This is a genomic window from Nonomuraea maritima, from assembly GCF_900100395.1.
GTDB classification, from domain to species: Bacteria; Actinomycetota; Actinomycetes; order Streptosporangiales; family Streptosporangiaceae; genus Nonomuraea; species Nonomuraea maritima.
On the sequence record NZ_FNFB01000011.1, the window covers coordinates 110,257 to 164,127 of the forward strand.

Genomic DNA, 53,871 nt, shown 5'->3' on the forward strand with positions numbered 1-53,871 from the left:
TGGACAGCAGGACCGTCCGGCCGCGGGTGCGCTCCTCGGCGATGACCTCGCGGAAGGTCGCCTCCATCAGCGGGTCGAGGCCGGAGGTCGGCTCGTCGAGCAGCAACAGGTCGACCTCGGAGGCCAGGGCGGCGATCAGGGCGACCTTCTGGCGGTTGCCCTTGGAGTAGGCGCGGCCCTTCTTGGCGGGGTCGAGGCCGAAGCGGTCGAGCAGCGCCGCCTTGCGCTGCCGGTCGAGGCCGCCGCGCAGCCGGCCGAGCAGGTCGATGGCCTCCCCACCGGACAGGGTGGGCCACAGCACGACGTCGCCTGGCACGTACGCCAGGCGGCGGTGCAGTTCGACGGCGTCACGCCACGGGTGGCCGCCGAGCAGTTCGGTGTGGCCTGCGTCGGCGCGCAGCAGGCCGAGCAGGATGCGCAAGGTGGTGGTCTTGCCGGCGCCGTTCGGGCCGAGGAAACCGTGAACCTCGCCGGTCCGTACGGTGAGGTCGAGCCCGTCCAGGGCGTGGACCTTGCCGAAGTGTTTGGTCAGGCCGGTGATGAGAACGGCAGGGCTGTTCGCCATGGGGCGCCTCCGGCGGTAGGTCCGCTATGACATTGCCGACCAGACTTCCCGGCGCTCCGGTGACGACAGTAACAGCGACGCGGGTTGTTCACCAGATGGTGATGGCTGCGCTCTCGGCGCTCCGGGTTCTGACGCTCGCGTCAGCCAAGGATCACTTTCTCTTCCGGCAGTTCGTAGCGGCGGGTGCGCTGCTTCAGGGCCAGGGCTGTGCCCAGCGTGAGCGGGCCGATGCGGCCGATGAACATCAGCACGCTCAGCAGCACGTGCCCGGCCAGGGGGATGTCGGCGGTGATGCCTGTGGACAGGCCGTTGGTGGCGAAGGCCGAGACCACCTCGAAGAGCACCTGGTCGAGATCGTGTGGGGTGATGACGAGCAGGATCCAGGTTGAGAGCGTGACCAGGATGACACCGAGCAGGCTGATGGACAGCGCCTGACGCTGGGTGGCCGACGGCAGCCGGCGGTGGCCGATGTTCACCCGGTGCTCGCCGCGCAGTTCCGACCAGATGATGAACAGCAGGAAGCCGAACGTGGTGACCTTGATGCCGCCCGCGGTCCCGGCGCTGCCGCCGCCGATGAACATCAGCGCGTCGGTGACCAGCCATGAGGAGGAATGCATCTGGCCGATGTCGAGGGTGTTGAAGCCACCCGATCGTGGCATGACGGCGGCGAAGAAGGCGGCCAGCATCCTGCCGGAGTCGTCCAGCGGCCCCATCGTGGCCGGGTTGCGCCACTCGGTCGCCAGGAACGCGAGTGTGCCACCGGCCAGGAGTAACCCGTTCATGCCGACCGTGACGCGGGTCAGCACGGACCAACGGCCCGGTCTCCACCAGGTACGCACCAGTTCGAACACGACGGGGTAGCCGAGAGCGCCGACGATGACGGCCAGCGCGATGGTCAGGCAGATCCACGGGTCGGTGACGAAGCGCATCAGACTGTCCGGCCACAGCGCGAAGCCGGCGTTGTTGAACGCCGATACCGCGTGGAAGAGACCGAGGTAGACGGCCCTGCCCACCGGCTCGCCGTAGCCGGTGACGAACCGTACGGTGAGCACCGCGGCGACGGTCGCCTCGCAGATCAGGCTGAAGACCACCACTCTGCGCAGTACGTGGCGCAGGTCGGTGGCGGCCACCGACTTGGTCTCCCATTGGGCTGACAGTCGGGTTCGCAGGCCGATCCGGCCCGAGACGATCACCATGATCAGCGTGGCCAGCGTCATGATGCCCAGCCCGCCCACCTTGATGAGTGCGACGATCACCATCTCGCCGAAGGTTGACCAGTGCGTCGCGGTGTCCACCACGACCAGGCCCGTCACGCAGACGGCGGAGGTGGCGGTGAACAGTGCGGTGAGCCAGTGGGAGCTGTCGCCTTCGGTAGTGGCCAGTGGGGTGCCGAGCAGCAGCGTCCCGACCACCACCGTCGCGCCGAACCCGACGACGATGACCACGGCCGGATGACGGCCACGGCCCTGCACGGCCGGAGAGCGCCGCCTCATGAAGCCGACCCAGAGGTAGGACCGCTCCCGGGCACGCCGCACCTGCTATCCATCGCGAAGCCTCCGTCACGTCGCACGGCTGAAGACGTCGCCGACCAGGCTTCCCGGCACTCCGCGCCACACCGTAGCGCAGCCGGGCACACCACCCACAACAACGGGACAACAGCCGGATCCGTAACGCCGCGCTGGAGTTGTTCGGCGCCGAAGGGGTGAGCCGGCGCGCGGTGGCCGAGCAGACCGGCCTCTCGCCGCCGGCCGGCGGCTGGAGAAGGGGGGTGCGCGAGGGCTGAGCCGCATGATGTGGTCCGGCCTCGACTCCCCCGCATCGCCACGAAGTTCGGTGTGAAATCCTCGCCGTGGGCCGAGCACGACTGCCGCTTGCCGGGCCTCGAGGCCGGGGTCAGCCGTTCTGCTGATGCCAGCGGTGCAGCAGAACGGGCAGCTCGCCGAGCAGGAAGTCGTAGAAGGTGTGCATCTGGACCAGTCTCCGACGGGCGGGATCGCCCTCATCGGTGGCGGCGATTCCGGCGGCCGCGGCCTGAAGCATGGCCTGGATGACGGTGTTCTGGCTGGTGAACAGGGTGGCCCAGGCATCCTCGCGGAGCTGGTAGTGCTCGCGGCGGCTGCCGGGGGCGGGCAGGCGTTCGATCAGGCCGACCGTCATCAGGGATTTGATCGCGCCGGAGACCGAGCCTGCACTGGCCTCCAACCGATCGGCGATCTCACCGGCGGTGACACTGTCCTGGTCGGTGAACAGGAAAACCGCCAGCGTGCGCGCGGCCATGCGCTGCAGCCCGACCTCGATCAGCGTCAGGGCCAGCCGTTCGGCCGCGCGCCACTGTTCAGGCCTGTCGTTCACGTGCGCCTCCTTCTCGGGAGACAGAATATCGAAGATACTGACATTTCAGTAATGTTTGAAGATTGGGTATAGTCCTCGCATCGACCTCTCCACGGGGGAGGACACGATGGTGTGCCGGGAAGCCTGGTCGGCGAGCAACATGTGCCGACCAGGAGACGACCCGATGACCTTCCTCAGCCCTTTGTTCGGCGGACGCCCTGCCCTGCGTCACCACGTACGCGTGCGGACGCGCTCGCGCTGCTGGACGCCGCACCGCTCGGACGGCAGCCGCGCACGGGTGTGCGGCCGTACCCCCTCCGGTGATCAGAGCTCTCCCAGCCGATACCGCTACGACCCCGCCGACCCCACCCCCACGGTCGATGGCACGCAGGTGGGCCCGTCGGCGGGGCGGAGGACAACCGCGTGAAACTTCTCGTTCTCGGCGGCACTCACCATGTGGGCCGCGCGATCGTCGAGGCCGCGCTGGAGCGCGGCGATGAGGTGAGCACGCTCAACCGCGGCATCAGCCGCCAGCCCGCGCCCGGGGTGCGGGCGCTCATCGCCGACCGCACCAACCCCGAGTGCGTACGGCGGGCGCTGCGTGATGAGGAGTGGGACGCGGTCATCGACACCGGGGCCTGGGCGCCGCGAGTGGTGCGCGAGTCCGCCCGCCTGCTGGCCGACCGGACCGGGCACTACGGGTACGTTTCCAGCCGCGGCGTACACCGCTGGCCCTGGCCCGCGGGCGCCGACGAGCACGCGCCCCTTGCCCACGGCGACCCCGGCAGCACCGACGACGCCGATTACGCCGTCGCCAAGCGCGGCGGCGAGCTCGCCGTCCTGGAATGCTTCGGCGCGCGGGCGCTGCTGGCCAGGGCCGGGATGATCCTCGGCCCGTATGAGGACGTCGGCCGCATCCCGTGGTGGCTGCGCCGCCTGGAGAAGGGCGGTCGGATCTTGGCCCCCGCCCCGGCCGAGACGCCCCTTCAGTACCTCGACGTCCGGGACCTGGCGGCCTGGATGCTCCAGTGCGCCGAACGCAGTCTCGGTGGCGCCTTCACCGTGACCGGCCCACCTGGCGCGATCACCCTAGGCGAGTTGCTCACCACGGCGCTGGAGGTCACCGGCATCGACGCCGAGCTGGTGTGGGCCGACCCGAACCTGCTCGTGCGGCACGGCCTGCCGCTCGGCGTGGAGCTCGGTCTGCGGCTGCCCGACGGCAGCGTCCCGAGCGGCATGCACGACGCCGACGTCAGCGCCGCTCTGGCCGAAGGCCTCACCACGCGCCCGCTGCGCGCGACCCTCGCCGACACCTGGACCTGGCTGCAGACAGAAGGCGACCCGGTGCCGCGCGCGGACACACCTTCACCCGACACCTGGCTGGATGCCGCCGCCGAACAGCGGCTGCTCGACCAGCTCCCCTACTGAGAGGAACTCGAAGACTTCATGCGCGCCATCATCATCGGAGCCGGGATCGCCGGCCTGGCCACAGCCCTGCGCCTGCACCAGATCGGCTGGGACACCCTCATCGTCGAACGCGCCCCGCAGCGGCGCGGCGGCGGCTACGCCGTCACCTTCGGCGGCATCGGCTACGACGCCGCCGAACGCCTCGGAATTCTGGCCGACCTGCGCGCCAAGGCATTCGACACCACCGAGCTCGTCTACCACAAACCGAACGGCGAACGCCGCTTCGCCCTCGACCGCGCCACCATCGCCGCCACCACCGGACCCCGCTCGATCACCATCCTGCGCGGCGACCTCGAGGCCGTCCTGTACGACAAGGTCCACGACCACACCGAGATCCGCTTCGGCGCCACTCTCACCGCCATCGACCAGGACAGCCGCGCCGTCCGCGTCACCCTGGACGACGGCAGTATCGAGGAGGCCGACCTGCTCATCGGCGCAGACGGCCTGCACTCGGCCACCCGCGCTCTGTTGCTCGGCCCGGAAGAGGACTTCCTGCTCGACCTGGAGCACAAGGTCGCCGTCTTCATGCTGGAGCGGCGGCCCGCCGCCATCGCACCCGGGGCGACCGGCACTCTGTCGTCCAACGGCCGCACCGCGGCGGTCATCGGCGTCGGCGACGGCCGCAACGTCGCCTTCTTCGGCTACCGCACCAGCCACGCCCGCCCCGGCGAGGACGTCGCCACCCAGTTGGAACGCGTCTACGGCGACCTCGGCTGGGTCATCCCCGAAGCCCTCGCCGGGCTCCAGCAGGCCGATTCCGTCTACTTCGACACCGTCAGCCAGGTCGTGGCACCGCAATGGAGCAAGGGCCGGGTAGTGCTGCTGGGAGACGCGGCCTGGTGCGTCACCCTGTTCGCCGGGTATGGCTCAGCGCTCGCCGTCGGCGGCGCCGACCGGCTCGGCACCGAACTGGCCGCCCACCCAGGCGACATCCCCACCGCGCTGGACGCTTGGGAGGCCGCCATCCGGCCCGAAGCCGAACGCAAACAGAAGCTCGGCCGCCGTGTCAAAGGCGTCTACGCCCCGGCGAACCCGCTCGTGTTGTGGCTGAGCCTGCTGCCGCTGCGGCTGGCCTCCCTTTCGCCGGTCCGCCGATATATGATCCGCCGCTTCATCGAGGGCTGACCCCGTAGGACACCTGGCCGGGCGAACGGCCAAGTGTCACATTCCACGTGTCTCTACCAACGCGCCCTCGGATGGGCGCGAACGTCGGCGAGCCGGGAAGCCTGGTCGGCCCGCGATGCGGGCATCGCGGAGCGAGGAGCAACTGTCCGATGCGCCCCGACCACGACCCTGCTCGCCTGCGGCATCGCCGCTGGCGTACTCGTCCCGGCACTGATCCTGATCGACGGTGCCACCCGGCCCGGGTACAGCGTCTGGCACCACGGCGCCAGCCAGGTCGGCACCGGCGAGCGCGGCTGGCTGCAGACAGTCAACTTCGTGATCGGCGGGCTCCTGCTGCTCGCCTTCGCCGCCGGGCTACGCCGTGCGCTTCGTACCGGACGCGGAGCCATCCGGGGCCCGTCCTCATCGCGGCCTGCGGCCTGGCGCTGGCCGTGGCCGGGATCGTGCCCACTGATCCCGCCCTCGGCTACCCGCCTGGCCGGCCCGAAGTGGTCACCACCGCGGGCCGTGTTCATGGGCTGGCCGGTTTGATGCTGTTCGCCGGACTGGCGGCCGCGCCTTTCGTGCTGGCGCGGAGCCTTCGTGACGGCAGCCGAGGGTGGGCGGCCTACTCACGCTGGTCGGGTGTGCTGGTCATCGCCTTCGGCGCCCGCTTGCGCCACGCGAACACCGCTACGGAGGCATGAGGATGCAGATCCTGCTCGGCCTGGGCCGGCCCTCCTTCGGCTGGTAAGGGACCGCGGTGGCCGGATACTCCGTCGTCATGTACACGGTCGACATGTACACGGCATCTAGCTGCGCCACCTGACTCAGGAACATCCGCCACCGGTCAGCCTTGGCCGGAAGCCGTACCTGATCGAAGTCGCCCGCCTGCCGGGTGGGCGAGCGGCCTGCACGGCAAGGGCGAGCCCGTGACATACAAGCGGGTCCAACCGGAGCTGGTCGTCGAGGTCCTGGTGTTCCGATGCTCGTCAGCCCCCGTCCCGGCGGAGCGCTGGAGGCCCGAACGCCTCGGCCGGGCCGAGCGCGTGGCGACCGGTCCTGGTGGGCCGACCGAGGCGGACGCCCGCCTGCCGGTTGGGACGGGGCCGGGTGTCACAGGTGGAACCAGTGGATGCGGCGGCACGCCGTGCAGACGTAGCAGGTCGCGTCGCGGTTGGCCCAGTCGAGGCCGAGAAAGGTCATCCCTGTGGTCTGGAGTTTCCAGGTGTGCACCTCGAAGACGTCGTTGTCGCAGGTGTCGCAGAGCAACATGACGCCGTGGGGAAGCCAGATCTGCCGGGGGTCGCTCATACCCGGCACGCTAGCCGGTTCCCTCTCCCGCCGGGCGCGGACGCCGTCTCACGGAGGGGGCCGCCCGGGGCTACCCTTTGTCCCCATGAGTCAGGTGCACCATGCGACGGCCCGCGCCCTGCTGCGCAGGCTGGCCGTCGAACAGGCCGAATGCAGGATCCCGTCGCTGACGGCAGCGATCGTCCGTGACGGGTCGCTCGCGTGGTTCGGCGGCCGCGGCCGCGTCGACGGCGCGGCCCCTACCGCCGCCACCCAGTACCGCATCGGGTCGATCACCAAGAGCATGGTCGCCGTCATGGTCATGCGGCTGCGCGAGGAGGGCCTGCTCGACCTGAACGACCCGCTGGAGCGGCACGTGCCGGGCACGCGGCTGGGCCACCTGACGGTCGCCCAGCTGCTCTCCCACACCGCCGGCCTGACCGCCGAGCCGCCCACCGCCTGGTGGGAGCGCACCCCGGGCATCCCGGCTGCCGAGCTGCTCGACCGAGTCGGCGCCGAGGAACTGAAGCACCGGCCCGGACGGCGTTTCCACTACTCCAACCTGGGTTTCGGCGTGCTCGGCGAGCTCGTCGCGCGGCTGCGCGGCACCAGCTGGCTCAAGGCACTGCAGGAGGAGGTGCTCGACCCGCTCGGCATGCGTGACACCACCCCGCGGCCGCGCGCCCCGCACGCCACCGGGTACGCCGTCCACCCGTGGGCCGACGTGCTGCTGACCGAGCCGGAGCACGACGCCGACGCGATGGCCCCGGCCGGGCAGATGTGGTCCACCCCGCACGACCTCGCCCGGTGGGCGGCGTTCCTCGGCGGGGAGGCCGGCGGGGTGCTGCCGGCGGCCGTCCTGGCCGAGATGCGCGAGCCGGCCATCGTCGACGACGGCGACACCTGGACCTCCGGCTACGGGCTGGGCCTGCAGCTGTCCCGCGCCCGCGGGCGCCGCCTGGCCGGGCACACCGGATCCATGCCGGGGTTCCTGGCCACGGTGTGGTGCGATCCCGGCGAGCGTGTCGGCGTGCTGTTCATGGCCAACACCACCTCCGGCATGAGCGGCGCCCTGCTCAACGACCTGCTGGACATCCTCGACGAGCACGAGCCTCGCCTGCCCGAGGAGTGGCAGCCGGTCGCCGCCGACCCCGCGCTGCTGGCTTTGACGGGGCTGTGGCACTGGGGGCCCAAGCCGTACACGCTGCGGCTTTTGCCCGAGCGGGGGCTGTCGCTGGAGCCCGTCGGCGGCGCCGGGCGGGCCTCGCGGTTCGTGCCGCAGGACGACGGGACGTGGCTGGGGCTCGACGGCTACTACGCCGGGGAGACGCTGCGGGTCGCGGCCGACCACCTCGACCTCAACACGTTCGTCTTCACCCGCGAGCCCTACGACCCGGCCGCGCCGGTGCCGGGCGGCGTCAGCGAGTGGCATGCCTGAGCCGCAGGCGGGGGGCCGCGCGCGGACGGGCGAGCGGTGGAACCACAACATCCACTACCACTCCCGCGTGCTGCGCGCGGTGCCCCGCGGCGCCGAGCGGGGCTCGACGTCGGCTGCGGCGAGGGCATGCTGGCCCGCGAGTTACGGCGGCTGGTGCCGCACGTCACCGGCCTCGACCCGCACGAGCCCAGCATCGAGCAGGCCCGGCGGCAGCCCGGCGACGTCGAGTACGTCGTCGGTGACGTGCTGAGGCATCCGTTCGAGCCGGGCTCGTTCGACGTCGTCGCGTGCGTGGCCACGTTGCACCACATGGACGCCGCCGCCGGGCTGGCCCGCATGCGCGAGCTGGTGCGGCCCGGCGGCGTGCTGGTCGTCATCGGCTGCGCCCGCTCCAGCATGCCGCGCGACCTGCCGCGTGAGCTGGCGGCGGTCGCGGGCAACGCCGTGCTCCGCGCCGGGAGGACCTACTGGGAGCATCCGTCGCCGGTGCTGTGGCCGCCGCCGGTGACGTACGGGCAGATGCGGGAGCTGGCCGCCGAGCTGCTGCCCGGCTCGGTGTACCGCCGGCACCTGTTGTGGCGTTACAGCATCACCTGGCGCGCCCCCTCCTGATCAGGCGCCGACGTAGTCGGCCAGGTGCCGGCCGGTGAGGGTGGAGCGGGCGGCGACGAGGTCGGCCGGGGTGCCCTCGAAGACGATCCGGCCGCCGTCGTGGCCGGCGCCGGGGCCGAGGTCGACGATCCAGTCGGCGTGCGCCATGACCGCCTGGTGGTGCTCGACGACGATGACCGACTTGCCGGCGTCGACCAGCCGGTCGAGCAGGGCGAGCAGCTGCTCGACGTCGGCCAGGTGCAGGCCGGTGGTCGGCTCGTCGAGGACGTACACGCCGCCCTGGTCGGCCATGCGGGTGGCGAGCTTGAGCCGCTGGCGTTCGCCGCCGGACAGCGTGGTGAGCGGCTGGCCGAGGCTGAGGTAGCCGAGCCCGACGTCGGCCAGGCGCCGCAGGACGGCGTGCGCGGCCGGGGTGCGCGCGGGGCCGGAGCCGAAGAACTCCTCGGCCTGGCTGACCGGCATCGCGAGGACCTCGCTGATGTCGCGGCCGCCCAGGCGGTGTTCCAGGACGTGGGCCTGGAAGCGTTTGCCGTCGCACTCCTCGCACGTGGTGGCGACGCCGGCCATCATCGCCAGGTCGCTGAACAGGACGCCGGCGCCGTTGCAGGCGGGGCAGGCGCCTTCCGAGTTGGCGCTGAACAGAGCGGGTTTGACGCCGTTGGCCTTGGCGAACGCCTTGCGGATCGAGTCGAGCAGCCCGGTGTAGGTGGCGGGGTTGCTGCGCCGGGAGCCGCGGATGGGGCTCTGGTCGATCGACACCACGCCCGCCTCGGCCGGGATCGAGCCGTGCACGAGGGAGCTCTTTCCTGAGCCTGCGACGCCGGTGACGACGACGAGCACGCCGAGCGGGATGTCGACGTCGACGTCGCGCAGGTTGTGGGTGGTGGCGCCGCGGATCTGCAGCGCGCCGGTGGGTTTGCGGACGGTGTCCTTCAGCCGGGCGCGGTCGTCGAGGTGACGGCCGGTGACGGTGCCGCCGGCGCGCAGCCCTTCGACGGTGCCCTCGAAGCAGACGGCGCCGCCCGCGGTGCCGGCGCCGGGGCCGAGGTCGACGACGTGGTCGGCGATCGCGATGGTCTCCGGCTTGTGCTCGACGACCAGGACCGTGTTGCCCTTGTCGCGCAGCCGCTGCAGCAGCCGGTTCATCCGCTGGATGTCGTGGGGGTGCAGGCCGGCGGTGGGCTCGTCGAAGACGTAGGTGGTGTCGGTGAGGGAGGAGCCGAGGTGGCGGATCATCTTGACGCGCTGCGCCTCGCCGCCCGACAGTGAGCCCGCGGGACGTTCGAGCGCCAGGTAGCCGAGGCCGATCTCCACGAACGACTCCAGCGTGCGCAGCAGCGAGCCGAGCAGCGGCGCCATCGACGGCTCGTCGAGGTCACGCACCCATGCGGCCAGGTCGCTGATCTGCATCGCGCAGGCGTCGGCGATGCTGATGCCGTTGATCTTGGAGGAGCGGGCGGCGGCGCTCAGGCGGGTGCCGTCGCACTCGGGGCAGGAGGTGAACGTCACCGCCCGGTCGACGAACGCGCGGATGTGCGGCTGCATCGCCTCGCGGTCCTTCGACAGGAACGATTTGTGGATCTTCGGGATGAGTCCTTCGTAGGTGAGGTTGACGCCCTCGACCTTGATCTTGGTGGGTTCGCGGTACAGGAAGTCGCGCATCTCCTGTTCGGTGAACTCGCGGATGGGCTTGTCGGGGTCGAGGAAGCCTGATTCTGCGTAGGTGCGGACCGTCCAGAAGCTGTCGGACTTCCAGCCGGGGATGGTGAAGGCGCCCTCGGCGATCGATTTGGAGTCGTCGTACAGCTGGGACAGGTCGATGTCGGAGACGGTGCCGCGGCCTTCGCAGCGGGTGCACATGCCGCCGAGCTGGGTGAAGGTCTGCTTGACGGTCTTGGCGGTGCCGCGTTCGACGGTGACGGCGCCGCTGGCGCGGACGGTGGGGATGTTGAAGGAGAACGCCTGGGGTGAGCCGATGTGCGGCTCGCCGAGCCGGCTGAACAGGATGCGCAGCATGGCGTTGACGTCGGTGGCGGTGCCGACCGTGGAGCGGGGGTCGGCGCCCATGCGCTGCTGGTCGACGATGATCGCGGTGGTGAGTCCTTCGAGGACGTCGACGTCGGGCCGCGGCATCGCCGGCATGAAGCCCTGCACGAACGCGCTGTACGTCTCGTTGATCATGCGCTGGGACTCGGCGGCGATCGTGTTGAACACCAGGGAGCTCTTGCCGGAGCCGGACACGCCGGTGAACACCGTCAGGCGGCGTTTGGGGATCTCGATGCTGACGTCCTTGAGGTTGTTCTCCCTGGCTCCGTGGACGCGGATCAGATCGTGGGTGTCGGCGACGTGCGGCTCGGGGGACGTGACCATGCTCGGGGTGTCTCCATCTCGTCGGCGGGCTCGTCAGGGGTTGGGCGCGAGTGCCTCCCGGCGGCCACGCTAGCCGGGAAGCAGGGGTGGTCGCTTCTCCGTTTCTGCTCAGCCCGCCAGGGCGGAGGCGAGGTCGGCGGCCGCTCCGGCGGGCAGGGTGCCGTGGATGAGCTCCACCCGGTGCGCGAGCCGGGGCTCGGCGAGCGCGACGCCGTGCACGCCGCGGGGGGTCGCGGAGGCGGGCAGCAGGGTCAGGCCGTGGCCGGCGGCGACGAGGGTGCCGAGCGTGTGGACGTCGTCGCCCTGGTAGCGCAGCCCGGCAGGGAACCCGTCCCCCACCAGGTCGCGCAGCCGCGACGGCGGGCACAGCGGCGTGTCCAGCCAGCGGGCGTCGGCGAGGTCGCCCAGCCGCAGCGCCGTCCGCGCGGCCAGCGGGTGGTCGGGCGGCAGCACCACGACGAGGTCCTCCTGACTCACCCCGGTGGTGGTCATGAGGCCGGCCTCGGGCAGGCGCAGCGGGTCGCTGGGCGCGGTGATGCCGTCGGCCAGGCCGAGCTCGGCCCGTCCGGCGGCGACCTCGGCGAGCACCTGTTCGGCCGGACAGGTGCTCAGCGTCAGCTCCAGGCGGGGTTCGCGGGCGCGGGCGCGGGCGAGCCGCGCGGCCAGGACGGGGTTGACGGCGAGCGGTGTGGCGGCCAGCCGCAACCGGTTGCGCGGTGGGGCGGCCGCGCGCAGCACGTCGGCGCGGGCCGCGCGCAGCCGCAGCAGCAGCGCCTCGGCGTGCTCCAGCAGCCGGACGCCGGCCGGGGTGGGTGCGACGGGGCGGCGGCTGAGCAGCGCCAGCCCGAGGTCGGCCTCCAGCGCGGCGATCTGCTGCGAGATGGCCGACTGGGTGTAGCCGAGCTCGGTGGCGGCGGCGGAGAACGAGCCGTGCCGGGCGACGGTCACGAACGTGGTGAGCAACTGAGGGTCCATCAGGAATGCTTATACCAGGTGCACGAATCATCGTTGGCGCTTATCGAGGGTGGTCGGCCACGATGGTGCCCATGAGAATCGCCCTCGTGGGGGACCGCTCCCCCGCCGTCCGTTCCCACGCCAGAATCCCGCTGATCATGGAGGCGTTGCGCGAGCGGGACGGCGTCGCGCTCGACCCGTACTGGATCCCCACCACCGACGTGACCGGCCTGGAGGGCTTCGACGGGATCTGGATCGTGCCGGGCAGCCCCTACCGCGACGAGGCGGGCGCGGTGCGGGCGGCTCAGGTGGCGCGCGAGCGCGGCATCCCGTTCCTCGGCACCTGCGGGGGCTTCCAGCACATGCTGCTGGAGTACGCCAGGAACGTGTGCGGGCTGGAGGTGGCGCACGCCGAGAACACCCCGCACGCCCGCGACGTCCTGCTCGAGCCGCTGGCCTGCTCGCTGGCCGGGCACGAGGGACGGGTCGTGCTGGCGCCCGGCTCACGGATCGCGCAGATCATGGGCGCCGCCACCACGGTCGAGTCGTACTTCTGCTCCTACGGGCTCAACGAGCGCTACACGGCGACGCTGGCCGCGCATGGGCTGGTCTTCAGCGGCCACGCCGCCGACGACGGTGCGGTGCGGGCCGCCGAACTGCCGGGCCATCCGTTCTTCCTGGCCACGCTGTTCCAGCCGGAGCTGGCCGGCCGCCCGCACCCGGTGATCTCGGCGTTCGCCGCGGCCGTGGCCGAGCGCGCGCTTCAGCGGCCCGGCGTGGCCTCCTGAGCCGCCAGGGCGGCCAGCCTGCGCAGCGACAGTCGCAGCAGGGCCGGCACGAACGGGCGCGCCGCCGCCCACCCCACCCGCCCGAGCACGCCGAAAGGCAGCAGCAGCTCCTCGGCCCACACGATCCGGCTGCCGCCCTCGTGCGGGCGTACCCGGATGACGCCGCGGCCGCGTACGAGGCGGCCGGTGTGCTCGACGTGCACCAGGGACGGCGGCTCCCAGCGGGTGATCGTCATCGTGTCGAGGAACCCGAACGGCCCCACCCCCGTGAACGCCTCCAGGGTGCGTTCGCCGGTGCGCCGGGCGGTGGTCAACACCATCCACTCGCGGTGCCGGGGCCAGTCGGTGACCAGCGCGAACACCTGCTCAGGCGGCGCGTCGACCTGCGCGGCGGCGGCCGCGTACACGGGTTTGCCCATGATTCCATCCTTGCCGATGCCCGGCCGGGCGGGTCGGGTGGCATCCCGGGCACGTCGGGCTCGGCGACCGGCAGCCTCGGCACCGGGTCGACGTACTTGGCCGGCGGCGGCGCCGGCGAGGGAGCCGGATGGTGAGCGGCGTCGTTCGGGAAGTTCTGGGAGGTACGGGAGGTCCGGTCCCGCGGGCGGCGTAGCGCACAGGTCAGGGCAATGTCGTGCGCTCCCTACCCACACGCGCCATCGCTTCGCCTGTTCGACAGCGAAAGATATGCAGGTTTCGTCTTGGCGCAGGGTCAGGTGACACGGATTGCGCGAGGCCGACGACGATGAACCACGCGTTTATTGAGATTCCGGTAGCGGCGGAGCAGAATCTCTCGATTGAGGCAGCGGCCGGCGAATCTTTGCCGCTACCGTTCGTACTGGTTTCGGTGCTGCCCTGGAATGCACATTACGGCGGTGAACGGCCGGGACCTCCGGCGGCAAATGGCCAGACGTGATCTCTTGGCGGCGATTCCAGTACGCGTTCGATCTGATCGACGAGGCGGAGCGAGGGTCTCGAATTCTAGCGCTGGGCCGCGAGAGTGATACCCAGGCCGATGAAAACGGTCCCGGTCGCGGCGTCGAGCCGGCGGCGCACCGCCTGGCGATTGCGCAGCCAGCCACCGATTCGCCCCGCAAGCATGCCGACCGTCGCGTCGGCCAGGAACTCCAAAGCGATCAACACCGCGCCCAGAATGGCGAACTGCAGCCAGACGGGCCCCGCAGGCGGGGTGACGTGATCCTGCCGCCCGGCTTGTTCCCCTCAAGCGGAGATCGGATTCGACGAACCCCTGGAGTCGAGCACCGATATCGGGGTACGAGCGTTCCGAGGTGGAGTGCGGGTGCGGTTCGACGGATTGTGGTCACGCCTGATGAGCACGCGTGCTCCTGGTGCGACGGCCTGGATACGGTTCTATGTGGGCACGATCTTCCTCTCGGAGGGCGTGCAGAAGTTCCTGTTCCCTGAAGATCTGGGTGAGGGCCGCTTCGCCAGGGCCGGAATCCCGTTTCCCGGCGTGCTGGCGCCACTGGACGGCGTGTTCGAGATCGGCTGCGGCCTGCTGCTCCTGGCCGGCCTGCTCACCCGCCCGGCCGCCATCCCGATGATCATCAACATGATCGGCGCGCTGTCCATCACCAAGCTGCCGATCCTGTGGGGGAACGCCGCACTGTACGCAGATGCGAGAGGATGGTGGGACTTCGCCCACGAGTCCCGGACCGATCTGGCGATGTTGTGTGGCAGCGTCTTCTTGCTCATCGTGGGTGCCGGACGCTACTCATTGGATGCCGTCGTGCGGCGCCGCCTGGGGATGCGCCCGGCGCAGACGGGCGGCCGGAGGTGATCGGCCAGGTCATGGATCAGAGCAGCCTGAACCGGGAGGGGCCAACTGTGCGATCAGTGCGCCGCTCGGTCACGGCGGCGTCGGGCGGCGCGTGAATCTGGGTGGTCTCGGCGGCGGCGGGCGGCCTCGATGGACACCCCGGCGTTGAGCGGGGTCGGCGGCCTTACCTGCAGCTCCTCCGGTAGGGTGCCCCATCCCGCAGCCGACGAAGATCTGCCGAGCTGGACGTCGCGGCCGGAGTGCCGGCCCGGGCCGCGGGTCAGGACTCCAGGAAACGCAGGACGGCCAGGACGCGCCGGCTGTAGCCGCCGGCGTGCGCCAGGCCGAGCTTGTCGAACAGGGAGTTGACGTGCTTTTCCACCGCGCTCTGCGACACGTGCAGCTGCTGGGCGATCGAGGCGTTGGTCAGGCCCTGCGCCATCCGCTCCAGCACCTCGCGCTCGCGCGGCGTCAGCCGCGACAGCGGGTCGACCTGCGTGGTGCGCGCCAGCAGCTGCCGCACCACCTCCGGGTCGAAGGCCGTGCCGCCGGCGCCGACCCGCTCCAGCGCGTCGAGGAAGTCGCCCACCTGCGCCACGCGGTCCTTCAGCAGGTAGCCGACGCCCGCGACGTCGGAGCTCATCAGCTCGGCGGCGTACTTCTTCTCGACGTACTGCGACAGCACCAGCACGTTGACGTGCGGCCGGCGGCGGCGGATGTCCAGCGCCGCGCGCAGGCCCTCGTCGGTGTGGGTGGGCGGCATGCGGACGTCGACCACGACGGTGTCCGGGTCGTGCGCGTCGACCGCCGCCACCAGCGCCTGGCCGTCGCCGACGGCCGCGGCCACCTCGTGGCCCTCCTCCGCCAGCAGCCGCACCAGGCCCTCGCGCAGCAGCGTGGAGTCCTCGGCCAGGATCACCCGCACGGCAGCACCGCCGTGACCTGGGTCGGGCCGCCCGCCGGGCTGCTCACCGCGAAGTCGCCGTCCAGCGCGGCCACCCGCCGCGCCAGGCCGGACAGGCCGCCGCCCGCGGGGTCGGCACCGCCGTGCCCGTCGTCGCGGACGCCGACGAGCAGCGCGCCGTCCTGTTCGCGGACCTGCACGGCGATGTGGGTGGCGGCGGCGTGTTTGGCGGCGTTCGTCACCGCCTCGCACACCACGAAGTACGCCGCCGTCTCCACCGACGTCGGCGGCCGCCGCTGCAGGCGGCAGTCGAGCGTGACCGGCACGCCCGACCGCTCGGCCACGCCCGCCAGCGCCTCACCCAGGCCCAGGGCGTCGAGGCCGCTCGGGTAGACACGCCAGGCCACCTCCCGCAGCTCGGCCAGCGCCTGCTGCGCCTCCATGTGCGCCTGCTCCAGCAGCTCGGCGCGGCCCCGGCGGGCCCGGCCGAGCAGCATCGACAGGGCGACCAGCCGCTGCTGCAGGCCGTCGTGCAGATCACGCTCGATGCGGCGGCGTTCGGAGTCGACCGCGGCGACGATGCCCGCCCTGCTCTCGGCCAGCTCGGCGATGCGCCGCTCCAGCGCCTCGGTGGGGTCGGGGGCGAGCAGCCGCCGGGCGAGGCGGCGCTCCATGGCGTGCACGCCGGCGACGCCCGACAGGACGAGGAACAGCGCCACCGTCCCGCCGACGACGAAGTAGGTGACCAGCGGCCCCGAGGGCAGCATCCCGTCGAACGGCTCGCCGCGGCTCCACGCCGCGACCAGCTCCGCCACCGTCGCGATGCCGTAGACCAGCGCCAGGACCACCAGCCCGCCGAGCACCCCGACCGGGACGCGGGCGGCCAGGTAGGCGGCGACGCGGTTCGCCCCGCCCGCCGGCGGCTCCAGCCGCAGCCGGCGGGTCTCGGCGCGGGCCAGCCGGCGGGCGGCGGCCGCGACGTTGGGGTTGCCGAGGAACGGCAGCGACAGCAGCAGGAAGGCGAGCTCGAGCACGGCGGTGAGGGCGCCGAGCGCGACCGCGCCCAGCAGGCGCAGGCCGTCAGCGGCGACCGGCATGCCGGCCCTTGCGCCGCTCGCTCAGGCGGACGACGACGAAGACCACGATCGCGACGGCGACGATGGCGATCACCACGTTGGTGCCGATGCCGACGTACTGTTCCACCAGTTCGTAGCTCTCACCGAGGTAGTAGCCGGCCAGCACGAAGATGGTGTTCCAGATGAGGCTGCCGGCTGTGGTGAGCAGGGTGAACAGCAGAATGGGCATCCGCTCGACGCCCGCCGGGACGGAGATGAGGCTGCGGAAGATCGGGATCATCCGGCCGAAGAAGACGGTCCAGTGGCCGTGGCGGCGGAACCAGACCTCGGTCTTCTCGATGTCGGCGATCTTGACCAGGGGGAGCTTGGCGGCGATGGCGAGCGTGCGCTCGCGGCCGAGCAGGGCGCCGACCCCGTACAGGGCCAGTGCCCCGATGACCGAGCCGAGGGTCGTGAACAGCAGGACGTCGAAGAGCTCCATGCGGCCCCTGCTCACGGTGAAGCCGGCCAGTGGGAGGATCACCTCGCTCGGAAGGGGCGGGAAGAGGTTCTCCAGGGCGATCGCGAGCCCGGCCCCGGGGGCGCCGAGGCTCTCCATCAGTCCAACCAGCCAGTCAGTCATGGGCTAAAGGGTAGAGAAGATCGGATGCGCCGGGAATGAAGTTTGCTTCCCTTCTCGTGCTGGGGTAAACCACAGCCCCGTCGTACCGTACACTGTACGGTCGTGACGGACCTGGTAAGGCACGCAGCCATCTTCGAGCCCGCCGACCCGCCCCGCGCCGGGCGGATCATCTTTCTGGACCCCGAAGGAGAAGCTCTTGTCACGGTCGCCGAACCCACCACCGACGGCACGGCGGCCACCAGGCAGGTGCCGGCCCGGCACCTGCCTGTCGCCGAGGCGGTCGCCGCGCTCGCCCGCGCCCGCGCCGACACCCGCGCCCACCCCGCCTCCCGCTTCTGGGGCGCGGTCGCCGTCGTGGCGCTGCAACTGCTCACCCGGGGGCGCATCCTGCCGGGCGTGTCCCCCGACGGCCACGACAGCTGGCGGGCCGGGCCGCTCGACGCCGGCGACCTGCGGCGCGTGCGCGAGCTGGCCGCCGCCATGCCCGCCGCCGCCCGCGCCGTACCCGTGAACGAGGCGGGCGAGCCGCTGCTGCCCGAGGCCGAGCCGCTCGTGCGCGCCTTCCTCGACGCCGTGGCCGACGCCATGCCGCGCTCCCCCGGCGCCGTCCGCGCCACCGGGACCCGCGCGTACGCGGCCGCCGCGCCCGTCAAGGTGCCGCACCTGCGCCGCTGGGCCGAGGAGACCTCGGCGGGGCTCGACTCCGGCGTGCGGCTGTCGCTGCGCATCGAGGCCCCGCTCCTGGACGACGACCCGGCCGCTGTGGAGTTCCGCGCCGTCGCGCAGCTGCACAGCCTCGCCGACCCCTCGCTCGTGGCCGACGCCGCCGACCTGTGGCACGAGCGCGCCACCGGCTTCTGGCCCGGCGCCCGCATCGAGGCCACCGTGGCCGTCCGCCGCGCCGCGCGCGTCTGGCCCCGGCTGGAGGCGCTGCTGGAGCGGGCCGTCCCCGACGAGCTCACGCTCTCCGACGGCGACGTCGAGGACCTGCTGTCCGGCGCCGCCGACCGGCTGGCCGCCGCCGGCGTCGAGGTGCACTGGCCCCGCTCCCTGGTACGCGGGCTCAGCGCCCGCGCCGTCGTCGGCGACCGCGACCCCGCACCGTCCGACCTGCCCTCCTTCCTCGGCGGGCAGCACCTGACCAGCTTCAACTGGCGCCTGGCCCTGGGCGGACAACCGCTGAGCGCCGCCGAGATGGACCGGCTCGCCGAGGCCCACCGCCCCGTGGTACGCCTGCGCGACCAGTGGGTGCTCATCGACCCGGCGCTGGCCCGCAAGGCCCGCCACCGCGAGCTCAAACCCCTCACCGGCATCCAGGCGCTGGCCGCCGCCCTGACCGGGACCGTCGAGGCCGACGGCGAACAGGTGCCCGTCGAGCCGGCCGCCTGGCTGGAGGAGCTGCGCCGCCGCCTGTCAGAACCGCAGGACGTCCCCGCTCCGGCCGGCCTGGCCGCCACCCTGCGCGACTACCAGCTCGCCGGGCTGCGCTGGCTGGCCCGCATGACCTCCCTCGGGCTCGGCGCCTGCCTGGCCGACGACATGGGCCTCGGCAAGACGATCACGCTCATCGCGCTGCACCTGCACCGCGGCGGCAGCGGGCCCACGCTCGTGGTGTGCCCGGCCTCGCTGCTCGGCAACTGGGAACGCGAGATCCGCCGCTTCGCGCCCGGCGTGCCCGTACGCCGCTACCACGGCGCCGGCCGCGCCCTGGCCGACGACGGGTTCGTGCTCACCACGTACGCCACGATGCGGCTGGACGCCACGCTGCTGGCCGGCCACCCCTGGGGGCTGCTCGTCGCCGACGAGGCCCAGCACGTCAAGAACCCGGCCTCCGGCACGGCCAAGGCGCTGCGCGAGATCCCCGCCGCCGCCCGCGTCGCCCTGACCGGCACCCCCGTGGAGAACAACCTGTCGGAACTGTGGGCCATCCTCGACTGGACCACGCCAGGACTGCTCGGCCCGCTGACCCGCTTCCGGTCCCGCTGGGCCAAACCCATCGAAGGCGGCGACAGCGGCACCGCCGAGCGGCTGGCCCGCCTGGTGGGGCCGTTCCTGCTGCGCCGCCGCAAGAGCGACCCCGGCATCGCGCCCGAACTGCCTGCCAAGACCGAGACCGACCGGCCCGTCGCGCTCACCACCGAGCAGGCCGGCCTGTACGAGGCCGCCGTCCGCGAGATCATGACCCAGATCGAGGGCAGCGCCGGCATGGCCAGGCGCGGCCTCGTCGTCAAGCTGCTGACCGGCCTGAAGCAGATCTGCAACCACCCCGCCCAGTACCTGCACGAGACCAGCCCCCGCCTGGCCGGCCGCTCCGGCAAGCTCGAACTGCTCGACGAGCTCGTCGACACCATCGTCGCCGAGGACGGCGCCGTCCTGGTCTTCACCCAGTACGTCGCCATGGCCCGGCTGATCGAACGCCACCTGACCGGCCGCGGTGTGAACGCCCAGCTCCTGCACGGCGGCACCCCGGTGGCCCGCCGCGAGGAGATGGTGCAGACCTTCCAGGACGGCCGCGTCCCGGTGTTCCTGCTGTCGCTCAAGGCGGCCGGCACCGGGCTCAACCTCACCCGCGCCGACCACGTCATCCACTACGACCGCTGGTGGAACCCCGCCGTCGAGGACCAGGCCACCGACCGCGCGCACCGCATCGGCCAGACGCGTCCCGTCCAGGTGCACCGCCTGATCGCCGAAGGCACGATCGAGGACCGCGTCGCCCAGATGCTCGCCGCCAAACGCTCGCTCGCCGACGCCGTCCTCGCCTCCGGCGAGGCGGCGCTCACCGAACTCACCGACGCCGAACTCGCCGCTCTCGTGGAGCTCCGATGACCCCCCGCACGAACGACGCCCGCGGCTTCGCCGCCTTCCCCCCGCAACGCGCCGGCGCCCGCTTCGCCACCACCTGGTGGGGACGCGCCTGGATCACCGCCATGGAGGACACCTCGCTCGACCAGACCCTGCTGCGCAAGGGACGCGCGTACGCCAAGACCGGCCGGCTCGGCCCGATCACCGTCAGCCCCGGCCGCATCGCCGCCGTCGCCGAGCACGAGTACGACACCGTCGTCACCGTCGAACAGCTCGGCGACGACGCCTGGCGGCGCTTCCTCGACCAGGTCGCCGCCCAGGCCGGCCACATCGCCGCGCTGCTCGACCGTGACATGCCGCACGACCTCGTCGCGGCCGCCGAGGACGCCGCCGTGCCGCTGCTGCCGGCCGTCGGCGACCTCATGCCCGAATGCTCCTGCCCCGACTGGGGGCACCCGTGCGTGCATGCCGCCGCCCTGTGCTACCAGGCGTCCTGGCTGCTGGACGCCGATCCGTTCGTGCTGCTGCTGATGCGCGGGCGCGGCGAGCGGCGGCTCGTCGAGGAGCTGCGCCGGCACGGCCCGTGGACCGGCGCGGCCCCCGCCGATGGGCCCGATGCGGCGCGTGCGGTGCCCGCCGGGCGGGCGTTCGCGGCGGAGGTGCCGCCGCTGCCGGATCCGCCCACGTTCGACGCGCCCTTCACCGCGCCGGCGCTGGAGCCGGCCGACGGCGTGGACGTGGCCGCGCTCGCCGTCCTGGCCTCCTCGGCCGCCGCCCGGGCGCGCGAGCTGGCGCTGCGCGGCCGGCTGCCGGAGCTGACCGAGCACCAGGACCACGTCCGCCTGGCCGCCGAGCACGGGGCGGGCGTCCTGCCGGAGGCGTGCGCCGTCGAGGCCTGGCGGCACGGCGGCGCCGACGGCCTCGACGCGCTCGAAACCCCCTGGAACCCGCCCGCCCGCGACCTCGCCAGGGCCCGCGCGCACCTGGAAGCGGCGTGGGAGGACGACGTCCCGCCCGCGCTCGTCGCCTGGCGCAACCGCTGGACGTTCGGCGAGAGGCAACTGCGCTACGGCCGCGACGGCCGCTGGTACCCGTTCACCAGACGCGGCCAGGAATGGTGGCCGGCAGGGCCGCCGGAACGCGACCCGGCGGCCCTGCTCACCTGACGACGGCGGCTGACGACCCGGCGGCGCCGCGCACCGCCGGGCGGCGCGTTCGCCGCCCGGCGGTGAGCGTGGCTCAGCCCGCGGGCTCGTCGGTGTGCGCGATCGTGGCCAGCACGTCGTTGAACGCCTCCGTCGAGCTCGGATGGGTGTACACCGCGTCGCGCAGCTCGGCGGCCGTGACGTGGTGCCGCATCGCCAGCGCCACCGTGTTGACGATCTCCTGGGCGTCGATGCTGAGCAGCGCGGCGCCGAGGATCTCGTCGGTGTCGGCGTCGATGACGAACTTGACCAGCCCGCGCGTCTCCTCGACCACGTGCGCGCGCGGCATCGCCACGATGTCGGCCACCGCCTGCTTGGCGACCTTGACGCGGTGCCCGGCCGCGCGGGCCTCGCGCTCGTTGAACCCGACCGTGGCCAGCGGCGGCGTGATGAACAACGTCATCGGGATCGCCATCCGGTCGGTGGTGGCGCGCCGGCCGGAGCCGTTCAGGTGGTCGAGCACGACCCGGCTGTCGTCGAGCGAGATGTAGGTGAACTGCGGGCCGCCGTTGACGTCGCCGAGCGCGAAGATGTGCGGCTGGCTCGTCCGCAGCCGCTCGTCGACCACGATCGCGCCCCGCCCGTCGGTGCGGACGCCCGCCGCCTCCAGGTTCAGGCCGCGGGTGACCGGCGCGCGGCCGGTCGCGGCCAGGACGGCGTCCGCACCGACGCTCTCGCGCCGGCCGTCGCGCTCGTAGACCACGTCGGTCTGCGAGAGGCCGTCGCGGACCTCGGTGACCTCGGCGCGGGTGACGAACTCGACGCCCTCGCCCCGCAGTACGTCGAGCGTGGCCTCGGCCACGTCCTCGTCGAGCCGTCCCAGGATGTCAGGGGCGGCCTCCAGCACGGTCACCCGGGAGCCGAACCGGCCGTAGATGGAGGCGAACTCCAGGCCGAGGTAACCGGCTCCGATGATCACCAGCCGTTCCGGCAGGTCGGGGCTGTGGATGAGATCGGTGCTGGTGACCAGGCGCTTGCTGTCGCGCAGGCCAGGGACGTCGGGCACGATCGGCTCCGAGCCGGTGTTGACGACGATGGTCTCGGCGGTGACGGTCACGTCGCCGCCGGCCTGCGCCACCTCGACGGTGTGCGGGCCGGTGAACCTGGCCCGGCCGGTCAGCAGGGTGATCGTCTCGGCGTTCTCCATGGCCTCGCGGTTGCCCGCGCGGAACTTCGACGTCAGCTCGTGAATCTCCCGTACGGACCGGGCGTACCACTCCTGCGGCGAGTCCTCCGGGCGGCGCTTGCGGGAGTGGTGGACGAGTGCCTTGGTGGGCACACAGCCGACGTTCGGGCAGGTGCCGCCGTACATCTGGTCGGACTGCTCCGCAAGGACAACCTTTTTGCCCTGTTTACCGAGTTTGGCGGCCACAGTTTTGCCGCCCTTGCCGAAGCCGACCACGAGAACGTCGGCGTGGATGGTGCTCATGGGATCTCCAGGTCTGTGCGTACAGCCGGGAATGTCGTACGGGATGTCAGCAATGTCCGGTGTCCCGTCCTTCCTCCCTACCCATCACGCCTGCTTATGGACGCCATAAGCGGGCTGCTCAGACGGCGTCCGGATCGGGGAACCCGCCGACGAACACGGCCACGTCGCGGCGGCGGGAGGCGGCCGGCCACACCGCCCACGTACGGCGCACCAGCGGATGGCCGACGAGCGGCGACCAGGAGACGTTCTCCGGCAGCGGCTGCGACCAGTTCGGCGGCGCCAGCGCGAACGACTGCCCGGCGTTGACGGCCGCCAGCTTCACCTCCGCGATCAACGCCTGCCCCTCGGGCGCGGGCGGCCCCAGGTCGAGGCCGTGGCTGCGCAGGATGGCGGTCAGCTCGTCGAACCACGCGGGGCTGCTCGGGCGCGGGAACGACACCCACGTCAGGCCGCGCAGCGCCTCCAGGCAGATGCCGTCCGGTCCGCGCAGCTCGGCCGCGTGGTCGGCGGCCAGCAGCACGCCGAGCGGCTCGCGGACGACGAGCATCGCGTCGAACTCGGGGCCAGGCGGGCGTCCGCGCAGCAGGCCGACGTCCAGCTCGCCGGCCTGCAGCGCGGCCTGCTGCGCGGCCGTCGACAGGTGCAGAGCCTGGACGCGGGTCTCAGGACAGGCCACCGCCAGGCGTTCCAGGGGCGGGCCGAGCAGGTCGGCGGGCAGCTCCAGCGGGACGCCCAGGCGCAGCACCCCGCCGGTCTCGCCGGTGTAGGCGGCCATCGTGCGCAGCAACTGGTCGTGCCGGGCCAGCATCGCGCGGGCCTCGCCGAGCAGCGCAACCCCGGCCTCGGTGGTGCTCACACCGGTGCTGCGGCGCACCAGCAGCTTGACGCCGAGGCGGCGTTCGAGGGTGTTGACCGTCTGCGACAGGGCCGGCTGGCTGATGTGCAGGCGGCGGGCCGCGGCCGACATGCCGCCCTCCTCCGCCACCGCGACGAACGCGCGCAGCTCTCGCAACTCCATGCGGCCATGTCATCACATGTCAGGATCAGACCTTGTGAGCAGGCCACCGACCGGCGTCCGCAGCCCCGGAGCCAGGACGATCGTGACCACGGCCGACGCCGCCGCCATCACCGCCATCGCCGTCGCGGGCGAGGTCTGCTGGGCGACGGTCCCCGCCACGGCCGCGCCGACGCCCTGCATCGTCATCATCCCCGACGCGTGCAGCCCGAGGGCGTGCCCGCGCAGCTCAGGCGGGGTGAGGGCGACCAGGCGGTCCTGCAGCAGCAGACTGGCCGCGAAACCGGCCGAGGCAAGCACGATCGCCGCCGCGGCCAGCGGCAGCCCCGGCTCCAGCGTGAAGACCAGGTACGGCACCGCCAGCAGCAGCCGCAGCGGGGCCGCGAGCCGTTCGCGCCACCGGTCCGGCACGAACCGGCCGACCACCAGGTCACCGACCAGCATGCCGAGCGCGGCCAGCGCGAACAGTGCGCCCGCGTGCGCCGGCGCGTACGGGACGAACAGCGCCTCACACCCGACGATCAGCCCGTTGGGCACCCACAGCGCCAGGTAGACGTAGCGGCGCGGCGCCGACGACCACAGCAGCCGGTTGCCGCGCCAGGTCGCCGCGGCCGACGGCCGGCCATCGGCCCGGGCCGGGCGGCGCGCCAGCCCGAACCGCGTGACGACCGCGCCGAGCAGGTAGAGGACGGCGGCGACCAGCAGCGTCCCGCGTGGCGACAGCACGCTCACCAGCAGCGCGCCGGTCGCGTACCCGGCGATCTGCAGGAGCCCGACCGACATGTTGAGCACCGAACGCCCGAGCAGGTACCCCTCGCGCGGCAAGATGTCGGTGAGCAGCCCGTAGCGCACGCCGCCACCCAGCGAGGACGCCAGTCCCAGGCCGAACAGCAGGGCGAGAGCCACGCCCACCGGCAGGCCGGGCACCGCCAGCACCGCCGTACCTGCCGCGAACACCGCCGCGAGGCCGCTCATGGCCGCGCGCGGCGGCAGCCGGTCGGCGGCCGACAGCAGCACCGTCGCCCCGACCACCTGCGCCAGCGAAGGACCGAACATGCTGAGCGCCGCCAGCAGCGGCGAGCCCGTCTCGGCGTAGACGAGCGTGCCGAGGGCCAGCCCGCTCACGGTGGAGGCCGCCGTCTGCGTGGCGGATGAGACGAACAGCACCGAGAACTCCGGCACCCGAAACAGATCACCATATGTACGCATACGGGGGTTCTATGGTGAACCCCGGGAACGTCACGAGAGTTTCGCGGAGAGGCGGAACATGGGCTACTGGGAGGTCAGCGCCGACACGCTGGCGCGCGGCCGGTTCACCGTCTCCGCGCTCGCCGAGACGCTCGCCGCAATGATCCTGCTGACCGACGGCCGGCCCGCCCACCCCGGCGAGCGGGCCTGGCTCGACGAGCACCGGCCCGCCTACCGGCGACGGCTGGCCGACGACCCGGTGCTCGGGCTGCTCGTGCGGGCCGCGTCGGCCACCCACTGGATCCCCGACTTCCTCACGCCCGCGCCCCCGGCCGCGGAGACGACGTTCGACGACGAGCTCGCCGTCATCCGCGACACCCCGCCCGCGGCCGCGCAGGCGGACCTGGCCGTCGCGCTGGGCGGGCCGCCACCGGCCGCGCTCGACCGCCCCGACCTGCCCGTACGCGCCGCGGAGCTCGTGGAGTGGGTGTGGCGCGAGACCGTGCAGCCGACCTGGCCGCGCCGCCGCCGGATCATCGAGGCCGACATCGTGTCCAGGACCGAGCGGCTCAGCCGGGGCGGCTGGGCCGCGGCGCTGACCGACCTACGGCCCGGGATGCACTGGCTGGGCGACGGCAGGCTGCAGATCAACGCCCACAACTATCCGCCGCGGCGGCTGGACGGAGCCGAGCTGCTGTTCGTGCCCGTCGTCCCGGACCGGGCGTGGGTGGCCTGGCGGCTGCCGGACCGGTACGCGCTCATCTACCCCTGCTCCGGGCAGCTCCTGTCCGAACGCCGGGCCCCGGCCGCGCTGGCTCGCCTGCTCGGGGCCGGCCGCGCGAACGTGCTCGTCCTGCTCGACAGCCCCAGGACCACCACCCAGCTCGTGGCCCTGACCGGGCAGGGCCTCGGCTCGGTGGGACGGCACCTGCAGGTCCTGCTGGACGCCCGCCTCGTCCGCCGGCGGCGGTCCGGCCGGTCAGTGCTGTACTGGCGTACCGCTACGGGTGACGCGCTCGTGGCCGACCAGGATTCAGGGCATTCCGGGCAGTAGACGGCTCGCCCGTGTGGGTCGCAGCGTGGCGGAATGTTAGCGCCTGTCGTCTCTCGCGCCACTGGTCGCGTCACCAGCGCCGGGGCGAGGATCCTTCCATGTCATTCGTGCTCTCCCCCTCGCCCGCGTCGGCCGAGCAGGCCGTCGCCCACTTCGCCGCCAAGCTCGCGTACGAAACCGATGTCAGCGACGTCCACAACGACCTGGAGGCCGGCGCACCGGGGCTCGCGGTGGTGGACACCCGCGGCCTCGACGCCTGGGAACAGGGGCATCTGCCCGGTGCGATCCACCTGCCCACCCGGCAGATCCCGGCAAGGGCCACGCAGGAGATCCCCGCCGGAGTCGTGGTGGTCACCTACTGCTGGGGACCAGGCTGCAACGGCTCCACCAAGGCGGCACTGGAGTTCGCCAAGCTCGGCTACCAGGTCAAGGAGATGATCGGCGGCTACGAGTACTGGGTGCGCGAGGGCTTCCCGGTCCGCACCCCGGACGGCTTGCGGCGGCGCCAGGGAGACGACCTGACGGTGGTCCCGACGGGAGCGACGTGTGACTGCTGAGCCGACGACCCGGCAGATCACACCCGCCCCCATCTCGCGGTCCGGGAGCCGGCGCGGCTTCCAGGCATGCCGCATGCTTCGGCTGCCCACTGTCCGCACCCAGTTCCCCGACCTGGCTGAGGCCGCCGCCCGCGAGCAGATGTCCTACCGTGACTTCCTCGCCGAGCTGCTCATGGCCGTGTGCGACGACCGAGCCCGCCGCCGTTCCGAACGGCGCATCAAGGCCGCTGGGTTTCCCCGTGAGAAGTCCTTGCGTGCCTTCGACTTCGACGCCAACCCGAACGTCGACCCTGCCGTCATCAACACCCTCACCACCTGCGATTGGGCGCCGATATGGCGAACACATTGGCGGCCAGGTTTCCGGCGGCCTGGCGGGTATGGGCGGTGCTGCGCCAAAGCTGTCGCTGCGAGAGGGTACGGGCTGGTAGATCACGTGTCCGCGATCGGCTCATCGCCCAGCCCTTGTGGCACGGGCAGGCGGCTCAGCGGCGGCAGCATCGCCCGCTGAGTGTCGGGTACCTCGGCGTACTGCTGGACATGGCACATCCTGGCGGATCCCGACGGCAACGAGTACTGCGTCGTGGCCGCGCCCGACGCCTACCGGACGGGGCCACGACACGGCCGGGCCATGCCGCGGCCCGCGCCACCTTGCGGTTACCGCGTTGCGGTGGCCAGTGCCGCGCGGATGGCGTCCTCGTCGACCGGCCGGCCCTTCTCGTTCGAGAACGGCCCGTACGGGGTCCCCCACACCGGCGTGCCCGTCGCCTGCCGCCAGCTGTCGGCCAGCGGTCCCGCGTCCACCACGCCGTACCCGATGGATTCGATGAATTCGGTCACCGCCGCCTTCGCCGGCGCGGAGTCCCCGGCGATCGGCAGGTACGAGCGGTCGGCCGCCCCCGCTGGGCGGGCGAGTGACAGCAGGTGCTTGAAAAAGACGTTGTTGAACGCTTTCACGACCATGGCGTCCGGAACGTACCGCAGCAGCAGCTCGCTCGAGGTGATCGACTCGCTGTCGAGCTCGGGGATGTGCCCGTCACGCTCGGGGCCGTAGTTGCACGTGTCGATGACCGTCTTCCCGGCCAGTGGCGCGGCGGGCAGGTTGGGGAACGCCATGACCGGCACCGTGACCACGACGATGTCACCGGCCGCCGCGGCCTCCCCGCTCGTCGCCGCGGACGCCCGCGGCCCCAGTTCCGCGGCCGTGTCCGCGAGCGTTTCGGGACCGCGCGAGTTGCTGAGCACGACTCGGTGCCCGGCCGCGATGGCGAGCTGCGCGATGGTACTGCCGATGAATCCGCTTCCGATGAATCCCACAGTCGTCATATTCTTAGCGTCCCTCTAGAAGAGCCGTATCCTTGTCATTTGCCGGACTCGTTGCAATTCGGATCCCTGCTGTCAGCCGGCGGAGAAGTAATGGCCGTTGTCCAGATCGGCGAGCAGGCCGGGCTGAGCGGGTTTCCAGCCGAGGGTCCGGCGGGTGATGAGGTTGGAGGCCGGGTAGCTCTGCGTGACGATGTTCGCGAGGAACCCGAAGTATCCCGGCAGCACCAGTTCGTCCACGGGAACGCTCACGGCGGGCAGGCCCAGGCGGCTGCCGATGGACTCGGCGATCTCGCGGAACGGGATGCCCCCGTCGTCTACCGCGTGCCAATATTTGCCGGCCGGACCCTTCTCCAGCGCCAAGCGGAACAAGGAGGCGACATCGCGGATGTGCACGGCGTTCCACAGGTTCGCGCCGTCTCCGGGGTAGCCGACGAAGCCCTTCTCCTTCGCGAGCGCGATCAGCTGCACGAGGAAGCCGGCACGATCGGTCGTGCTGTGCGCGATGTTGGCGATCCGTACGACCGAAGACCGCACCCCCCGCTCGGCGAGCCCGACTACGGCGGTTTCCACGACGTTACGTGCCCGCAGGGTGCCCTTGTGCTCATCGCCGGCGGGAAGGGCCGGGTCCTCCTCGGTGGCCGTCCGGCCCAGGAATCCCTGCCCGGGCGAGCCGATGCTCCCCGCCGCGACCAGCGGCTTTCCGGTTCCCGCCAGTGCCTCGCCGTAGGCGAGCATGATCGGGAGCTCGGCGGCGGCCACGGCATGGATCCCGCCGGAGAAAAGCAGGTCTTGCCGGTGCGCGACGTGGATGGCGCCGTCGGAATCCGCGGCCGCCTCCTTGAGCCCGTCGAGATCCTGAAGGTCGCCGCGGCGCACCTTCGCGCCGAGCGCGGACAGCGCCGCCGCGGCCGTGTCCGACCGGGCCAGGCCGGTGACCTCGTGCCCGGCGGCGATGAGCTCGGGGATGATGTACGAACCGGAATGGCCGGTCCCGCCAGTGACGAAAACGTGCACGCTACTGCTCCTTGTGAATGATGTGGCGCGAGAAGTGGTGGTGCGGGCGCGCTCAGGCAGAAGTGCTGACGCCGAAGGTGAAGTTGAAGCTTCCCGCGCCGTAGCGGCCCAGGCCTGTCATCACCAGGCCTGTTCCTTCCGGCCGGCGCGCCATTTCCAGGGGGCCGGTGTCCATCGGCCGCAGCCCGAGGCTTTTGATGAATGCCGACACAGTCGCCTTGGCCTCAGCGTCGTCGGCGGCGATGAGCCCGTCCAGCGAGTTGCCCTGCGCCAGCATGTGACAGAAAACGGTGGTGAACGCCTGCACGACGTGCGCGCCGGCGGGCGTTCGATCACCTGGCGAGCCTAGCGGCCACATCCGCCCGGGCCGAGCGACGGACGGGGACCACGTGACCACGCCGGTGTGCCAGCCACATGAACACGACGGTGGCCACCACGCCGAACACCACGGCGTACACACTGCCCTCCGGTCCGAAGTCGCCGCCCGTGACCAGCGCGGGACCCGACATCGTCGCGTCCAGCAGGCCCTGCGGGGTGTTGCTGCCGGACACCTTGGTGCTGAAGATGGCGCTCGCGGCAGTGTTCCAGCCGAAGTGCAGACCGATCGGCACCCACAGCTTGCGGGTGGCGATGTACGCGGCGGTCAGCATCCCGCCTGCCTCGATGGCGATAGCGATGGCGCCCCACAGGGTGGCGTTCGCGTTGAGCAGGTGGATCAGGCCGAACAGCGAGCCGGTCAGCACGAGCGCGATCCAGGTTCCGGTCCAGTGCTCGACGTTCCGGAACAGGACACCGCGGAAGACCAGCTCCTCGGTCACGGCAGCACCCGCCATGATGCCGAGCAGGCCGACGGCGCTCGCCGGCGTGCCCAGGCCGTTGATCGTGTAGTCGCCTGAGAAGGCGATGTTCGCGATGACTGCCCCGAACAGCGCGATGCCGAGCAGCGTGCCCCAGCTGATCCCCGCGCCTGCTCCCTTCAACGACACCTCGACGGGTGCCCGGTGCTCGGTGCGCCGCACCACCCAGCCGTAGACCAGGACCGCGACGACGGCCGTCAGCAGGCCGGCGACGAGCGCCAGCCAGGGGTTGCCCTTCACCGCCACCGTGCCCAGACTGCCGAGGATCCAGACCGCCACAACCGCCAAGAGCTGCCGTATCAGACGCACAATGACTCCTTCGTGAGAATCCGCGGCGGGAGCGCTGCGGGCTACTGGCAGGGCTGCGCTCAGCCGGGGAGGTCGACGCCGAGGGCGATGTCGAAGGTCGCCGCGCCGTTGCGGGCCAGGCCCATCAGCAGCGGCCCGACCCCTTCCAGCCAGCGGGCCATCTCCAGGCCGCCGACATCGAGCGGGCGCAGTCCGAGGCTCTCGATGAACGCCGACACGTCGGCCTTGGCCCGCGCGTCATCCCCGGCGAAGAACACGTCCAACGGACGCCCCTGGGCCAGCACGTGGCCGAAGACCGTGTTGAACGCCTTCACGACGTGCGCGCTCGCCGGGACTGCCTTGGCGATCTCCTGCGCACCGGACGTGCCTTCAGGGATGACGAGCCCGGTGGCGTCGGCGTTGAACGTGTTGGAGATGTCGATGATGAACTTGCCGGCCAGTGCATCCCCGTACTGGGCGACGACCGGCACGGCGCTGGCGTATGGCACGGCCAGGACGACGATGTCGCCAACCGGGACGGCGCCGAATGTCCCGACCGTAGCCCCGCCGCCGAGCGCGGCGGCCAGGTCCTTGGCCTTGGCCGCGTCGCGGCCGATGAGCTCGACGGCGTGGCCGCCCTCGACCGCGCGGGCGCCAATGGCGCGGCCCATACCCCCCAGGCCGATGATGCTGATGCTGCTCATGGTGTGCCCGCTTTCTGGTGCTGGATAGGACGCCATGCCCCACCCGTCGTTGTCGACGGCTGTGTCATCGACGCCCCATTTGGTTAATGTGTGAACCAGAAGCTACGCGGCACTTGGTTACCATGTCAACCAGACGGTAAACTGACGTGCGTGACCGAGCCGCGGTGGTTGAACGAGCGAGAACAGCAGGCCTGGCGCAGCTTGATGAAGATGCAGGACGGGCTGTCGGAGTTCATCGAGCGGCAGCTGCGCAACCGGTGCGGGATGTCCGGCGCCGACTACCAGGTCCTGGCCCACCTCTCTGAGGCGCCCGAAGGGCGGCTGAGGTCGTTCGAGCTCGGCCAGTTGTTGCGCTGGGAGAAGAGCCGCCTGTCGCAGCACCTGGGTCGGATGCAAAATCGCGGCCTGGTGTCCCGCGAGCGGTGCCTCGCCGACCAACGGGGGGCGGTAGTCGCCATCACTCCCCGGGGCAGCGACCTGATCAAGGTCGCGGCTCCTCAGCACGTGGCCGACGTCCGCGACGTGCTCATTGATCATCTCACTGCGACTGAGATGGCGATGCTCGTCACCATCGGCGACAAAGTCGCCGAACGACTGGCGACGCTGGAACACAAGCACTGATACCCGCTCACGAACTGCGTGCGTGTCAGACCGCCGCCTACAGAATCCCGCGGGCGCCGGCACAGCTGTTCGCGATGCACGACCCACAGCTACGACCCGCTCAACGCCTGACTTGATCAGCGGCATGCCCTTGGAAGGCGCGGCTCACGGGTGCGGGGCTGAGCCGGACGACGCTCACCCGCGCGGATCTCACCAACGCATCGCCGACCGGCTCGGCGAGCTGGACGCCGCGTTCACACACACCGCACGACCCGGCGACAGCCAGATCTCCCCGGGCTGCTGCTCGACCTGGCCACCGCGTGCCGGCGAGGCGAACGCACCCAGCTGACCTACCGCGACAGGGCCGGGACGACGTCCACCCGCCGGGTGGACCCCTACCGGCTCATCCACACCGGCCGCCGCTGGTATCTCCTCGCCTACGACCTGACGCGGCAGGACTGGCGCACCTTCCGTACCGATCGCATCATCGATGCCACAGCCACCGGGCAGGCCGCCGCCCTGCCCGACCCGCCGGATCCGGCACAGATGGTCGGCAGGGGCATCGCGATGAGGCCCTACCCGGTGCGGGGGACGATCCGCCTGGCCGTACCGGCCAATGGCCCGCAGGCGGGTGCCACCAACGGTCGGTGTCCACCACCCGGACGGCGATGACGCGACGATCATCGACATCGGCGGACCGGACGCCGACGGCCTGGCCCGCTACCTGCTCAGGCTCGGCCGGCCACTCCGGATACTGCACCCGGAAGAGGTCCGCCAGGCAATCCTCGCCCGCACACGACAACTCCTCGAGGACAACCAGTGACTGGTGCGGAGGCACGCCGTCCGCCGTCGTCGCGGGTCACGGGCGGGGGGCGCGGCGGTCGCGGCGGGCTTCGAGCTCCTCCTCGCTCACCGGGATGAGCATCGGCTGGCCGGCCACGCCGAACATCGTGACGACGAACTCCGTCTCGGCGTCGGGCAGGTGGTTGGCGTCCTGGTAGTGGATGACGTCGCCGCCCGGCTCCCAGAACGTCTCGCCGGCCCTGACGACGCGCTCCGGCTCGCCCTCCAGCTCGAACAGCATCTCGCCGCGGATGACGTACCCGTACGCGGGGCCGGTGTGGCGGTGCGGCGGGTTGCCCTCGCTGCCTGGCGGCAGCGTGACCAGGATCGTCATCGCCTCGGCGCCGTCGGGCAGCGGCGGCGGCGACGGCACCGAGGAGACGAGCTCGATCTTCGGCGGCGGCGTGGTCGCGTTCGGATTGTGCAGGTGGTGGGTGTGTTCAGCGGTCATGGACGATCCTCGTTTCCGGGTGTCAGCGGCGGGTGCCGGTCGCCGAGTGCCGCTTCAGCCAGTCGGCGTAGTGGGTGGGCGCGATGCGGGCGCCCTTCGGGGCGGTGAGGACGTCGCCGTGGACGGCGGCGAACATGCCGGCGCTGTCGTCGACGACCACCGTGCGGTCCTCGCCCCGGGCGGCGAGCGTGGTCCGCCCCAGTTCGTCCAGCGAGAAGACGTCCGGGCCGACCACGTTGAGTGTGCCGTTCAGCGGCGGCCCGGCCGCGACCTCGGCCACGGCGGCGGCGACGTCCGCCGCGGCGATCGGCTGGAGCCGCGTGCGCGGCAGGCGGACGGTGCCGTCGTCGGTCGTCCACGACAGGATGGCGTCGACGAACTCCATGAACTGCCCGGCGCGGACGATGGAGTACGGCACGGCGTCCGCTTTGAGCAGGTTCTCCTGGAGGGTCTTGGCGCGGTAGTAGTCGAGGTCCGGCACCTGGTCGACACCGACGATCGACAGCAGCACGACGTGCCCGACCGGCGAGCTCCGGGCGGCGGTCAGCAGGTTGTGCATCGAGGTCTGGAAGAACGCGAGCGAGTCGTGGTCGAACGTCGGCGAGTTGGTCAGGTTGACGAGCACCTCGGCGTCGGCCAGCGCCGGGCCCAGGCCCTTTCCGGTGAGCACGTCCACGCCGGTGCGCGGCGAACACGGCACCGCGTGGTGCCCTGCGGCGTTCAGGTTCTCCACCACCTGCGAACCGATCAGCCCAGTTCCCCCCATGACTGCGAATTTCATGACTTCCTCCAACGCCCTAGTCGTCGACCTTGATCTGCTCCCCGGAGTCGGAGATGAAGACGACCAGCAGCTTCGCCGGCTCGGTGCGGCTCGCGTTGTCGGCGAGCACGTGGTGCGAACCCGGCGGCTCCACCCAGTTCTCACCCTTGCGGAACGTCTTCACCGGCTCGTCGTCCAGCCGGCTGCGCACACTGCCTTCCAGCACGTACGCGTACACGAAGGCCTGGCCGTGGCGGTGCGGCGCCGCGCGGGCACCCGGCGGGAAGTCGACGATCGCCGAGGTGAACGTCTTGCCCTTGACGTTCGGCAGCGGTTGTTCCAGCAGTTTCGTCAGCTTGTCGGACGGCGGCTGCGTGGTGACGGCGGCGACCGGCCGCTCGACGGCGGCGGGAGCCCCGCTCGCGGCCCGCTCCCCCGCGCACGCGGCGACCGACACCAGCATGCCGGCGGCGAGCAAGCCGCGGGCGAACCGTACCCGGACCATGTGCATTCTCCTGTCGTGCTCGAACCCCGAGCGGGCGCGTGAAGCCGCACGGGGACGCCGCGAGTACGCTGCCCGTCCCTCGCGGAGCAGTCCGGGAACGTGGTCAAGACTTGGCGATGGTCTGCCCAGGTGAAGGCCGCTGACCGTCTTCGGTGACCTGGATGATCGTCTTTCCGGGGGCGCGCCGCCCGGGGGCGAAGGCGGCGGGTGCCTCGTCGAGCGTCCGCACGGCCGCGACGATCGGGCGCAGGCGTCCGTCCTTCAGCCGCCGCGCCAGGGCGGCGAGCTGGACGCGGTCGGGCTCGACGACGAAGAAGATCGCCCGGCCGTCGGCGGGCCGGACCGTGGGCGGGACGGCGATGGTGACGACGGTGCCGCCGGGACGCACCAGAGCGGTCGAGCGGTCGAGGATGTCGCCGCCGATCACGTCGAAGACCACGTCCACCCCGCCCGCGTCCTCAAGCCGGTCGGCCTGCAGGTCGAGGAAGGCGTGCGCGCCGAGGTCGCGCGCGGTGTCGCGGTCGGCGGCCCGGCCGGTGGCGATCACGTACGCTCCGGCCTCGCAGGCGAGCTGCACGGCCAGCGAACCGACTCCGCCCGCGGCGCCGTGGATCAGCACGGTCCGGCCCGAGGCGAGGTGGCCGTGGTCGAACAGGCCCTGCCACGCGGTCAGCCCGGAGATCGGCACCGCGGCGGCCACGGTGTGCTCGACGCCGGCGGGCAGCGGCGCGAGGTTGCGGGCCTCCACCGCGACGTACTCGGCCAGCGTGCCGTTGCGGGCCCAGTCGGTCAGCCCGAACACGCGCTGGCCGACGGTCAGGCCGGTGGTGCCGTACCCGAGCTCGGCGACCTCCCCCGAGACGTCGTGCCCGGGGACGCTCGGCGTCCGGTCGCGGCCGGCGCGGTCGGTCCAGGTGCCCGGCCAGTCGAGCTCCCCCGGCGTGAACCCGGCCGCGTGCACCCGTACGACGACGTCGTTCTCGGCGGCGTGCGGGTAGGGCTCCTCGGTCAGGCTGAGCCCGGACAGACCGGCGTCACGGTCGCGGACGGTGATGGCTCGCATGGCAGGTCCTCGCAGGCTGCGGTGATGACGAACACGCGGCCTCTACCCTCCGGCCGCGGGTTCGACCGCTACCGGTCGAAGTGGTCGCGCAGCGCGGCCACGGGCGCCGACCGCTCGCCGACCGGCGGGTTCAGCAGCTGAAGTTCCTCCAGGTGGGTGGGGCCGAGCAGGGACAGCTTGGCCTGTCCCGCACTCGTGAGGTGCAGCCGCACGACCCGGCGGTCCCTGCCCTTGCCGCGGGCACGGCAGACCAGGCCCAGGTGCTCGACGCGGTCGATCAGCTGGACGACGCTGTGGTGGCGCGTGCACAGGTAACCCGCGAGCTCTCCGATGGTGGGTCCGCGCACGTCGGCGTGGCCGCGGATCGCCAGCAGCAGCTGGTGCTGGGTCGCCGTGAGGCCGACCTCGGCCGCCCGTTCCTCACTCCAGCGCAGGAAATGGCGGAGCCCGACCTGGAAGGAGAGCAGGCTCTCGTAGTCCTGATCGGTGAGGCACCTCGAAGTTGCCGCCATAAGCCCCAAATCCCTCCTAAGGTGATATTATCACCTAAAGAGGCATAAAACGGGCGACCGAAGGGCTGGTAAGGCCTTGCCCCGCCACCCTCCGTGGCCGCCGTTCCCGCGAAGCGTCACGCACACATGCGTCCGTACGCAAAGGTGGTGAAAATATGGCTGGCGAGACCATGAGGATGCACCCCGACATCGCGGAGTTGCGCGCGAAGTACGAGCTCGCCTCAGAAGCACCGACAGGTAAGGCGGTCGCCGGACTCACCTTCCTGGCAGGTCTCTACCTCGCGATCTCTCCGTGGGTCGTCGGATTCAACGGGCTGACGACCCTGACCGTGAACAATCTGATCGTCGGTATCGCGCTGGCGATGCTGGCGGTCGGGTTCGCCTCCGCCTACGGGCGGACGCACGGCATCGCCTGGGTCGCGCCGCTGCTCGGCGTGTGGACGATCATCGCGCCCTGGGTCATCAGAGGCGACGTCGCCAACACGTCGACGATCTGGAACAACGTGGTGGTGGGCATCATCACCGTGCTGCTCGGGCTGGGCGCGATGCTCGGCATGAACCGCGCGTTCACGTCGAAGATGGACCGGTCCCGGTTCTCCGGATGACCCGACTCTGACCCCGAGAGGGCCGAAACAGTGGAGGCCGGCACCGCACGGTGCCGGCCTCCACTGTTGTCCGGCCGGTGCCGCCCGACCTGCTGCAGTGATCCACACGGTCTGTCTGGTCACGCGTGGAAGGCCGTGGTCGAGTCGAGCACTGCGCGGTCGATCGCGATCCGGTTCACCGGCGCGGCCTCGTCGGCGTAACCGAAGGAGATGCCGCCGAGCAGCCGTCCTGTGGTGACGCCGAGTTCGGCGCGGACGGTGTCGGCATAGAAGCTCAGCAGCCCCTGCGGGCAACTGCCGAGGCCGTACGCGGTCATCGCCAGGAGCAGTGTCTGCATGTAGGCGCCGACGTCGGCGGCCAGCCGTGCCGCGCCGTCACCGTGGACGAACAGGAACGCGACGTGCGGCGCGCCGTAGAAACGCAGGCTCTCCGCGTCTAGGCCGCGCGCGGCGTGATCGTCACGGCAGTGACCAGGCGTACCAACGCCCGCCCCGACTGGCTGGCCACGGCCGCCGACTGGATCTGCGGAGCACTCGCGTGACACGCGGCTGGTCCCCGAGCGGTGCGCCGGGGACCAGCCGGAAATTTCAGGAAACAGGAAGGAGGTCCTCCAGGGGGGTGTAGGGGTCGGTCAGGCCGAAGCCGGCCGGTCCGAAGCAGGCCAGCGCGTCCGGCGTACGCATGATCGGCGGGGTGGAGATCGCGTAGACGGTCAGGCGCTGGCCGTAGGCGAGCGACTCGGTTGGCACCGGCGCGCCGGTGTCGGTGGCGAGGGTGCAGATGAGATCGGGCACGATCGCGATGACCCGGCCGTTGCGCCGCGCCACCAGGTGCTCGTTCTGGAAAGTGATCTCCAGGACGTCGTCCGGATCCTCGACGGCCTGCAGGAGGGCCTTGCCGCGGGCGAAACCGTCCACGGTACGGCGCTCGACGTCGACGACCTTGCCGCGGAAGAGCACGACGCCCAGGCTGTAGATGGTGTCGGCCAGCATGGCGGTCAGCGCGTCGAACGGGTCGGTGTGGGCGGCGCGGGCCTCGCGCAACGTACGGCCGATGTCCCGGCACAGCGACAGCGTGCCGTGCACGGACGTGCGGCGGACCTCGGCGGTGTCCATGGGGTAGTCACTGATGTAGGACGCGCCGCCCATCTGGATGGTCAACGCCCTGGCCATCTGCTCCATGCGTTTGTTGTCGCCGGCGTCGATGATGCAGGTGTCGCCGTGGTCGGAGGCGATGGCCATCGGCGAGCCGGAGACGCCGAGCACGCCGAAGGTCTGCATCTGCAGCTCGGGGAAGGCCCGGCCCATGCCGTCGGCGTCCACGACGGGCAGGTCCAGCTGGGCGCCGAGCATGAGCGGGATCATGCTGTTCAGGCCGCCGCACTCGGTCGGCATCACCGCGTACGCCCTGCGCCCGAGATGTTCCTCCAGCGCGCGGAAAGCGGCCACGTTGCCGCCCCCGGACGGGAGTTTCTCCACGAACACGGTCGGGGCGCCCATCATCGAGGACGGCAGCACGAGCGCGTCGTCCGGCAGCTCGTCGGCGCCGATGATGCGCACGCGACGGCCCTCGGCGAGCTCCCGCTCCACCAGCAGGCGCCCGATGTAAGGGTCGCCGCCTCCCCCGGTGCCCAGGACGGCGGCGCCTTCGGCCAGGTCGTGCAGGCCCTGCAAGGTCAGTTCGTCACCCACGTCGGGGCCTCCTCGGGGGTTCGGGCGAGGTCGAGGTCGCCGACGGCGCGGACGATGACGCGTACGGCGTTGCCGGGCAGGTAGTTCACGTGGATCTCGTCCACGTGCGCGATCTCCACGCTGGAGCGCACGGCCCCGGCCGAGACGGCCAGCTCGACCGCCTCGGCGCGGGCCTGGTCCAGGACGTCGTCGCGGGTGAGCTGGGCACTGGTGAGGAACAGGCGGTCGACCTCGCCGCCGATCTGCCCGGTGGCCGCGCCGACGGCGTTGGCGACGCCGTGGTGCTCGGGGATGCGCACCATGGGCACGCCGGGCAGCTCGGCGGGCATGAGGATGCTGCCGCCGCCGACGACGACCACGGGCAGCGGCTCGGCCGACAGCCGCATCTGGTCGACCAGCGCGGCCACGCGCTCGGCCATCCACGCGGTTCCGCGCCGGACCAGGTCGCGGTCGAGGTGGCGCACCAGCGAGCGGTCGCCTATGTCGGCCAGGCCGGCGGCGACGGCCAGGTCGGTAGCGGTCAGCGTCCGTCCGCCGAAGACCAGCGCCTCCTCGGTCAGCCGGTAGCCGACCGAGTCAGGCCCCACCTGGACGGTGGGCCGCTCGCTGACCAGGCTGCCGCCGCCCAGGCCGATGGAGATCACGTCCGGCATGCGGAAGTTGGTGCGCACTCCGGCGATGTCCACGTCGGTGCCGGCCTGGCGGGGGTAGCCGCCGGTGAGCACGCCGACGTCGGCGGTGGTGCCGCCGATGTCGACCACCGCGGCGTCGGCCAGGCCGGCCAGGAACGCGGCGCCGCGCATCGAGTTGGTCGGGCCGGAGGCGAACGTCCTGACGGGGTAGCGGCGGGTGTACTCGGCGTCCATGAGCGTCCCGTCGTTCTGCGACAGGAACAGCGGGGCGCGCACGCCGACCGCGAGCAGCGCGGCCGTGAAGCCGTCGACGATCTCGTCGGCCAGATCGCGCAGGCACGCGTTGACGATGGTGGCGTTCTCCCGCTCCAGCATGCGGATGCGGCCGATCTGGTGGGAGAGGCTGACGCGCAGGTGCGGCAGCTCGGCGCGCAGGATGTCGGCGGCGGTCAGCTCGGCTTCCGCGGTGACCGGCGAGAAGACGGAGCTGATCGCCACAGTGGTGATGTCGTGCGCGGCGAGGTCCTCGGCCACGCGCTTGAGCTCGTCGGGATCGAGCGGGGAGATGGGCCGGCCGTCGAACTCGTGACCGCCGTGGCACAGGTGCACGCGGGGCCGGATGGCCTGCGCGAGTTCGGCCGGCCAGGCGGTGGTCGGTGGCAGGGCGGCGGTGGCGGGCAGGGCGAGCCGCACCACGCCGGTGCGGGCCAGCCGCGAGCGGGTGACGAGCGCGTTGGTGAAGTGGGTGGTGCCGATCATGACGGCCGCGACCTGTCCGCGGTCCAGTGCGCTGTGCTCCAGCAGCGTGGTCAGGGCGTTGACGATGCCCTGGGTGACGTCGGCTGTCGTGGCGGTTTTGACCTCGGCCTTGATGGTCATGTCGTGGTCGAGCAGGATGGCGTCGGTGTGGGTGCCGCCCACGTCGATCCCTATGCGCACGTGCGGGCTCCTGTTCGTGTGGTCATCGCGTGGTCGCGCGGGCCGCCGGGGTCGCGGTCAGGCCGAGCCTGCCGGCGGCGGCGTACAGGACGAAGGCGGCCAGCAGGGCGTTGAGCGCCGGGATGCCCCAGGTCACGTAGTGGCCGATCAGCGCGGCGGCGACCCAGACGAGCAGCGCGGCCGGGACCCACCCTGGCGCGTGCGCGGGCAGCTCGCCGCGCTCGCGGGAGGCGTCGAGGTCGCCGCGCCAGGTCCGTACCACGAAGTACTCGGCGACCATGATCCCGGCGATGGGCGGGATCGCCACACCCAGCAGGACGAGGAAGTCCACCAGGTGGTCGGCCATGCCGAGGGCCGCCAGCGCGGTGCCGACCACGCCCAGCACGACGGTGACCACGGCGCGGCCGGCCTTCATGCCGAACGCGGTGTGCAGGGTGTTGGTGACGCCGAGGCTGGCGGCGTACAGGTTCCAGTCGTTGACCTTGGCGGTGGCGGTGATCAGGACGAGCACGCCGACGGTGCCGGAGGTGGTGGTGACGATGGTGACGACGTCCCCGGTGCGCAGGGCGTGCGCGAGCAGGACGCCGACCAGGGCGAGCACGTACTCGCCGAGGGAGATGCCGACGATGGTCTGTTTGACGACGCCGGCCACGTCGCGGTTGAAGCGGCACATGTCCGGCGAGATCACGGCGCCCACGATGAAGCCGCCCGCCACGAGCGTGGCGCCCTGGGCCAGGCTCATCGCCGGGCCGGTGGGCTGAGAGACGATCAGCTCGCCGAGCGGTCGCTGCGCCAGCTCCACCGCGATGGCCCAGCCCGCCAGCGCCAGGAAGGCAGGGACGGTGACCCAGGCGGTCCAGGCCATGCCGGCGAAGCCGTGCACCACGATCGCCGTGATCGCCAGGCCGCCCACGATCGCCCAGATCCACGCGGGCGAGCCGCCCAGCAGCGACGACACGCCCTGGGCGAGCACGGCGGTCTGCACGCCGAACCACCCCAGCAGCGCGGTGGCGATGACCAGGCCGACCAGGCCGGAGCCGTACCGGCCGAAGCCCGCCCAGCGGGCCAGCAGACTGGTGGACAGCCCTTCCCGCATGCCGGCGATGCCCAGCGCGATGGCCACCACCTCGAGAATGGCGGCGCCCAGGGTGACGGCCAGCACGGCCTGCCAGAACGTCATGCCCATGCCGAGCGTGGCGCCGAGCAGGAACTGCGACAGCGCCGACAGCAGTCCGAAGCGCTGGACGGCGATGGTGACCCAGCTGTAGCGAGCGGATGGGGGGACTCGTTCGAGCGCGTAGTCGTCGCGGGCGAGGCCGGTGTCGGCGGATAAGCCGTCGGAGTCGGTCGGGGGGTGCGCCATCGGACGTCCTTTCGGCGTGATGTAGCTGCGGTCACTGTGACGGTAGATAACCGCGAGCCTCCCGAAAAGAGGCGGATTCTGTACGAGGCCTGTTGAGAAAGGCAGACCACTACCGGGCATCCCCCGGCGATTCACAGCCGTGAGCATTACTGTCCGGATACGGTCAACCACTGTCGCGGGTCGCACAGGGAAAGGAGCGCTGCGTGCATGTCGCACACCACTGAAAGCCCCGGCCCTCCGGACGGCAACCAACGGTCCAAAGGCATAGCCTTCACCGTGGGCACAGGACTGGTCATAGCGGTAGGGGGGCTGCTGGTTGAATACGGCGCCGTTGCCCCCTGGTTCGAGGACAAATCGGATGCCGCGGTAAGCGCCCTACCGTCAGCGCGGCCCAAGCCGGCAGGCGGGGTGTCGTCCACGGACGCGGAAAAGGGAGGCATCGGCGGGAACAGCTACTGCCGAGAACTTCTGAACGGCCCCGGTACCGTGCAGTGGCGGTCCTGCGCGAAGGTCGAGAACGGGTCCATCGCTTTCGGGCTGAAACTGATCAACACCGGAACGCGACCGCAAACCGTCTTCGCCCAGGTGAAATACGATGACGCAACCGCTGACCCGCCAGAGCAAAACTGCCCTGGAGGAGGGCGCTGGCCCCTCACTGTCCAGCCCAACGAGACCGTCATCACTTCGCTGCAGGAGTGCAGTGTTCCGTTGCGTTGGGCTCACTTCCAAGGTAAGGGCTGGGTGGCCGCTTCCGAAGACGAGATCAATCCAGCAGCATTCCGGTGGGCACCCAGCGCCCACGTGAGACCCTCAGAGGGCAAGGTGACCTGGCTCTGGGAGGCAGGTGGAATCCGGGAGCCCGTCCCGCTTGACTGAGCCACGCAGAGAAGCGGCGCACCTCCGACGAGGACGGGCCGCGCGAGCAGGCGCCGGTGATGTCAGGCTGAAGTGATGGGTGCGGCTGACCTGGCGGCCCGCTCGATCTTCGCGCAGTACGCCGCACGGGCTTCCGCGTCGATCTGCGTCTTGTGTTCGGGGCGCAACCCGGTCCGGCCGTCCACGCTCTCGCGCAGGATGTCGGCGTGTCCGGCATGCCGGATGGACTCGCCGAGGACGTGGATCATGACGGCGAACAGGTTCGTGTCGGCATGAGGCGCCGACCACCACGGCACGTGGCCGGGGGCGTCGAGGGTGAGCGCGTTGATCGTCGCGTCCGAGTGTTCCCACGTGCGCCGGTAGAAGCCGATGATCTGATCGAGGGTCTCGTTCTCGTTCGCCCACAGTTCGCTGCCGTCGGAGTCCTGCCACCGGGGCAGCGGTTCAGGGGACGGGCGGCCGAAGACCTCGCCGAAGTACCTGGCCTCGACATTGGCCAGGTGTTTCACCAGACCGAGGAGGTTGGTCCCGGTCACGGTCAAGGGCCGGCGGGCGTCGTACTCGGACAGGCCGTCGAGTTTCCAGAGCAGCAGCTCGCGGTCCCGCCGCAGTCTCCCGTGCAGGTGGCCTTTCGCGAATTCATCGATCATGCGGCCCGAGCATGCCACGGGCAGCTCGTGGTCTCAACCGCCCGTACGCCTGGTCGATCACGATGTACGACCCCCAAGGATTCCTGGTCGAGAACCCCATCGAACGCTACGAGATCGGGCACACCGCCGAGCCGATCGCGAACCCGGACGGGTCGGTGGATCTGTTCGTCCAGCACGAGCCGCCCGCGGGCAGCCGGTCGAACTGGCTCCCCGCCCCGGCCGGCGATTTCAACCTCATACTCCGCATGTACTGGCCCCAGCAGAGCGCCATCGACGGCACCTGGAAGCCCCCTGCAGTCGGTAGGGCCTCGTGAGCCAAGGCCGGGAGGGACAAGCGACCATGAAGCTCGACATCACCAGGACGAACCAGGCGATCGAGCGCCTGCTCGAAACGACCGAGAGCCCGCGGCACCGGTTCCTCCTGCAGGCCTACCACCGCCACCGCTACCTGGAGATCGCCGGACGCTACGAGGAGATCTTCGCACCCGACATGATGGTGGAACATCCCGTCTACCACTTCCACGCCCTGGGCATCAGCACGACCCTGGAGGGGCAGGACGCGATCCGCGGCCTCTACCGCACCTGGGCCGAGACCGGCGAGTGCGTCATGTACCTCTACAAGGCGCGCGAGGAGATGATCTGGCCGTACGACGACCGCGGCCGGCTCATCGGCGAGGACGTCTGGAAGGTCGACCCCGACAAGGCCGAGATCATCAAGATCGCCCCGGCCGACGTCATCACCACACAGGAGGCCGCCCAGATCCTCAACCCCCTGATCAAGCCGCTGCCCGCCTTCGAAAAGGCCATGGGCATGGCCGACTCCCGCCGGCGATAGAAACGACTCCGGCCCTGAGTGGCGCACCGCCGCCGAGTCTTCATGGCCGGTCAGCCGGGGCGGCGGAGGGTGCGACGGACGGCCAGGCCGCCGAGGGCTGCCGAGGCGAGCGTCAAGATGCCCGCTTCGGTCCATTGGAAGCGCCAGAACCTGGACGGCGGATGGTAGTAGACCGCGTACCGGTACCCGTTGCTGAACAGGCACTCCTGCCACGCATCAGCGTTCCTGCTGCTCTGCCCCACGTCCACCCGACGCGGGCACCCACTGTCCGACGGCTCGGCCACCTCCTTGCCGGACGGCTCCACCCAGGCGGTGCTCACCAGCCGGGCGTCGTGATCGTCCAGCAGCACGGTGCCCGAGAGCTCGGTACGCGCCGGCTCGGCGTAGTAGTCGCTGAGCTGGAACAGCGTGAACATCGTCACCGCCACACCGGCCACGACCAGCGCCATCGCGGGCAGTCGCGGACCGCAGCAGGCCGACGGCCGCGTGCATGAGCGTGGTCTTGCCTGCGCCGTTGGGGCCGACGAGCGCCGCCACACGACCTGCGGGCACGGCCAGCGAGCAGTCGCGTAACGCCCACGTACGGCCATAGCGGACTCCCAGCCCGGTTGCCTCCAGCGCGGGACTCATGCCACGTCCTCTTTCGCGGCGTCGGCCAGGACCACGGCGAACAGCCCCCGCAGGTCCTCCTGGTCGAGCCCGGCCGCGCGGGCGTCGCGCACCCACGCCTCCAGACCGCGCCGCAGCCGTGCTGACGACTGGGACGCTCGATGAGCGCCGACACGGCAGGCGGTTGAGCAGAACCGGCGAGGCCGCCATCGGTCGGCCTCGCCGATCTCGTCTTCGGCCACCGTCGCCAGCGGTCGGGCCTTACCGGGCCGCTCAGCGGTCTTTCCATCGCCGACCGCATAGCTGCGGACGGTGTTGGAGTTGCCAGGGCTCTGATGGAAGGTGTCGGCGGCCGCGACGACGGTGAGCGACTTGCCGGTCGGCAGCGACACCACAGTGGACACGTCGCAGGCCGCCAACCTCGATGCCATGGCCAACCCCGAGGTGCTGCGGCACTTCACATTCTGAGCGGTCGCAGCGCCTTGCTCCAGGAGACGACCTGGTTGAGCAGCTTGCTCAGCATGTCCTCCTGGTGCGCGGCGGGCTTGAAGGTGGTGTAGTCCTCGAAGTCGGCGTGCATCAGCAGCTCCACGGCCGCCTGGACGTCGGCCACCTTGACCTGGCCGAGCACCTGCGGCAGGTGCTCGGCCGCCCGCACGCCGCCGCTGACGCCGTAGCCGACCACGCCTGCGGCCTTGTCGTGCCACTCGAAGAACAGGAAATCGATGGCGGTTTTGAGTGCGCCGGTGGTCGAGTGGTTGTACTCGGGCGTCACGAAGACGAAGCCGTCGAAGCCGGCGATGGTGTCGGACCACGTCTTGGTATGCGGGTGCTCGTAGACCCCGGTGGCCGCGGCGAGCGGTTCGTCGAGGTGGGGCAGGTTGTAGTCCTTCAGGTCGACCAGATCGTAGTGCGCGTCACCGCGCCTGACCGCGTGGTCGTGAACCTAGCGGGCGACGGCCTCGCCGCTGCGTCCCGGCCGCGTGCCGCCGACAATGATGGTATTTTTGATCATTTCTCCACCTTCAGTATGACCTTTCCGCGGATAGCGCCGCGCTCGGCGGCGCGGTGCAGGTCTGCCAGGGACTCCAGCGGGCGAGCGTCCGCCTTGACGTCCACCACGCCCTTGTCGATCAGCGCCACGAGCTCGGTCAGCTGGCCTGGGTCGTTGCGAGCCACGAACTGGACGGCGCGCGGATGCTCGATCGGCTGGGTGATCGAAACGAACTCCTTGGCCAGCCGCGTCACCGAGGCAGGCACGTCGGCCACCAGGTTGATCAGCACGTCGTTGCCGCCCGGCAGCGGAGCGGTGGTGTAGTCGACGACCTCGTCGGCGCCCAGCGCCCACACGACAGCGGCGCTGCGCGGGCTGGCGGTCGCCACCACGTGCGCGCCCGCATGCTTGGCCAGCTGCACGGCAAACAGCCCGACGCCGCCGCCGGCCCCGTTGATCAGCACCCGGCTGCCGCGGCCGATGCGGGCATGCTCAAAGACCGCCTGCCACGCGGTGAGCCCGGCCACCGGCACGGCAGCCGCGTCCGCCAGGGGGATCCGCTCCGGTGCCCTGGCCAGCACGCTCGCCTTCGCGACCGCGTACTCGGCCGCCGCCCCGTCGATGAGCCCGATCACTTTGTCGCCGGGGGCGAGGTCACCCGCCCCGGTGACCACGGTGCCCGCGACGTCCCAGCCGAGCGTGTGCGGCAGCGTGACGCCGAGCACGTCCTGCAGCAGGCCCATCCGTAGGCCGACCTCCGACGGGTTGAACGACGTCGCGGCCACCCTGATGAGCACCTCACCCGGCCCAGACTTCGGCACCGGCACCTCCTCCAGCGAGATCACCGAGGCGTCGCCGTACTCGTGGATGCGGGCGGCCCGCATGGTGCCGAGGAAGTCCGCGGCGTGCTCGCTCGCCCACGTCTCGAACGTGCTCGCGGGCGCTCCGGTGACCTCCTCCACGGTCCCGGTGGCCGGGCCGGGCTCGCCGAGACCGCGCAGCATCCCGTCCACGGCCGACGCGGGCCACCCCAGCCCGAGCAGCCGTGTCCTGGCCTCCTCCGGAGGCTCATCCTCCCAGCGCACCGGCCGGCCGATCGCGGCGCCGATCGCCCGCGCCTGCTCCCGCTGGGTCAGCGGCCGGGGTCCGGTCAACGTGTAGACCGCGCAGTGGTGCACTTCGTCGAGCAGCGCGCGCACCGCGACGGCTGCGACGTCCCGCTCGTGGATGGGGGAAAAGGCCGCGTCGCCGTACGGCTGCCGCACGACGCCCGCGCGGACCTGCTCGGCCCACCGCAAGGTGTTGGCCGCGAACGCGTGCGGGCGCAGCACTGTCCACTCGCGGGCGGTCCCAGCGATCAGGCGCTCGATCTCGACCTCGTGCGGGCGGGCGGCGGCCGAGGACAGGTAGACCACCCGCCGCGCCCCAATAAGCTCCAGCACCTCGCGGGCGCCCTCAGCCGAGGCGAACGGCCACAGCAGGAACACCGCGTCGACACCGTCGAGAGCCGCCTCCAGCGCGACCGGGTCGGTCAGCTCCCTCGTCACCGTGCGTACGTCGGCCCCTGCGTCTTCAAGTTGGTTCACCAGAGGGCGGCCGATCGTGCCGGTCGCCCCGCTGACCAGGACTTTTGTCATGCCGTCAACCATAGGAGCCCTGAGTGAGGCATCCAATGCGCTTCTATCTGCAATTTATACGCGATCGTCTCCCGCATTAGACTTACGTCATGGACATGCTGAGCGACGTGATCGCCTCCATGCGCATGGGCGTGCCGCGCTCGGCGCGTGTCGAGTGGCCGGCGCCGTGGGGGCAGCGGTTCCCGTCAGCGCCTGGTTCTGCGGGCTTCCAGGTGGTGCTGCAGGGCTCGTGCTGGGCGATCCCGCCGGAAGGCGAGCCGATCCCGGTCGGGACGGGCGACGTGCTGTTCTTCCCCCACGGGCACAGCTACGCGCTGGCCGACTCGCCCACCAGCCCCATCGCGGAGCCCGGCTGTGACCCCTATGCCCACGCCGACCTATTCGCCTCGGCCTCTATGGAGGGCACCGGGCCCGTCACCGTGACGATCTGCGGCGGCTACCAGCTCGACTCCAACGGGGCGCATCCGCTGCTCAGAGGGCTGCCCGAGATGATCCACCTGCCCGCCAGGCTGGGGCACAACACCGAGCTGCGCGCCACCGTCGAGCTGCTCGGTAAAGAGATCGGCAGCCCGCGGCCAGGTGCCGACATGGTGGTGTCGGCGCTGCTGGACATGCTGCTGCTGTACATCCTGCGTGCCTGGTTCGACGTCTCGATGGAGCACTGCAAGGTAGACAGCTGGGCCGCCGCGCTGGCCGACCCGGCCATCAGCGCCGCACTCGACGGCATCCACCGCGACCCTACCCACCCGTGGACGGTCGAGTCGCTCGGCCGCCGCGCAGGGCTGTCCCGCGCGGCGTTCTCCCGCCGGTTCACCCAGTTCGTCGGGCAGCCGCCGCTGACCTATCTGACCTGGTGGCGGCTGGGCACGGCCGCGCGCATGCTGCGCGACTCCGACGCCGCGCTGAGCGAGATCGCCGCCGCGGTCGGCTACGGCTCGGAGTTCGCCTTCGCCAACGCCTTCAAGCGCGAGTACCGCATGGCCCCCGGCAAATACCGCCGCCTTGGCTGCGCGCCTTCAGTCCGAACGGCGGCAGACCCGCTCCAGCACCCGGATCTCGCAGAACGCTCGATGTAGCGGGTGTACTCGGGCAGTATCGCCGCGCTCTGATCGGCGAGCATGGCCAGGCCGATACCGGTCTTGACGGCGATACGGCCTAGGTCCTTACGCCGATGCCGCGGTCGGCCAGCTCGTGCACCAAGTTGAGGACCACGCGCAGATTGCGGCCAAGGCGATCAAGCGTGTGCATGACGATAGTGTCGCCCGGTCGGGCATAGGCGAGAAGCCGCTGCAAGCCGTCCCGCTCGACCGAGGTACCGGTCTTCTTATCGACGAAGATCCGCTCGCTCGGGATGCCTTGGGCGGTCAGGGCGTCGAGCTGTCGTTCCAGCGATTGCTTGGTAGCGGAGACCCTCGCGTAGCCCAGTTTGAGGAACGCGCACGCTGGCGGAATGTCCGATTCCACCGGCTCGGTGATCGTCCCGATCGCGCCGTTCCACTTCCAAGGAAGTGAAACGATCAGCCGTCTCTCGTGTGCTCTTCCTGCGGGCATTGCTTGACCAGTGAAAACGCACTCCCGAGCCACATCCGAACGAAAAGTCACGATAAGCCGCTCAACGGAGCCTTCTTAGCGGGATTTTTCGTTCCGATGCTCGTCAGCCCCCGCGTTCGGGGGCGGAGGGCCGGGGTGGCGCGTCCGCGGCTTCCATGTCAGACTCACTGTTATAGAACTCATGCAAGAGTTATAGATCGGAGGGCGGACATGCAGGACGTGATGATGGGCGAGCCGCAGGCGCGAGGCCGGTTCGGGGAGTACGGCGGGCGGTACGCGCCCGAGTCGCTGGTGGAGGCGTGCAGGCAGGTCGAGGAGACGTTCCGGGAGGCCTGGGCCGATCCGGGGTTCCGTGCCGAGCTGGCGCGGCTGCTCGCCCTGCACGCCGGACGGCCCACGCCGCTCACCCCGGCCCTCCGGCTGTCAGAAGAGCTGGGCGTACGGCTGTACCTCAAGCGCGAGGACCTCGCCCACACCGGCTCCCACAAGATCAACAACGTGCTGGGCCAGGCCCTGCTGGCCACCCGCATGGGACGGCGCAGGCTGATCGCCGAGACGGGAGCGGGCCAGCACGGCGTGGCCACCGCCACCGCCGCCGCACTCCTCGGACTCGAGGCGACGGTGTTCATGGGCGAACGCGACATCGAACGCCAGGCGCTGAACGTCGTCCGGATGCGGCTGCTCGGCGCGGAGGTGGTCCCCGTGACCACGGGCAGCCGCACCCTCAAGGACGCCACCAGCGAGGCCATGCGGCACTGGGTGAGCGCGACCGCCGACTCCCACTACTGCGTCGGCTCGGTCATCGGGCCCGACCCGTACCCGTGGATGGTCAGGGAGTTCCAGCGGGTCATCGGGGACGAGGCGCGCGAGCAGTACAGCGGCGTCCCCGACCACGTGGTCGCGTGCGTCGGCGGCGGCTCGAACGCGGCCGGCACCTTCGCCGGGTTCGCCGACACCCCGGCCCGCCTGGTCGGGGTCGAGGCGGAGGGCGGCGCAGGGGCGGCGCGCGGCCGGCCGGGTGTCCTGCACGGCTGCCGCTCACTGTTCCTGCAGGACGACGACGGGCAGATCGTCGAGGCGCACTCCATCGCCGCCGGCCTCGACTACCCGGGCGTCGGTCCGGAGCACGCCCACCTGCGCGACCTCGGCCGGGCCCGGTACGTCACGGTGACCGACGACGAGGCGGCCCGCGCGGTGGTTCAGCTGGCGCGTACGGAAGGAATCGTCCCCGCGCTCGAATCGGCGCACGCGCTCGCCTGGGTGATCCGCGCGGCCCGCGACGGCGAGCTGCCCGCGGGATCGACGGTGCTGATGACGCTGTCCGGCCGCGGCGACAAGGACGTCTCCACCCTGAAGGAGCTGCTGTGACGAACCCGACCCTGGCCGTGGGAGCGGTCGAACACCACCTGCGCGAACGCCGGGACGCCGGACGCGGCCTGTTCATGCCGTACGTCACCGGATGCGTCACGCCGAACTGGACCGACTACCTGCGGGCGTTCGCCGACGCCGGCGCGGACGCGATCGAGATCGGCCTGCCCTTCTCCGACCCCACCCTGGACGGCGTCACCATCCAGCAGGCCAGTGACACCGCGCTCGCGCGGGGAGCGAGCACCCGCCGCATCCTCGCCGACCTGTCCGGCCTGCCCGACCTCGGCGTGCCGCTCGTCGCCAGCACCTACTACAACCTGGTGCTGCACGACGGCCCCGAGGCGTTCTGCGCGGCGCTGCGCCGGGCCGGCGTCGACGGCCTCATCGTGCCCGACCTGCCGGTCCACGAGGCGGACGAACTGGCGGACATGGCCGCCGCCACCGGGGTCGACCTGGCCCTGCTGGCGTCCCCTGCGACGCCCGAGCCGCGACTGGCGGAGATCGCCGACCGCAGCCGCGGATTCGTCTACGCCGTCTCGCTCATGGGCACCACCGGTGAGCAGACCGCGCTCGCCGCCTCGGCGGCGCAGCTCACCCGACGGATCAGGCGCGTCACCGACCGGCCGGTCTTGCTAGGATTTGGCATTTCCACCCCGGACCAGGCACGCGAGGCACGCCGGCACGCCGACGGCGTGGTGGTCGGCGCCGCGGTCATGCGGCGGGTGCTCGACGGAGCCGGGCCGGACGACGTGCGGGCCTTCCTCGCGACCCTGCGGCGAGCCCTCGACCAGGAGTGTGACGCACCACGATGACCGCCGACGCCGGGCACGAGGCGCGATACCGCGCCATCGCCGCCGACCTCGCCGCGAAGATCCGGTCCGGACACTACGCCCCCGGCGAGGCCCTGCCGCCGCAACGCGAGCTGAGCGCCTCCTACGGCGTGACGCTCATGACGTTGCGCCAGGCGTTGCGGGAGCTCAGCGACGAGAAGCTGATCGTGCAGCGGCCCGGCAAGGGTACGTTCGTCTCCCCGCCCCACCTGGCCTACCAGCTCGACTCGCTCCGCAGCCTGGTCGACGACCTGCGGCGACAGGGCCACGACGTGCGCACGGCGGTGGCCGGGCGGGCGGTGCGCCGGGCCCCCGCGGCCGTCGCGGCGGAGCTGCGGCTGCGTCCCGGCGACAGCGCCCTGCGGCTGGAACGGGTCCGCGAGTTCTCGGGACGGCCCGCCGTGCACCAGGTGTCGTGGGTCCGCCGGCCGGTGGCCGACCAGATCCGCGACCGCGACTTCACCACCGTCTCCCTCTACGCCACGCTCGCCGACGCGGGGGTGACGGTCGCGCGGGCCTCGGAGGTGGTCCGGCCCGGCCTGCTCGACGACGCCGCCGCCCACCACCTCCAGGAGCCTGAGGGCAGCCCGGTGCTGGTCAGCACCCGGATCACGTACGCGCTCGACGGCACGCCCGTGGTCTCCGACCACGCCACCATCCTCGGCAGCATGATGGAGATCCGCACCGACCGCGCCGCCACCGGCCTCTCCCTCACCTGGGGCGCCACCAGCTGAGCCCAGCAGAGGGTCCGACCGGCGCCGTACTCCTCGAACGTGCCGACAGGTGGATGGTGCGCTCCCGGCCAACCGGCCACGAGCTCTCGACAGTCCACCGGCCGCGGGTGCCGAGGTCCAGCGCCGGCATCGACCTGCTCGACATCCTCACCCGGCTCCTACGCCGGCCGGCCTGAGTTGCCCTTCTGAAGGTCATCGGTCTAGAGTCCGAGCCAGCGTCGCGTGTCGGTGGCGGGCTGCGTCAGGCATGGAGGCGTCGGATCCGGAAGGTGGTCATGATGACCCTTTCCCCGTTCCCCACCCGTGGGTGAGAACGAGAGAAACAGGCTTAGAGCCTGGAATTTCGAACTGCAGGCGGCGCATCAACGCCTGCATCGAGCACTGCGCCTCGCGCGCGAATCCCTGGAAGCCGGTGACACCGCCTCGGTACGGGCAGACCTCCTGCTGTACTGCAAGGGATTCTGTGCCGCCCTCGACGGGCATCACGGGCGCGAGGGCGTCGGGCTCTTTCCCGAACTGTCCGCGCGCCATCCATCGCTGCGGCCCACGATCGCCAAGCTCCAGCAGGACCATGTGACGATCGCGATGCTGCTGGAGCGGTTGGACCGCGCGATCACCTCGTCCGCCACGCCGAGCGAACTGGCCATGCACCTGGACGGCCTGTCCGCGATCATGACGTCCCACTTCCGGTACGAGGAGCGCGAGCTCCTGGGCGTCCTGTCGGCTCTGGACCTCGACGTCGATCCGCGTGACCTCCTGGGACCACTCTGATCCACCCGTTGTACTGCCCGTGATGCGACGGGACCTCTAAAGACGACTCGTGCCCGACGAGGGCTCACCTTCTCCCCGTTTCACCGGACCGCAAGAGACGCGCGGAGGACTTCGCGCACGGCCTCTGCCGTATGCCCAGCCATGTCTCAGACCGAAAGGACTCATCTGTTGTTGACCACTACCCGCTTTCCCGCCTCCCCGGAGGAGTCGGACGCCGTACGCGCACGGATGGGTCAGGTCTTCTCCGACCCGCCCGTCCTCGACGGCGACGCCGACCTGCGCCCGGTCCTGCCGGACACCGGCGGCGTCCCCGGAACCTGGGTCACCGCCGGCGGCGCCTCCGCCGAACAAGGCGTGACCGTTTACGTCCACGGCGGCGGTTTCTCCTTCAGCAACCCGCCGATGGAGCGCATCATGGCCTACCGCCTGTCCGAGGCCACCCGCCGACCGGCCTTCGCCGTGGACTACCGGCTCGCGCCCGCGCATCCGTACCCGGCAGCGGTGGAAGACGTGCTGGCCGTCTACCGGAGCCTGCTCCGTCAGGGAGTGCCCGCCGGGCGAATCCTGCTCATCGGAGAGTCAGCCGGCGCAACGCTGGTCCTGTCGACGCTGCTGATGCTTCGCGAGGCCGGGGATCCCATGCCTGGCGGAGCCGTCCCCGTCTCCCCCCTCACCGACCTGGCGTCGAAGACGGCTGCCCAGGCGGGCGGTGCACGGGACTCGATCGACCCGTCCGTCATGGAGCCGATCGCCGCCCAGTACCTCGCCGGAGCACGCCCGGATCAGGCGCCCCAGTCGCCGATCTACGGAGACCTGCCCGGCCTGCCGCCCCTCCTGCTCGCGATCGGCGGAGACGAGATCCTCCTGCAGGACACGCACCGCTTCGTCGACGCCGCCTCCGCCGCAGGAGTGCCGGTCGACCTCGATGTCTACGAGGGGATGCCGCACGCCTTCCACGCGGCCGTCCTCTTCGCCAAGGACACGCATCTGCCCACGGCCACCACCTTCCTCAGCCGCCTCACCGGTTGGCTCGACACCGAGCACGAGTCCAGGGGCGATATTCGCCCAGGCGGCTTGGCCTCCTGATCGGCTGAAAGGGCCGGCGGAGTGCGCTCAGGCGGTGGCACGCTGGACGCAGACCGCCCGCGTCGGGCGCATCCCGGCGCTGGAGGTACCGGAGCGGCCGGCCGAGGACCTGTCGAGTAGAAGCCCGGCCACGGCTTGTTCAGGTAGTGGTGGCGGGCCAGTTCGGGGAACTCCTGGCGCATCCGCCGGTAGTACACGCCCTTGAGCGAGTTGACCAGTCTGGACAGGGCGACCTTCGGCGGGAAGTTCACCAGCAGTTGCACGTGGTTGGTTCTGCGTGGTGCCGGGGCGCCGGCGGAGGGGCCGGATTCGGTCAGGTCAGGTCCAGGGCCACCTCCAGGCGCAGGTAGGCGTCGATCCAGGTTTGCTCGGCCGTCTCGTCCGAGTCCTGGGACCGCGCCGCCGCGAACGCCGTCACAGACTGGGCGATGCGGTGGAGCCCGAGCCCGGTCAGGCGGCGCGCTGCGGTGTCGAGGCGGGCGCCGTAGGTAGGCGGCAGGTGGGACAGGCCGTGGTGGGCCGCTTCCGCGAGCAGCCCGCGCGTGTCGATCAGTGCGGCGGTCAGCGGGTCGTGCGGGTCGTCCTCGGCGACCGCGAGCGGGCCGCCGCCTCCTGCGGGCTGCAGGTCGGGTACGACGACACGGCCGCCGGCGGCCAGGCCGACGGGGTCGATGACGACACCTCCCCCGGTACGGCCGACCACTCCGCTGACGAAACGCAGCTCGCCCTCCTCCCCGGCGAGTACGGCGGCCAGCGAGTCGAGGCGGCCGGGGGCGGCACCGGTGTGGGTGGCGGTGACGGTGGCGGTGTTGCCGGCCTGGTCGGCGATGAGCGCGTCGAGGCGCTGGTCGCCGGGAACGTAGGTCATGGCCACCACCTGGGAGACGGCGACGACGCGTACCAGCTCCGCCTCGACGCGCGGGCGGATGGGCCGCAGCGTGAGTGCGTCGAGCTCGCGGCCGAGCGCGGCGAGGTCGGTCACCACCAGGGACGGCGAGAGCTCACCCCAGTCGCCCCGCGACGGGCTGACCGTCGTCCTGGAGATCCGCCCGGTGGCCAGCCGCACGGTACGGCTGGCGCTGCGGACGGCGGATTCCGTGACGAGGTTGCCGGTGGCCAGGGCGGCCAGCGTGGAGCCGGCGACGCGGCGCCGTGCCAGCAGGGGGCCGTCGTCGTCGCCGTCCCATTCGCGGCGGAGCACCAGGACCATCGCGCTGTCGCTGTG

General features: G+C 71.4%; 58 protein-coding genes and 4 pseudogenes (2 of these 62 cut by a window edge). 25 read left to right on the forward strand and 37 right to left on the reverse strand.

Features of this window, described 5'->3' with window-relative positions; all coding sequences use genetic code 11:
- The 3 genes from BLR04_RS19510 to BLR04_RS19520 form a co-directional block, all read right to left on the reverse strand.
- Positions 1 to 565: the 5' portion of an ABC transporter ATP-binding protein gene (locus BLR04_RS19510; RefSeq protein ID WP_090767021.1), read on the reverse strand. Its footprint begins 329 nt before the window's first position; only the first 565 of its 894 coding nucleotides appear in the window; its start codon is at positions 563 to 565; its stop codon lies beyond the left edge, outside the window.
- A gap of 140 nt (positions 566 to 705) precedes the next feature.
- Positions 706 to 2,100, reverse strand: a complete 1,395-nt coding sequence (locus BLR04_RS19515) for a TrkH family potassium uptake protein (RefSeq protein ID WP_342672284.1) — start codon at positions 2,098 to 2,100, stop codon at positions 706 to 708.
- 358 nt (positions 2,101 to 2,458) lie between these two features.
- The gene (locus tag BLR04_RS19520; protein ID WP_176903179.1) at positions 2,459 to 2,917 is read right to left on the reverse strand and encodes a GbsR/MarR family transcriptional regulator; all 459 of its coding nucleotides are present in this window, start codon (positions 2,915 to 2,917) and stop codon (positions 2,459 to 2,461) included.
- A 402-nt stretch (positions 2,918 to 3,319) separates the two neighbouring features.
- On the opposite strand from BLR04_RS19520, the gene BLR04_RS19525 reads away from it, so the two are divergent.
- The 3 genes and pseudogenes from BLR04_RS19525 to BLR04_RS19535 all read left to right on the forward strand — a co-directional run bounded on the left by BLR04_RS19525 (position 3,320) and on the right by BLR04_RS19535 (position 6,174).
- Complete coding sequence (locus tag BLR04_RS19525) at positions 3,320 to 4,324, forward strand: NAD-dependent epimerase/dehydratase family protein (RefSeq protein ID WP_090767024.1); 1,005 nt, start codon at positions 3,320 to 3,322, stop codon at positions 4,322 to 4,324.
- An 18-nt stretch (positions 4,325 to 4,342) separates the two neighbouring features.
- Positions 4,343 to 5,488: an FAD-dependent oxidoreductase gene (locus tag BLR04_RS19530; RefSeq protein WP_090767027.1), complete on the forward strand. Its 1,146-nt coding sequence runs from the start codon at positions 4,343 to 4,345 to the stop codon at positions 5,486 to 5,488.
- Between the two features lie 33 nt (positions 5,489 to 5,521).
- Positions 5,522 to 6,174: pseudogene (locus tag BLR04_RS19535) on the forward strand (DUF998 domain-containing protein).
- Between the two features lie 409 nt (positions 6,175 to 6,583).
- On the opposite strand, the gene BLR04_RS19545 reads toward BLR04_RS19535, so the two are convergent.
- Positions 6,584 to 6,781 (reverse strand): hypothetical protein, encoded by a 198-nt coding sequence (locus BLR04_RS19545; protein ID WP_090767032.1) that lies wholly within the window; start codon positions 6,779 to 6,781, stop codon positions 6,584 to 6,586.
- 85 nt (positions 6,782 to 6,866) lie between these two features.
- Between BLR04_RS19545 and BLR04_RS19550 the strand changes: the two genes are divergently transcribed.
- Positions 6,867 to 8,198: a serine hydrolase domain-containing protein gene (locus tag BLR04_RS19550; protein WP_090767034.1), complete on the forward strand. Its 1,332-nt coding sequence runs from the start codon at positions 6,867 to 6,869 to the stop codon at positions 8,196 to 8,198.
- A 126-nt stretch (positions 8,199 to 8,324) separates the two neighbouring features.
- Positions 8,325 to 8,810 carry a class I SAM-dependent methyltransferase gene (locus BLR04_RS19555; RefSeq protein ID WP_245740347.1) on the forward strand — a complete coding sequence of 162 codons (486 nt, stop codon included), beginning with the start codon at positions 8,325 to 8,327 and terminating at the stop codon, positions 8,808 to 8,810.
- Here the strand turns inward: BLR04_RS19555 and BLR04_RS19560 are convergent, their stop codons facing one another.
- Positions 8,811 to 11,180, reverse strand: a complete 2,370-nt coding sequence (locus BLR04_RS19560; RefSeq protein ID WP_090767036.1) for an ATP-binding cassette domain-containing protein — start codon at positions 11,178 to 11,180, stop codon at positions 8,811 to 8,813.
- A gap of 108 nt (positions 11,181 to 11,288) precedes the next feature.
- Positions 11,289 to 12,155, reverse strand: a complete 867-nt coding sequence (locus tag BLR04_RS19565) for a LysR family transcriptional regulator (protein WP_090767038.1) — start codon at positions 12,153 to 12,155, stop codon at positions 11,289 to 11,291.
- A 71-nt stretch (positions 12,156 to 12,226) separates the two neighbouring features.
- Here BLR04_RS19565 and BLR04_RS19570 point away from each other — a divergent pair, with 71 nt between their 5' ends.
- The gene (locus tag BLR04_RS19570) at positions 12,227 to 12,922 is read left to right on the forward strand and encodes a CTP synthase C-terminal region-related (seleno)protein (protein WP_245740348.1); all 696 of its coding nucleotides are present in this window, start codon (positions 12,227 to 12,229) and stop codon (positions 12,920 to 12,922) included.
- Here BLR04_RS19570 and BLR04_RS19575 read toward each other — a convergent pair.
- Positions 12,898 to 13,341 carry an SRPBCC family protein gene (locus tag BLR04_RS19575; RefSeq protein WP_090767043.1) on the reverse strand — a complete coding sequence of 148 codons (444 nt, stop codon included), beginning with the start codon at positions 13,339 to 13,341 and terminating at the stop codon, positions 12,898 to 12,900. The two genes, BLR04_RS19570 and BLR04_RS19575, sit on opposite strands and share 25 nt — an antisense overlap.
- Before the next feature lie 562 nt (positions 13,342 to 13,903).
- A complete protein-coding gene (locus BLR04_RS19580; protein WP_176903181.1) occupies positions 13,904 to 14,065 on the reverse strand; it encodes a hypothetical protein in 162 nt (53 codons plus the stop codon).
- Between the two features lie 157 nt (positions 14,066 to 14,222).
- On the opposite strand from BLR04_RS19580, the gene BLR04_RS19585 reads away from it, so the two are divergent.
- Entirely contained in the window at positions 14,223 to 14,723 is a 501-nt protein-coding gene (locus tag BLR04_RS19585; RefSeq protein WP_218129068.1) for a DoxX family protein, read from the forward strand.
- 259 nt (positions 14,724 to 14,982) lie between these two features.
- Here BLR04_RS19585 and BLR04_RS19590 read toward each other — a convergent pair whose 3' ends face one another.
- The 3 genes from BLR04_RS19590 to BLR04_RS19600 are packed head-to-tail and all read right to left on the reverse strand — an operon-like array spanning position 14,983 to position 17,304.
- A complete protein-coding gene (locus BLR04_RS19590; protein WP_090767045.1) occupies positions 14,983 to 15,627 on the reverse strand; it encodes a response regulator in 645 nt (214 codons plus the stop codon).
- Positions 15,618 to 16,703: a sensor histidine kinase gene (locus BLR04_RS19595; RefSeq protein WP_090767047.1), complete on the reverse strand. Its 1,086-nt coding sequence runs from the start codon at positions 16,701 to 16,703 to the stop codon at positions 15,618 to 15,620. The genes BLR04_RS19590 and BLR04_RS19595 overlap by 10 nt, the downstream gene beginning before the upstream one ends.
- A complete protein-coding gene (locus BLR04_RS19600; protein ID WP_090767050.1) occupies positions 16,687 to 17,304 on the reverse strand; it encodes a DedA family protein in 618 nt (205 codons plus the stop codon). The genes BLR04_RS19595 and BLR04_RS19600 overlap by 17 nt, the downstream gene beginning before the upstream one ends.
- A 102-nt stretch (positions 17,305 to 17,406) precedes the next feature.
- Here BLR04_RS19600 and BLR04_RS19605 point away from each other — a divergent pair, with 102 nt between their 5' ends.
- Together BLR04_RS19605 and BLR04_RS19610 are read left to right on the forward strand one after the other, a co-directional pair.
- Positions 17,407 to 20,130 carry a DEAD/DEAH box helicase gene (locus BLR04_RS19605; protein ID WP_218129069.1) on the forward strand — a complete coding sequence of 908 codons (2,724 nt, stop codon included), beginning with the start codon at positions 17,407 to 17,409 and terminating at the stop codon, positions 20,128 to 20,130.
- The gene (locus BLR04_RS19610) at positions 20,127 to 21,272 is read left to right on the forward strand and encodes an SWIM zinc finger family protein (RefSeq protein ID WP_090767052.1); all 1,146 of its coding nucleotides are present in this window, start codon (positions 20,127 to 20,129) and stop codon (positions 21,270 to 21,272) included. The genes BLR04_RS19605 and BLR04_RS19610 overlap by 4 nt, the downstream gene beginning before the upstream one ends.
- 73 nt (positions 21,273 to 21,345) lie before the next feature.
- Here BLR04_RS19610 and BLR04_RS19615 read toward each other — a convergent pair whose 3' ends face one another.
- From BLR04_RS19615 to BLR04_RS19625, 3 genes are all read right to left on the reverse strand, one after another.
- Entirely contained in the window at positions 21,346 to 22,740 is a 1,395-nt protein-coding gene (locus tag BLR04_RS19615; protein ID WP_090767057.1) for a dihydrolipoyl dehydrogenase family protein, read from the reverse strand.
- Positions 22,741 to 22,858: 118 nt separating this feature from the next.
- Positions 22,859 to 23,758, reverse strand: coding sequence for a LysR family transcriptional regulator (locus BLR04_RS19620; RefSeq protein ID WP_090767060.1), 900 nt, complete (start codon positions 23,756 to 23,758; stop codon positions 22,859 to 22,861).
- 12 nt (positions 23,759 to 23,770) lie between these two features.
- Positions 23,771 to 24,937: an MFS transporter gene (locus tag BLR04_RS19625; protein WP_245740349.1), complete on the reverse strand. Its 1,167-nt coding sequence runs from the start codon at positions 24,935 to 24,937 to the stop codon at positions 23,771 to 23,773.
- An 85-nt stretch (positions 24,938 to 25,022) separates the two neighbouring features.
- Between BLR04_RS19625 and BLR04_RS19630 the strand changes: the two genes are divergently transcribed.
- The 3 genes from BLR04_RS19630 to BLR04_RS42405 all read left to right on the forward strand — a co-directional run bounded on the left by BLR04_RS19630 (position 25,023) and on the right by BLR04_RS42405 (position 27,062).
- Positions 25,023 to 25,997, forward strand: a complete 975-nt coding sequence (locus BLR04_RS19630; RefSeq protein ID WP_090767066.1) for an ArsR family transcriptional regulator — start codon at positions 25,023 to 25,025, stop codon at positions 25,995 to 25,997.
- Between the two features lie 98 nt (positions 25,998 to 26,095).
- Entirely contained in the window at positions 26,096 to 26,554 is a 459-nt protein-coding gene (locus BLR04_RS19635; RefSeq protein ID WP_090767069.1) for a rhodanese-like domain-containing protein, read from the forward strand.
- Entirely contained in the window at positions 26,544 to 27,062 is a 519-nt protein-coding gene (locus BLR04_RS42405) for an ATP-binding protein (RefSeq protein ID WP_218129070.1), read from the forward strand. The genes BLR04_RS19635 and BLR04_RS42405 overlap by 11 nt, the downstream gene beginning before the upstream one ends.
- Before the next feature lie 146 nt (positions 27,063 to 27,208).
- On the opposite strand, the gene BLR04_RS19645 is transcribed toward BLR04_RS42405, so the two are convergent.
- The 5 genes from BLR04_RS19645 to BLR04_RS19665 all read right to left on the reverse strand — a co-directional run bounded on the left by BLR04_RS19645 (position 27,209) and on the right by BLR04_RS19665 (position 30,740).
- Entirely contained in the window at positions 27,209 to 27,877 is a 669-nt protein-coding gene (locus tag BLR04_RS19645) for an NADPH-dependent F420 reductase (protein ID WP_218129071.1), read from the reverse strand.
- A 72-nt stretch (positions 27,878 to 27,949) separates the two neighbouring features.
- Entirely contained in the window at positions 27,950 to 28,891 is a 942-nt protein-coding gene (locus tag BLR04_RS19650) for an SDR family oxidoreductase (RefSeq protein WP_090767072.1), read from the reverse strand.
- A gap of 52 nt (positions 28,892 to 28,943) precedes the next feature.
- Positions 28,944 to 29,198 (reverse strand): NAD(P)-binding domain-containing protein, encoded by a 255-nt coding sequence (locus BLR04_RS40755; RefSeq protein ID WP_176903182.1) that lies wholly within the window; start codon positions 29,196 to 29,198, stop codon positions 28,944 to 28,946.
- Between the two features lie 25 nt (positions 29,199 to 29,223).
- Positions 29,224 to 30,057, reverse strand: coding sequence for a CPBP family intramembrane glutamic endopeptidase (locus BLR04_RS19660; protein ID WP_090767075.1), 834 nt, complete (start codon positions 30,055 to 30,057; stop codon positions 29,224 to 29,226).
- A gap of 59 nt (positions 30,058 to 30,116) precedes the next feature.
- The gene (locus BLR04_RS19665) at positions 30,117 to 30,740 is read right to left on the reverse strand and encodes an NADPH-dependent F420 reductase (RefSeq protein WP_090767079.1); all 624 of its coding nucleotides are present in this window, start codon (positions 30,738 to 30,740) and stop codon (positions 30,117 to 30,119) included.
- A gap of 150 nt (positions 30,741 to 30,890) precedes the next feature.
- Here BLR04_RS19665 and BLR04_RS19670 point away from each other — a divergent pair, with 150 nt between their 5' ends.
- The 3 genes from BLR04_RS19670 (at position 30,891) to BLR04_RS42795 (ending at position 32,163) form a co-directional block, all read left to right on the forward strand.
- Positions 30,891 to 31,361 carry a MarR family winged helix-turn-helix transcriptional regulator gene (locus BLR04_RS19670; RefSeq protein ID WP_218129072.1) on the forward strand — a complete coding sequence of 157 codons (471 nt, stop codon included), beginning with the start codon at positions 30,891 to 30,893 and terminating at the stop codon, positions 31,359 to 31,361.
- A 288-nt stretch (positions 31,362 to 31,649) separates the two neighbouring features.
- Entirely contained in the window at positions 31,650 to 32,012 is a 363-nt protein-coding gene (locus tag BLR04_RS41850) for a helix-turn-helix transcriptional regulator (RefSeq protein WP_425413445.1), read from the forward strand.
- Positions 31,957 to 32,163 (forward strand): WYL domain-containing protein, encoded by a 207-nt coding sequence (locus BLR04_RS42795; RefSeq protein WP_425413444.1) that lies wholly within the window; start codon positions 31,957 to 31,959, stop codon positions 32,161 to 32,163. Before BLR04_RS41850 ends, BLR04_RS42795 begins: the two co-directional genes overlap by 56 nt.
- A gap of 36 nt (positions 32,164 to 32,199) precedes the next feature.
- Here BLR04_RS42795 and BLR04_RS19680 read toward each other — a convergent pair whose 3' ends face one another.
- The 5 genes from BLR04_RS19680 to BLR04_RS19700 all read right to left on the reverse strand — a co-directional run bounded on the left by BLR04_RS19680 (position 32,200) and on the right by BLR04_RS19700 (position 35,474).
- Positions 32,200 to 32,634, reverse strand: a complete 435-nt coding sequence (locus BLR04_RS19680) for a cupin domain-containing protein (RefSeq protein ID WP_090767082.1) — start codon at positions 32,632 to 32,634, stop codon at positions 32,200 to 32,202.
- A 22-nt stretch (positions 32,635 to 32,656) separates the two neighbouring features.
- Positions 32,657 to 33,415 (reverse strand): SDR family oxidoreductase, encoded by a 759-nt coding sequence (locus BLR04_RS19685; protein WP_090767086.1) that lies wholly within the window; start codon positions 33,413 to 33,415, stop codon positions 32,657 to 32,659.
- Positions 33,416 to 33,431: 16 nt separating this feature from the next.
- A complete protein-coding gene (locus BLR04_RS19690; RefSeq protein ID WP_218129074.1) occupies positions 33,432 to 33,899 on the reverse strand; it encodes a cupin domain-containing protein in 468 nt (155 codons plus the stop codon).
- 103 nt (positions 33,900 to 34,002) lie between these two features.
- Entirely contained in the window at positions 34,003 to 34,962 is a 960-nt protein-coding gene (locus tag BLR04_RS19695; RefSeq protein WP_090767093.1) for an NADP-dependent oxidoreductase, read from the reverse strand.
- Positions 34,963 to 35,030: 68 nt separating this feature from the next.
- Positions 35,031 to 35,474, reverse strand: a complete 444-nt coding sequence (locus BLR04_RS19700) for a MarR family winged helix-turn-helix transcriptional regulator (protein ID WP_090767096.1) — start codon at positions 35,472 to 35,474, stop codon at positions 35,031 to 35,033.
- A 155-nt stretch (positions 35,475 to 35,629) separates the two neighbouring features.
- On the opposite strand from BLR04_RS19700, the gene BLR04_RS19705 reads away from it, so the two are divergent.
- Positions 35,630 to 36,079: an SPW repeat protein gene (locus BLR04_RS19705; protein ID WP_090767099.1), complete on the forward strand. Its 450-nt coding sequence runs from the start codon at positions 35,630 to 35,632 to the stop codon at positions 36,077 to 36,079.
- A 119-nt stretch (positions 36,080 to 36,198) separates the two neighbouring features.
- Here the strand turns inward: BLR04_RS19705 and BLR04_RS19710 are convergent, their stop codons facing one another.
- Genes BLR04_RS19710 through BLR04_RS19725 form a run of 4 tightly spaced genes read right to left on the reverse strand, consistent with a single transcriptional unit; the run spans position 36,199 to position 40,705 of the window.
- Positions 36,199 to 36,624, reverse strand: a complete 426-nt coding sequence (locus BLR04_RS19710; protein WP_245740350.1) for a nitroreductase family protein — start codon at positions 36,622 to 36,624, stop codon at positions 36,199 to 36,201.
- Between the two features lie 43 nt (positions 36,625 to 36,667).
- Complete coding sequence (locus tag BLR04_RS19715; RefSeq protein ID WP_090767102.1) at positions 36,668 to 37,771, reverse strand: S-methyl thiohydantoin desulfurase family protein; 1,104 nt, start codon at positions 37,769 to 37,771, stop codon at positions 36,668 to 36,670.
- Entirely contained in the window at positions 37,756 to 39,342 is a 1,587-nt protein-coding gene (locus tag BLR04_RS19720) for an ROK family protein (RefSeq protein ID WP_090767106.1), read from the reverse strand. The genes BLR04_RS19715 and BLR04_RS19720 overlap by 16 nt, the downstream gene beginning before the upstream one ends.
- Before the next feature lie 22 nt (positions 39,343 to 39,364).
- The gene (locus BLR04_RS19725; RefSeq protein ID WP_090767109.1) at positions 39,365 to 40,705 is read right to left on the reverse strand and encodes a purine-cytosine permease family protein; all 1,341 of its coding nucleotides are present in this window, start codon (positions 40,703 to 40,705) and stop codon (positions 39,365 to 39,367) included.
- Between the two features lie 207 nt (positions 40,706 to 40,912).
- Between BLR04_RS19725 and BLR04_RS39795 the strand changes: the two genes are divergently transcribed.
- Positions 40,913 to 41,581: a hypothetical protein gene (locus tag BLR04_RS39795; protein ID WP_143022108.1), complete on the forward strand. Its 669-nt coding sequence runs from the start codon at positions 40,913 to 40,915 to the stop codon at positions 41,579 to 41,581.
- A gap of 62 nt (positions 41,582 to 41,643) precedes the next feature.
- On the opposite strand, the gene BLR04_RS19730 is transcribed toward BLR04_RS39795, so the two are convergent.
- Positions 41,644 to 42,231, reverse strand: a complete 588-nt coding sequence (locus BLR04_RS19730) for a DinB family protein (RefSeq protein ID WP_090767112.1) — start codon at positions 42,229 to 42,231, stop codon at positions 41,644 to 41,646.
- 11 nt (positions 42,232 to 42,242) lie between these two features.
- On the opposite strand from BLR04_RS19730, the gene BLR04_RS19735 reads away from it, so the two are divergent.
- Positions 42,243 to 42,545, forward strand: coding sequence for a DUF1214 domain-containing protein (locus tag BLR04_RS19735; RefSeq protein ID WP_090767115.1), 303 nt, complete (start codon positions 42,243 to 42,245; stop codon positions 42,543 to 42,545).
- Between the two features lie 26 nt (positions 42,546 to 42,571).
- Positions 42,572 to 43,066 (forward strand): hypothetical protein, encoded by a 495-nt coding sequence (locus tag BLR04_RS19740; RefSeq protein ID WP_090767118.1) that lies wholly within the window; start codon positions 42,572 to 42,574, stop codon positions 43,064 to 43,066.
- A 50-nt stretch (positions 43,067 to 43,116) separates the two neighbouring features.
- Here BLR04_RS19740 and BLR04_RS40760 read toward each other — a convergent pair whose 3' ends face one another.
- From BLR04_RS40760 to BLR04_RS41855, 5 genes and pseudogenes are all read right to left on the reverse strand, one after another.
- Positions 43,117 to 43,515 (reverse strand): hypothetical protein, encoded by a 399-nt coding sequence (locus BLR04_RS40760; protein ID WP_176903173.1) that lies wholly within the window; start codon positions 43,513 to 43,515, stop codon positions 43,117 to 43,119.
- Between the two features lie 25 nt (positions 43,516 to 43,540).
- Positions 43,541 to 43,696: pseudogene (locus BLR04_RS19750) on the reverse strand (ATP-binding cassette domain-containing protein); the annotation flags it as partial.
- Positions 43,693 to 44,106, reverse strand: a complete 414-nt coding sequence (locus BLR04_RS41425) for a hypothetical protein (protein ID WP_218129075.1) — start codon at positions 44,104 to 44,106, stop codon at positions 43,693 to 43,695. The gene BLR04_RS41425 and the pseudogene BLR04_RS19750, both read right to left, overlap by 4 nt.
- Before the next feature lie 26 nt (positions 44,107 to 44,132).
- A pseudogene (locus BLR04_RS19765) lies at positions 44,133 to 44,597 on the reverse strand (NADPH-dependent FMN reductase); the annotation flags it as partial.
- Between the two features lie 89 nt (positions 44,598 to 44,686).
- Entirely contained in the window at positions 44,687 to 46,306 is a 1,620-nt protein-coding gene (locus BLR04_RS41855) for an alcohol dehydrogenase catalytic domain-containing protein (RefSeq protein WP_245740351.1), read from the reverse strand.
- 89 nt (positions 46,307 to 46,395) lie between these two features.
- Between BLR04_RS41855 and BLR04_RS19780 the strand changes: the two genes are divergently transcribed.
- Positions 46,396 to 47,382 carry an AraC family transcriptional regulator gene (locus BLR04_RS19780; RefSeq protein ID WP_090767125.1) on the forward strand — a complete coding sequence of 329 codons (987 nt, stop codon included), beginning with the start codon at positions 46,396 to 46,398 and terminating at the stop codon, positions 47,380 to 47,382.
- Positions 47,383 to 47,461: 79 nt separating this feature from the next.
- On the opposite strand, the gene BLR04_RS19785 is transcribed toward BLR04_RS19780, so the two are convergent.
- On the reverse strand, positions 47,462 to 47,770 hold the full coding sequence (locus tag BLR04_RS19785) for a recombinase family protein (RefSeq protein ID WP_218129076.1): 309 nt from the start codon (positions 47,768 to 47,770) through the stop codon (positions 47,462 to 47,464).
- A gap of 297 nt (positions 47,771 to 48,067) precedes the next feature.
- On the opposite strand from BLR04_RS19785, the gene trpB reads away from it, so the two are divergent.
- The 5 genes from trpB (at position 48,068) to BLR04_RS19810 (ending at position 52,646) form a co-directional block, all read left to right on the forward strand.
- Positions 48,068 to 49,225, forward strand: a complete 1,158-nt coding sequence (gene trpB, locus BLR04_RS19790) for a tryptophan synthase subunit beta (RefSeq protein ID WP_090767131.1) — start codon at positions 48,068 to 48,070, stop codon at positions 49,223 to 49,225.
- Entirely contained in the window at positions 49,222 to 50,037 is an 816-nt protein-coding gene (trpA, locus tag BLR04_RS19795) for a tryptophan synthase subunit alpha (protein WP_090767134.1), read from the forward strand. The genes trpB and trpA overlap by 4 nt, the downstream gene beginning before the upstream one ends.
- Complete coding sequence (locus BLR04_RS19800) at positions 50,034 to 50,789, forward strand: GntR family transcriptional regulator (protein ID WP_090767137.1); 756 nt, start codon at positions 50,034 to 50,036, stop codon at positions 50,787 to 50,789. Before trpA ends, BLR04_RS19800 begins: the two co-directional genes overlap by 4 nt.
- Before the next feature lie 303 nt (positions 50,790 to 51,092).
- Entirely contained in the window at positions 51,093 to 51,560 is a 468-nt protein-coding gene (locus BLR04_RS19805) for a hemerythrin domain-containing protein (RefSeq protein WP_090767140.1), read from the forward strand.
- Positions 51,561 to 51,728: 168 nt separating this feature from the next.
- Positions 51,729 to 52,646, forward strand: a complete 918-nt coding sequence (locus tag BLR04_RS19810; RefSeq protein ID WP_245740352.1) for an alpha/beta hydrolase fold domain-containing protein — start codon at positions 51,729 to 51,731, stop codon at positions 52,644 to 52,646.
- A gap of 140 nt (positions 52,647 to 52,786) precedes the next feature.
- Here the strand turns inward: BLR04_RS19810 and BLR04_RS19815 are convergent.
- Together BLR04_RS19815 and BLR04_RS19820 are read right to left on the reverse strand one after the other, a co-directional pair.
- Positions 52,787 to 52,909 (reverse strand): annotated as a pseudogene (locus tag BLR04_RS19815) (transposase); the annotation flags it as partial.
- Between the two features lie 50 nt (positions 52,910 to 52,959).
- Positions 52,960 to 53,871: the 3' end of a hypothetical protein gene (locus BLR04_RS19820; RefSeq protein WP_090767146.1), read on the reverse strand. Its footprint extends 1,068 nt past the window's final position; only the last 912 of its 1,980 coding nucleotides appear in the window; its start codon lies beyond the right edge, outside the window; its stop codon occupies positions 52,960 to 52,962.

What these genes read in the sequence shown, in the direction of transcription:
- BLR04_RS19530 (WP_090767027.1), top strand. Translation starts at nt 4,343, where the DNA reads ATGCGCGCCATCATCATCGGAGCCGGGATCGCCGGCCTGGCCACAGCC.
- BLR04_RS19545 (WP_090767032.1), bottom strand. Translation starts at nt 6,781, where the DNA reads ATGAGCGACCCCCGGCAGATCTGGCTTCCCCACGGCGTCATGTTGCTC.
- BLR04_RS19550 (WP_090767034.1), top strand. Translation starts at nt 6,867, where the DNA reads ATGAGTCAGGTGCACCATGCGACGGCCCGCGCCCTGCTGCGCAGGCTG.
- BLR04_RS19555 (WP_245740347.1), top strand. Translation starts at nt 8,325, where the DNA reads ATGCTGGCCCGCGAGTTACGGCGGCTGGTGCCGCACGTCACCGGCCTC.
- BLR04_RS19560 (WP_090767036.1), bottom strand. Translation starts at nt 11,180, where the DNA reads ATGGTCACGTCCCCCGAGCCGCACGTCGCCGACACCCACGATCTGATC.
- BLR04_RS19565 (WP_090767038.1), bottom strand. Translation starts at nt 12,155, where the DNA reads ATGGACCCTCAGTTGCTCACCACGTTCGTGACCGTCGCCCGGCACGGC.
- BLR04_RS19570 (WP_245740348.1), top strand. Translation starts at nt 12,227, where the DNA reads ATGAGAATCGCCCTCGTGGGGGACCGCTCCCCCGCCGTCCGTTCCCAC.
- BLR04_RS19575 (WP_090767043.1), bottom strand. Translation starts at nt 13,341, where the DNA reads ATGGGCAAACCCGTGTACGCGGCCGCCGCCGCGCAGGTCGACGCGCCG.
- BLR04_RS19595 (WP_090767047.1), bottom strand. Translation starts at nt 16,703, where the DNA reads ATGCCGGTCGCCGCTGACGGCCTGCGCCTGCTGGGCGCGGTCGCGCTC.
- BLR04_RS19600 (WP_090767050.1), bottom strand. Translation starts at nt 17,304, where the DNA reads ATGACTGACTGGCTGGTTGGACTGATGGAGAGCCTCGGCGCCCCCGGG.
- BLR04_RS19610 (WP_090767052.1), top strand. Translation starts at nt 20,127, where the DNA reads ATGACCCCCCGCACGAACGACGCCCGCGGCTTCGCCGCCTTCCCCCCG.
- BLR04_RS19615 (WP_090767057.1), bottom strand. Translation starts at nt 22,740, where the DNA reads ATGAGCACCATCCACGCCGACGTTCTCGTGGTCGGCTTCGGCAAGGGC.
- BLR04_RS19620 (WP_090767060.1), bottom strand. Translation starts at nt 23,758, where the DNA reads ATGGAGTTGCGAGAGCTGCGCGCGTTCGTCGCGGTGGCGGAGGAGGGC.
- BLR04_RS19630 (WP_090767066.1), top strand. Translation starts at nt 25,023, where the DNA reads ATGGGCTACTGGGAGGTCAGCGCCGACACGCTGGCGCGCGGCCGGTTC.
- BLR04_RS19635 (WP_090767069.1), top strand. Translation starts at nt 26,096, where the DNA reads ATGTCATTCGTGCTCTCCCCCTCGCCCGCGTCGGCCGAGCAGGCCGTC.
- BLR04_RS19645 (WP_218129071.1), bottom strand. Translation starts at nt 27,877, where the DNA reads ATGACGACTGTGGGATTCATCGGAAGCGGATTCATCGGCAGTACCATC.
- BLR04_RS19665 (WP_090767079.1), bottom strand. Translation starts at nt 30,740, where the DNA reads ATGAGCAGCATCAGCATCATCGGCCTGGGGGGTATGGGCCGCGCCATT.
- BLR04_RS42795 (WP_425413444.1), top strand. Translation starts at nt 31,957, where the DNA reads ATGGCCCGCAGGCGGGTGCCACCAACGGTCGGTGTCCACCACCCGGAC.
- BLR04_RS19680 (WP_090767082.1), bottom strand. Translation starts at nt 32,634, where the DNA reads ATGACCGCTGAACACACCCACCACCTGCACAATCCGAACGCGACCACG.
- BLR04_RS19685 (WP_090767086.1), bottom strand. Translation starts at nt 33,415, where the DNA reads ATGAAATTCGCAGTCATGGGGGGAACTGGGCTGATCGGTTCGCAGGTG.
- BLR04_RS19690 (WP_218129074.1), bottom strand. Translation starts at nt 33,899, where the DNA reads ATGGTCCGGGTACGGTTCGCCCGCGGCTTGCTCGCCGCCGGCATGCTG.
- BLR04_RS19695 (WP_090767093.1), bottom strand. Translation starts at nt 34,962, where the DNA reads ATGCGAGCCATCACCGTCCGCGACCGTGACGCCGGTCTGTCCGGGCTC.
- BLR04_RS19700 (WP_090767096.1), bottom strand. Translation starts at nt 35,474, where the DNA reads ATGGCGGCAACTTCGAGGTGCCTCACCGATCAGGACTACGAGAGCCTG.
- BLR04_RS19705 (WP_090767099.1), top strand. Translation starts at nt 35,630, where the DNA reads ATGGCTGGCGAGACCATGAGGATGCACCCCGACATCGCGGAGTTGCGC.
- BLR04_RS19725 (WP_090767109.1), bottom strand. Translation starts at nt 40,705, where the DNA reads ATGGCGCACCCCCCGACCGACTCCGACGGCTTATCCGCCGACACCGGC.
- BLR04_RS39795 (WP_143022108.1), top strand. Translation starts at nt 40,913, where the DNA reads ATGTCGCACACCACTGAAAGCCCCGGCCCTCCGGACGGCAACCAACGG.
- BLR04_RS19730 (WP_090767112.1), bottom strand. Translation starts at nt 42,231, where the DNA reads ATGATCGATGAATTCGCGAAAGGCCACCTGCACGGGAGACTGCGGCGG.
- BLR04_RS19735 (WP_090767115.1), top strand. Translation starts at nt 42,243, where the DNA reads ATGCCACGGGCAGCTCGTGGTCTCAACCGCCCGTACGCCTGGTCGATC.
- BLR04_RS19740 (WP_090767118.1), top strand. Translation starts at nt 42,572, where the DNA reads ATGAAGCTCGACATCACCAGGACGAACCAGGCGATCGAGCGCCTGCTC.
- BLR04_RS40760 (WP_176903173.1), bottom strand. Translation starts at nt 43,515, where the DNA reads ATGGCGCTGGTCGTGGCCGGTGTGGCGGTGACGATGTTCACGCTGTTC.
- BLR04_RS41425 (WP_218129075.1), bottom strand. Translation starts at nt 44,106, where the DNA reads ATGGCATCGAGGTTGGCGGCCTGCGACGTGTCCACTGTGGTGTCGCTG.
- BLR04_RS41855 (WP_245740351.1), bottom strand. Translation starts at nt 46,306, where the DNA reads ATGACAAAAGTCCTGGTCAGCGGGGCGACCGGCACGATCGGCCGCCCT.
- BLR04_RS19780 (WP_090767125.1), top strand. Translation starts at nt 46,396, where the DNA reads ATGGACATGCTGAGCGACGTGATCGCCTCCATGCGCATGGGCGTGCCG.
- trpB (WP_090767131.1), top strand. Translation starts at nt 48,068, where the DNA reads ATGCAGGACGTGATGATGGGCGAGCCGCAGGCGCGAGGCCGGTTCGGG.
- BLR04_RS19800 (WP_090767137.1), top strand. Translation starts at nt 50,034, where the DNA reads ATGACCGCCGACGCCGGGCACGAGGCGCGATACCGCGCCATCGCCGCC.